Here is a 45572-nt window from a genome sequence, read left to right on the forward strand (position 1 = left end):
CATTACTGGAACAACTCCGCCAGGAAGAAGAAACCACTTGGCCGATGTTGTCTCAAAGCATGAAACGACGTGATTTAAGAAACTTTAGCGATCGCTTGCACGCTTGGGGGTTAGAATATCAATGTCAGGTACTCTTAGACTATGCGACGACTCTCCAAACCCAGATAGCCGCTTTTGACTGGGAACGCCTGCCTAAAACCCTAGAAAAATTCCCCGAGGTTAGACGCTCATTATCATGAGTCCATCTTTACTGGGGCTGATGGTTCAAATTGAGAAAATCTTGTCCAGGGAATTGATTCCCCAAGCCTCCCGGGTGGTGGTCTGCCCAACTCAGAGTGCATCCGGTTCCTTGTTCTCAATCAACCCGAACTCCGCTTGTTTAAGGGACTCCCCGGCCAAACCTACCTCTAACTTTCCCCAATGATGTGGCACTAATTGGATGAGTGCCTTGGGCCGCTGTTTAATTCTTACCCGTCAAATCCCAACTTTTATGTTGCTATTTAAACCCGAAGATTGTTTAATTTTAGTGGTAGATGACGTCAGACAAAATCTACAGGTCATTGGTGAAATATTAGAATTAGCGGGGTATGAAACCACATTTGCCCCGAGTGGTCAACAAGCTTTGTCTCGGGTAAAAACCGCCCAGCCGGATTTAATTCTTCTGGATTTAATGATGCCTGAAATGAGCGGAATAGAAGTCTGTGAAATTTTAAAAAAAGACCCTGATTTTAGCGAAATTCCGATTATTTTTTTAACCGCTAGTAATGAGATAGATAATTTATTGCAAGCTTTTAAAAAGGGAGCAAATGATTATATCACCAAACCCTTTCGCTCCGAGGAAATTTTAGTTAGAATTGAAGCTCAGTTAACTAATAAAAAGCTCAAGCAAAAGCTCGAAGAAAAAAATCAGGAACTGGAGGCAGAAATTGGGGTTCGGCGACGCACGGAAGAATCCCTACAACAGGCCATAGAGTTAGCGAATGCCGCGAATCGGGCCAAAAGTAGCTTTCTAGCTAATATGAGCCATGAGTTGCGGACTCCTCTGAATGCAATTCTCGGGTTCACTCAGTTGTTGACCCATAGTTCCAACCTCACCCTAGAGCAAAAAAATAATTTAAGCATTATTCATCGCAGTGGTGAACATCTTCTCAAGTTAATTAATGATATTTTAGATTTATCAAAAGAGGAAGAAGGGGAAATTACGGTAACCCCATTTATCTTAAAAGATATATTGGTCGAACTTCAAGAAGTGTTTGCCCTGAAACTGCGAGAAAAAGGGCTTAAATTAGAAATTTTAGTAGAAAATCGGGTCCCGACCACCATTGAAAGCGATCGGCTCAAACTCCAGCAAATTTTAACCAACCTCCTGAGTAATGCCATTAAATTTACCTTCTCCGGAGGAATTAAATTACGGGTCAATGCCATCTTAGACCCGGAAAAAACATGGTTAAGTTTTGAAGTAACTGATACCGGCATCGGGATCAGTCCCGAGGACCTTAGCAAACTATTCCAACCATTTGTACAGACGGAAACGGGCCTAGTTAACCCAGAAGGGGCAGGACTTGGGTTAGTGATCTGTCGTAAATATGTGCGCCTGTTAGGGGGAGAAATTACCGTCAGTTCGGAACCCAATAGGGGAACTACGTTTAAATTTCAAATTGTTGTGAAGCCCGTAGAACCCAAGCACTCCGATAAAGAGCCCGATCCTACCCTCCATCGCATTTTGGTGGCTGATGAGGAAGCCACGAACCGGGAAGTCTTAACCACTATGCTCTCATCCGAAGGATTTGAGGTGAGAGAAGCCAAAAATGGTCAAGAAGCCCTAGAAATTTACCACAGTTTTGAACCCCATTTAATCTGGATGGATGTGCGAATATCCCTGGTGGATGGATGCGAAGCCGCCCAACAGATTAAAGCAACTTCTAAAACATCCATCCCCCCCATTATCGCCATGACTACCCGGATTGTTGAGAAAGATAAAGACTCGATTTTATTGGCTGGATATGATGATTTCCTCGTTAAACCGATTCAAAAATCTCAAGTTTTTGAAAAAATTTTTAAACACTTAGGGGTCCCGGACACTTTTGAAAAAATCCCGCCTAGTGAAAGTAATCAGTTGCGTTGGAAAAATTTCAAAAAATTACCTACGTCCATGCTTTGTGACCTAGAATATGCAACTTTAGCCCTGGATGATGACCGACTCGATCGCTTGCTTCCAGAAATTCCCCCAGAATGCGGCGAATTAGAACAAAATATTCGAGATTGTCTGGAAAATTTTGAGTATCAAATTATTTTGGATGCGATTAAATCGGCTAAAATTGAACGGTTTGCCCACTCCCACTTGATCAGTGAATGGATGATGCAGATGACCCAGGCGGTCCATACGGCTGATCTCAGTGAAATCAAGGAACTGATTGCTCGACTCCAACCACAAAATAGCGCATTAGCTAACCAGTTAGAATATCATTTAGGGAATTTAGATTATCAAAATATTCTCCGGGCGATCGCAGACTTGGAGGAAACCCAATCTCCAGATTAATTCCGCTCATCCGGCTTTCAGCCTCCTCTTTCTATTCCCCTCTTTACCCGCTAAATCTTGGAGAAAATTCAGTGGATTGCTTTGGGGTCTAATCATCTGGAAAGGTTAATGGTTAGATGGCTCTAAATTTAAACGCTTCCCCTCCAATTCCCAAGTTGTGATTGCAGGTTGAGTTTGAGCGATTAATCGGCCTCGCACCATGACATATCTCACCGGAGGCCGACGGCGTAAAACCTCAAATTTACTATCCGCTTGCCAGATAATTAAATTGGCCGGTTTGCCAATTTCTAAACCATAATTATCTTCAATTTGTAAGGTTTTTGCGCCGTGAGTGGTAACCATATCATAACAGGCATTGATTTCCTCAATTCCAGTCATCTGGCAAACATGAAGCGCCATGTAAGCCACATCCAGCATATTTCCGGTCCCTAAACTGTACCAGGGGTCCTGAATACAGTCCTGGCCTAAAGAGACATTTAAACCGTTTTGCCATAATTCTTTGACTCGGGTGATGCCCCGTCGTTTGGGATAAGTATCGGTGCGTCCTTGGAGAGTAATATTAATTAAAGGATTCGCCACAAAGTTAATCTGCGATCGCCTCAAAAATCCCATCAATTTATTCGCATAAGCGTTATTATAAGACCCAAAAGCTGTCGTATGAGAAGCCGTGACTCGCTCACCGAGGCCACTGCGAATGGCACAAGCGGCTACCACTTCCAGAAAGCGCGACTGGTCATCATCTATTTCATCGCAGTGAATATCAATCAGTCGCTCATACTGTTGCGCCAGTTCAAAGATCCGATGCACCGATCGCACTCCATCCTCCCGGGTCAATTCATAGTGGGGAATCCCACCCACCACATCCGCACCCAGTTTTAATGCTTCTTCCAGCAATTCTGCCGTCTGGACCTCTCCGTAAATCCCATCTTGGGGAAATGCGACCACTTGCAAGGTCATACAGTCTTGAATCGCCTCTCTCACTTCTAACAGGGTCTGTAATGCCGTGAGGTCTGGCGTACTCACATCAACATGAGTACGAACGAATAACACCCCCTGGGATGCCAATTGTTTCAAGGTTGCCATCGCCCGTTGCTTGACATCCGCCCGGGTCAATTGGGGCTTACGTTCCCCCCAAATTTGAATTCCCTCAAATAACGTACCGCTTTGATTGTACCGGGGTTCTCCGGCAGTTAAGGCAGAATCTAAATGAATGTGAGATTCAACCAACGGAGGACTAACCAAGTGACCCTGAACATTCAGTTCACGAGGGGCCTCTCTGGGAAGTTGGGGGGCGATCGCTGCGATCCGCCCCTCTTCCACCTGAATATCCACCTGTTCCCCAGTGAGTAAGCGACAGTCTCGCAAGATTAAGCGATCGCCCTCTATCATGTTTTATCCCTGGATTGGCTAATTTTTTTCTAATGATGCTTTAATTCCGGTGACTCTTCGCCACTGGATAAATTTTGGCTGGATGAATGCCCACGGATTAATCATACCAATCTTGCCGAACCATTGGTTCAGTAATTAAGACTAATAATCCTAAAATGACAATCACTAAAGCAAAGATTTGTTTAAGATTCAAAAAATCCTGAATCAAGATTGAACCCAAGAGAACAAACCATGCCGGGACACTGGCGATCGCGATCGCCCCCCGAGTCACTCCAGCGAGTAAAATGCCGTATGCAGTGAAGGAATAACCGACTAGAGTTAACATCCCTAAAATTAGACTCCCGACTATCAGACGGGGTAACTCCGAGAGTGGCATCGCGATCGCAGTCCCGGGTAACGGGAAGATTAAACTCAGGGACGCAAATCCCAACAGGGTTGCCAAGGCGATCGCACTAAAAGGGAGGGGATGAAGCGATCGCGTCCCTCGATAGGTCAACAGCAAAGAACTCGCAAAGGCAATCCCCCCAACAATACCCGCCAAAATTCCCAAAAACCCTTGGATAGGAGTTGCCGCAAACATAGCCGGAACTTTTAAGGCGAATAAACTCCCAATAGTGACAATAGTCATCGCCGTAATCCGAGTTTGATGGGGACGATATCCCCAGAATTTCCAGGCCCCAAGGGTAGTTAAAATGGGATAGATCAGGAAAAATCCCACGACGACCCCAGCGGGAATTTGCCAACAGCCAATCGCGATCGCCTCCCACGCTACAAACAGGGAGAATCCACTCAGAATGGCAATCTTTAAGACCTTAGTATTTTCTCTTCGGAATATCTTTTTGAGGTCTTCTCCCAGTTGGGGATAATAAAATTTTCCCAGCATCGGAATTCCCGCAACAGAGGCGAGGGTCTGTATCCAAAAAATTAACTGCCAATTCCCCGGCGTCTGCGGAAGCAATCCGCCCCATTCAATCGTTCCGAAGATGAATTTTTCCTGGAACATTATTCCGACGAAAATGGGAAACAAAGCTAACTGAACCGCAGCCAGCATCAGCAGCCATAAACCCGACTGAATATAAGAGGATCGCATAGTAAATTGGCAGGATTTGAGTGATTTTCATGCCCTAAATTAGGCCAGTTTAGCAAGGGGAGTTGAGGGGAGCAATCCGGAATGAGGGCTAAGGTTTAATTCCTAGGGGGCTTTGTAGAATTTGGCAAGAAGTTTAATGCAAACTGTCCAAAAAATTGGCAGTAAAAACCCAGTTTCTTGTCTTTTAGCTTTAAAATTGTATCGGCACTCTCCTCTTCAGTTCTTGCCCCTACTCAGAAATGTTGTAAAGCCACCTTGTTAATTGTCCCCTTGATGGAATCGGGTATCCATCCTTTTAGTCTCTCAACGAATTTATTCTAAACCCTGACTCCGGACTTCTATACCACTGATGCCCTGAAGCACTGCCCCTGTAAAGTCCGTACCCGTAATATTAGCACTAACTAAAATCGCATCAAGCAAATTTGTCCCGCTAAGATTGGCATAACTGAGGTTGGCACTAAACAAATTCGTCTCAATCAAAATAGCATTTTGAAGGTCAGCAGCGGTTAAATTGGCACTCATAAGATTGGCGTAAGTGAGAGTGGCTTCTCGCAAATTGGCACCCATTAAATCCGCACCCCGTAAATCTAAGCCGGTGAGGTCGGCCCCACTGAGGTCACAGTTGCGACATTCATTCCCGGTTTGTAGCTGCAAGAGGTGTTCGGGGTTCGCACTGCAAGCCAGATTGGGGAATATCCCCAGTTGAATCAATCCAACGGCTGTTGCTACTGTCATTTGTTTTAACATTGCTTGACCCTGAATAAGAGGGAAACGAACTGACTTTTTTCCTCTAAGTTAAATCAGTTTCAGTGGGAAAAACTGGATTTTGTGCCAGTTTTTCATGAAGGCGGTTCCGTTTGTCGATCGCATCGGTACAGGTGGGATCAACTTCCAGGGCCACGCCGTAGGATCGGGCCGCTTCGGGATAGCGATGCAATTTCTCCAAGCATTCTCCTCGGCGCAACCAAGCTGGGGAATGGGTGGGTTTCATTTGGATCACCGTATCATAAGCACCGATCGCCTGGGGATATTGACCAATTTTACTTAGAACCCGCCCTCGTTTCATCCAGGGTTCATAATGGTTAGGCCAGATAGCGATCGCCTGGTCATAGGCCACAATTGCATCAATATACCGCTGGGCTAAAGAGAGTAAATCCCCCCGTTTCATCCAGGCTTGAGCATCGTTGGGTTTAACTTCCAGCACTTTCCCAAAGGCATCGAGAGCTTCAGTATAGCGTTCGAGTTTTTCCAACACTTCGGACCGCTTCACCCAGGACCGATAAAGAAACATCGGTTCTTGGGTCACTTGGACGACTTTTTCATAAGCAATTAAGGCTTCTTCATATCGTTGAAGTTGCTCTAAAGCCAGTCCTCGGTGATACCAAGCTTCGGGAAAATTGGGCTGAATTTGAAGGGCATTGCTCAGGGCTTGAATGGCATCTTTATAGCGGCCTAGCCCATACAAAGCCATGCCCCGACCCAACCAAGCTGTGGATAAATTGGGATTAATTTTAGTGGCTTGGTCAAAGGAACTTAAGGCGACTTCATACTGACCGGCATCCGAGAGGGCGATGCCACGATTCATCCAAGCTTCGGGCCAATTGGGATGTAATTCAATCGCTTTATCAAAACAGCCGATCGCCGCTTCTACCCATTGATGTTTGAGGGCACGGCCTTTATAAAACCAAACTAAGGGATTGCTGGGGGCGAATTGAATTACCCGATCAAAGGAGACGACGGCATCGGTATAGCGTTGCAACTTTTCCAAGCTGACTCCGCGATTAAACCAGGATGCGGCATTCTCTGGGACGAGTTGCAGGGTGCGATCGTAAGCGGTGATGGCTTCGGTGTAGCGCTGTAGGCGATCGAGGGCAACTCCTTGATTAAACCAAGCGGCTGGATTTTGGGGGTCCAGGGCAACGGCTTGTTCCAGGGATGCTAAGGCCAATTCTGGGCGATCGAGGGCTAGGAAAGTTAGAGCTCGGTAATACCATCCGCCAGAGAGTTTAGGTTTGAGTTTGACGACTTTATTAAAGGCAGTAACGGCGGCTTTATATTGTTGGAGTTCTAAGAGCGATCGCCCTCGAAAATACCAGGCTTCATATTGATTACTATTAATTTGAATGCTTTGATCAAAAGAAGCCAAGGCTTCCTGATATCGGTTTAGGTGAAACAGACACCGACCTCGGAAGGTCCAGCCCCAATAGTCATCGGGGTTGACTTGAATCGCCCCATCATAACCAGCGATCGCCTCTTCATAGCGATGTAAATTCATCAGGGCCGTGCCGCGTTTCAGTAAAGCCCGATGCATGGTGGGCTTTTTTTGAATCGCTCTATCATAAAAGCCGACGGCCCCGGCATAATTTTTTTGTTCATACAGTCGATTCCCCCGTTCATAGTCAGAACCCGCTCCCAGCAAGTGGTTGACCCAGGACCACACCGGGGCAATCGGTCTCGCCGGAGGTGAACTTTCCGGGGGCGATGGGGGTGGGGTTAACCCTTCGGGGGGCTGCAATTCGTCAAATTGGGTCATAATTAACGAGGGCTAGGTTCTCAAAAATCGGTGATTAATCCAGGGTAATGAGCTTAAACGACTGAGCAAAGCTGAACCGGCTGCTGATCTCTCCTTAATTTTGACATATAAAGACCCCTTCCTTTGCTCTAGGACTTCACTTCACTAGCAGCCAGAGAAACCGCGTCAGTTTACTCATTTTTGGGTCTTGTCGTTATGGGACCGATGGTCTAGTTGCCATTGTTTGCCCCATAAAAGCCCATAAAAAAATATCCCCCCGATGGGAGATATTTTAAGCGGTTAAGTTGTTGAGAATTTATACTCAGCCTTTAGCGAACCAGGCTGGGTCTCAAATTACTTTCCCTTAATGGGCAAGAACCGGGATGCTCTTGAGTTCAGCCGTCAACCGGCTCAACATGGACCGCTGACGTTTTGCCCCTTTGACTTGCCGATCCATCATCAGACGGCGCGCTTGTTCCGGTGTCGAGGGATTTGCGGACTGCGGTTCACCAGTGGTCAACGCAACGCCCCGATACTTCAGTTCCACGGTTGCTTGTTGAACCGGCGCTTTCTTCTGATTGCAAAATTTCCAATCTAACCCGCGATATTTACCAGCCAGTTCGCCTTCGGTAACATCAACTTCGGCGGGAGTATATTCGTAAGTGGTGCCACGATATGAAAGTTTCATGTTTTTCGCCTCCTAAATAGAGTCTTGTTTGTAGGTTGAGGCGCGTTCCTTCGGGAGTGACTCCCTACTTCCGTCCCTTGCCAGTTTCATGCCGTTCAGAGATGAACTGGCTTGTGGTTAGGGATGAACGATTTACTTTCTGTATTCATTGTTACCGTTTGAAACTGAAATGTCAAGAGTTTTTCAATTTTTTTTGACAAAATACCTCTTAAGGCATAGGGTGAACTCTATTGACTAAGCTGAAACATCTGTAGGGTGGGCATTTGGGAGGTTTTGGAGAGCCTTTACCCCCACCCCGGAGGTTTTCAGAGACTCCGACCCCCACGAAACCCTCCTGACTGCAACCGGGTCATCTGCCTTCATCAGAGTAGGGGGATTGCAAAGCAAGCCCCTGTTCCGGGTAATCTCAAGCCTTGACATGATTCAACAGAGGAGAAACCTGATCATGACTTATCGAAATACAGCCCGTTATCTCTTGAGTGTCCTAATGGTGTTGGCCGGGGCTGCATCCCCCACCATCGGGGCGATCGAACAGCCTGTGCTTCAGGAAATAGAATCGAATCAAACTGCATTTTTCTGGCGACGACAGTCCGCACCCGATCGCCTTGAAGGAGTCTGGGGGATTACGGAAGCGAAAACTCCCCGGGGTCAAGCTTATACCGGCAGTCTGGATATCACCGCGATCGGGAATACCGACAACCTTTATCAAGTTTCTTGGGAAACCTCCGAAGGCAATTATTCCGGGTTGGGGTTCTATGAAGAGGGGCGCTTACTGGTGGGGGCCGGACTGGATGAGGAGATTTATGGTGTGGCCCTGTATCGAATCGAGGACGATGGCACCCTAGATGGCAAATGGACCCTGAGTAGTGCCAAGGGTGAAGTCGGCACCGAACTTGCCACCGGAGGGCGATCGGGACAGTTAGCCGGGACCTATCAAATTAGGAGTACAGACCCTGGAGAAGCCGATTCTTCGTTCAGTGGAGAATTAACCATTACCGAATCCCGCGATATCTATCAAGTCACCTGGAATGTCGATGATCAAACCTATCGCGGGATCGGGTTGCGGGTGGATGATTGGCTAGTTGTCGGGTGGGGGACTAGCGCTAACCTTGCGGTGTTGGATTATGAATTTAAGGGCAATGAAGCGACGGCACGTTGGGCGAGAACCGGGAGTCGGGAACTGGGGATGGAAAAGATTTCCTTAGAAGATTAGACGGCCCTCTCGTCAAGGGATTTACCCCAGGTCCCGTCCCCTCTCAAAGATTTCAGGATGATGCTCAATTCTGGACGAGAGCAGGAATAGAGGATGAAACGGAATTCGGTTGTGATAGGTCTATAAAACCCCGCACCCTCAAGGGTGCGGGGTTTTCTTGTAGCTTTGGACTAGAGAACGACTTCAGTCGTTACTACAATCTGGGGGCAACGGTACAAGGGGAACGACTTTAAGTCTGTAGGTTTTAGGTTGATGGGGTAGGGGTAAGGGAGATCAGGTTAGAGTGATGTAAGCCGTCGATTAAAAACGATAGGCTAGAAATAAGACAAAGGCGTTCAAGCTAGTTTTTAGCTGAATTGCCTTTCGGGGATCTATAGTAATGAGTAGACACTAAGAAATACAGATGGCGCAACAAAGCGAAGGCATCAAAATAGTCAGTGATAATCGCCAAGCCCGTTTTTTATATGAGATTCTGGAAACCTATGAAGCGGGGATTGCATTAAAGGGGACCGAGGTCAAATCCATTCGGGAAGGGAAGGTAAATATCCGAGATGGGTATGTTTTGTTTCGGGATGCGGAGGCGTGGCTGCTTAATGTGAATGTTTCCCCCTATCAGACGGCCAGTCTCTATTTTAACCATGAGCCGACCCGGAGTCGGAAACTTTTGCTGCACCGGGATCAAATCCGCAAATTGATTGGTAAGGTAGAACAGAAAGGCTTGACAATGGTACCGACGAAGATGTATCTCAAGCGTGGATTAGTTAAGGTAGAGATTGCTCTTGTCCGAGGTAAGCAGCTCCACGATAAGCGAGCGGCGGTGAAAGAACGGGACCACAAGCGGGAGATAGAACGGGCGTTAAAGCAGTATTAGCGCTTCTCGCAAGCTGCTTCCCACTCCCGGACTATCTACTGCAAAGGCGAGTTGCAAATGATGACCCCCGCTCCGATGAGCGGGTTGAGGGTCTTCTATCTGGAATATCTGCGTTTGCGTCGGCGTGCGATTTCTTTGCGCTTACGCTTTTCTAGGGGAGTTTCAAAGTGACGCTGACGCTTCATATCTGCATAAATTCCCTCTTTTGCAACTTGACGCTTAAAGCGGCGTAGTGCAGATTCGATCGCTTCATTTTCGCCGACAACGACTTGAGTCATCCGGTATCCTCCTGAGTATCAACAATAAGATGGGCGGGTGAAATATGCTCTACCCCAACTCGGGTAAGCTTGATATCCCAGTCACGGAAATAGCTGATGGGGGCGGTCCTCCCCTGTCGAGCCGTTTGCGAGGGTGGGGTTCACAATCGAAGGCTCGGAGATAGGAGCACAAAGCTGTCCCATCGCGCTTTGTCCGAAACTGGCTATCTGTTATGAATTGGCTTTAAAACCCGATAGTGTTTGTTGGCTTGTCTGTATCGCAACAAACACGACAATCAAACTTTATCTGCGAAATATATTTTAACACAGAATGCCTCGGGTTCAGGAAAAATCCTTGATTGCCAGTCCTTAGCTCATGCGATCGCCGCTTGCTCAATTGTTCTCTCCCCTTAAGGTGAGTGCAAGGGGGCGATCGCCTCACGCATTCAGAGAAATCGGATTGTAACATGAGAATGGGGATGAGGTTTCCTTTGGTGTTTCTCTAATTCGGAAAACCTTGGGGTTCTGCACAGCCGGGGTCCCGGGGAGGAGCCTCTAGGGAGGGTTTAAATAGAGGTTGCTGGAGGGGGCAGGACCTGGTTTTAACGGGATAGCCCAGAGGAGGATTCTTTACCCTATCCCGGATTGGGAGCAATTTCCGTTCAGGTGGGGGATGAGGAGCCTCGGCTGGTTTTTCCAACCTTGGGGCGAGGGATTCAAGGCTCATGGGAGAGGCGATCGCGTCCCTTTATTAAAAAATATCAAAACAATGGCCCGTTTTCATATTTTCTGTTTAAAACTCGTAAAATTAATATAAATACTTTGAGGTTGAGTAATTGATAAGTAAATTAACCTGTAACACCTAGAATAACCGCCCCAGGGCAAGGGGGTAATGTTGGGTATTCTTGACTAAAAATTTTCGGGGCAGGAGTTAGCTCAGTCAGTTGAGCGGCAGTTTAGGTAAATTACCGGCTCTGGGGAGCCCCGATTAAAATTAATATGCTAATCAAAGGTAGAATTCAGCAATGATTCGTAGAAAAATAAAGCGCAGTTCAGCGCCAATATTAGACCGAGAAAATTTATTGAACCGGATTGCCAGTCGGATTCGGCAATCTTTAGAATTACATGAAATTTTAGAAACCACCGCCCGAGAAATTCGAGCTTTTTTAAATACCCATCGGGTCAAAATTTATCGATTTGAAGAAGATGGCAGCGGAGAGGTCATTGCGGAATCGATTCAAAGCGATCGCTTACCCTCAATGTTGGGGCTAAGGTTTCCCGCTACGGATATTCCCATGAAGTCCCGAGAGTTATTTCTAACGGCCCGTCAACGGGTGATCGTAGATGTGCCATCGGGACGAAAAACCACTGAAGAACTTGATTTTTCAGACAATGGAGAAAGTATCAGCCGAGGAGGTATCCGCTATTGGCCCGTAGACCCCTGTCATGGGGAATATCTGACTAATATGGGGGTATCTTCTTCTTTAGCCATTCCGATTCTCCATCAACACCATCTTTGGGGATTGTTGGTTTCTCATCATGGTAAACCGAGGCGATATTCAGAACGAGAAATTGAGATTGTCCAATTGCTGGTGGATCAAATGTCGATTGCGATCGCCCAATCCGATTTATTAAATCGTACTCGCAATCAAGCTCGCGATGAAGCGGTCCTTAATAAAATTAGTGGATTGCTGCACTCGCCTTTAGACCTCAAAAAAATTCGCCAAACTGTTTTGAAAGAAACGGTTTTAGCGTTAAAAGCTGATGGAGGCCGACTTTATATCAATCCAGACATGACTGGGGCAGTGGCTCAAATCTATACTTATGGTGTTCAACCGAGTATGGCTTGGATTGAAGAAACAGATTGTTGGCAACAGTTGATTAATGGGAGTGATCAGATTGTGCCGACGCAGACCCAGACGGGGAGCGATCGCAAGGAAAATATCTCGGCCCCAGAACAGGCGATCTCTGAGGGATATGAACTCGATTTACCCGCTCATTTAAACGGGAATAAAGAAGCGCACCCTTCCTCACATTCTCCCGTTTATCTGCACAGTGTTAATATCGGCAATCTTTATCAAACCCCAGCTTTTAGTCCCTTATCCTCGGCTTTTAAACCGACTCAAATTCGCTCTATTTTGATTGTTCCTTTAAAATATAATAAACAATATTTAGGGTGTTTGACCCTGTTTAGGAATGAAATTGAAACCGAAACATTATGGGCGGGGAAAAATGATGTAGATGAACGAAACCGGAGACCTCGCGCTTCCTTTGAAGCGTGGCGAGAACTTAAAAAAGGACAGACCAAAATTTGGAAAATTGAAGAAATTAAACTGGCTGAATCCGTGGGGACTCATCTCTATATGGCCGTGATGCAACGACGAGTAGAAAAGTTGATTCGTCATGAAGCCTCTCACGATCGCCTGACGGGTTTAGCCAATCGTCTTCTCTTTAACGAGCGCCTTTCTTTGGCCCTCGCTGATACCCAACACCGGGCCGAAATGCTCGGGGTAATTTTTCTGGATTTAGATGGATTTAAAACGATTAATGATACCCTCGGTCATGCTTTGGGAGATGTGCTCCTCAAAATTGTCGCCGAACGTTTAAGTCGTTCTTTGCCCGAAGAAGATATGCTGGCCCGTTGGGGGGGGGATGAGTTTACGTTTTTAATTAATCATTTGAGTTCCGCTGAGGATGTGACGGAAATTAGCAACAAAATTTTACAGTGTTTTCACGACCCGTTTCGGTTAGAAGGTCAGGATTTTTATGTCAAAGCCAGCTTAGGAATTGCCCTAGCTCCCTATGATGGAGAAGATGTAGAAACACTTTTAAAAAATGCGGATGCAGCGATGTATCGAGCCAAACAACAAGGGAGGAACAACTATCAGCTTTACACCCCCGCGATCGGGACGAAAGCTTTTGAAAGACTCGTGTTAGAAACGAGTTTGCACAAAGCATTAGAACGGAATGAGTTCCGGATGTACTATCAACCTCAAATTAATTTAAAAACCGGACGAATTATCAGTATGGAAGCGCTGATTCGCTGGCAGCATCCTGAACTAGGGTTAGTTGCCCCCGGTGAATTTATTCCTTTGGCAGAAGAAACGGGTTTGATTTGTCCGATTGGGGCTTGGGCGATCGAAGCGGCAACCTGGCAAAATTACCAATGGCAGTTAGCCGGACTACCCCCGATTAGAATGGCGGTCAATTTATCGGCGCGTCAGTTTCATCAACAAAATTTACTACAAGAAATCGCCCAAATTTTAAGACAAACCAAACTCGCTCCTTGCTATTTAGAGTTGGAAATCACGGAAAGTATTGCGATGGAGGATGTTGATTTAACCATTTCTCTCTTGCATGGATTCCATGAAATGGGAATTGCCATTGCCTTGGATGATTTTGGCACGGGATATTCATCGTTATCCTCCCTGAAGCATTTCCCGTTAGATCAATTAAAAATTGACCGTTCATTTATTCAGGAAGTCACGACTAAATCCCATGATGCGGCTATTATTGAGACAATTCTGACCCTAGGGCATGGGTTGAATTTAGAGGTGATGGCTGAAGGGGTGGAAACATTAGAACAGTTGGAATTTTTGAAGTCCGTAAATTGTGATGCCGCCCAAGGTTATTTATTTAGTCAGCCTGTTCCTGTGGAAATTGCCACTGAACTATACCGTCAGTCCACATTTTCTTTCCATCTGAGTTCATAGTTTACCCAGAGAAAATTCGCGATACTTATAACCAGAGGTTGCCCGATTGGGTCCGTCTGTCCCTGGATCTGACCCGTCGAGTTTTTTGTACCGCCTGCGTAAAGGTAAGCGATCGCCTCCTCATTTCAAAACATTGAATTTAACCTCACCCTTTTATTGCAAATTGATGTTTCTGGCTTATAATATAATAATGACTCCACCCCCCACAGGGGGATAGTTCCTCTTTTACTCCGGGCTGCACCGCCCCCTTCAATCAGTTTTATCTCCTGATAGATTCACGACGCTACCCTGATATCCAATCGCCTTAAGCCAATTAAAATGATTCTTTAAAATAAAAAAGCTTGGGCATTTTAGAGCTATGCAACGGGGAAATTGTCCTTCGCCCTAAACTATCTCCGAATACTCTATCCTATAGGATTGAACGAATATGGGTGAAAAATTTTATTTTCCCAAGCTTGATGCCATTCGGGGAGCAGCCTGTTTTTATATTTTAATTCATAATTTTATTTACGGGTTACATAGTTTAAACCTCGTTCCGGATTTTGTTAAATTAATATTTTCGGCGGGACAAGAAGCCGTCATTGTATTTTTTATTTTAAGTGGATTTTTGGTCCGCATCTCTATATTCCGTCACCCGGATTTATCTTTTGGGACCTACTTCATTAAGCGATTTAGAAGAATCTATTTTCCTTTAATCCTTTCCATGTTGCTTTCGGTGTTAATTTTTGCCTGGAATGGAACGCTCCTTCACAAATTATCCGGGGTTGACATTATTGGTAATTTTTTGTTACTCCAGGATTTTGGTAGTGTTAAACCGGGAACTTGGTTTTACCCGTTTTTAGGCAATCTACCCCTCTGGTCATTATCCTATGAATGGTGGTTTTACTTGATGTTTTATCCCCTCATTCATTCGGTTATCAATCAAACTCGTCGGATTTACTCTGTTTTTTTATTTTCAGCAGGGTCCTATCTAACTTATGTGTTTTTTCCTAATCAAATTTCTTTAATTTGTTCTTACTTTATTATCGGATGGGTTGGGGTAGAAATAGCCAACTTATTTTTAAAAGACAGGACATTTACCTTTAAAAATATGCAACCCATTTTACTGACCCTATTCGGAATGGTGCTAATTTCTGCCCTTCCTGTGTTAGGGGAGTCTGAACTTAAGCCCGGTCACTATCCTTTTTTAATGTTTCGGCATTTCTTAGCAGCGTTTCTACTCTTGACCGGCGGACTGTATTGGTATCGTCATCACCTGATTTATTTTAATCGAATCTTAGGTTATTTTTCCATTTTAGCTCCCATTTCTTATGGAATTTATATATTTAGTTACCCCCTTTTAGTTCAATGGGGTTTGAATTCTAATTTACCGAAAAATTGGGCATTCTATGGATTAAATTTGATGATATTAATCGGCCTTGCTTATCTGACTGAGCGCAAGTGGCAACCGGCGATCGATCGCTGGATTAAATAGACCGATCGCCAATCTTGCTACCCCTCCCAAATCTCCCCTACAATCGACTCTTCAGCCAATTTAACCAACCGGAACCCCGGCGGTTTGTTTTGGCTGTTGGTTGATTGGCAACCCATTGATTTAACTCTAGGGCAGTGGGAAACGGCACAGGGCTACTATAGCGCGATCGCAAGGGTTTCGCTAACGCATTATTATCTTCCCGTAACCCTTCATAAAAAAATAACACCTCTCCCGGAAGCCCACAAGCCCGATTGTAGTCGATCGCACTCAACAAATATTCCGGACTAATCCGATATTTGCCTAACTTAATCAAAATCCCTGGAGAAATGCGCGGTAACTGTTCGGAAAAACAAGGGCTGTTTACCATTTGATTAACCACCCGTTGATAACTCTGAAAATCCCGGCGATAAATCTGAGGATGCATCAAATCTGTCAAGCCTCGGTTCAGCCAGGTTTGAGAATCTTGCAGGTATTCATTTAAACACCACGGATAAATATTGGGGGAAAGGGAAACCAATAAATTTGGATTAATTCCCTTAATTTGTTGAGACAGTTGCGATAAAAATTCCGTGAGTAAATCCGCCCGCCATTGCAACCACTGGGAGTCTTGACAATTGGACGGGGGATCGCACTGAAAGGTCTGACGATAAAGGTTTCGGGTAAACTCATCGTAGCCCCCTTCTCGGGGGAATGCCGGGAGGCGATCATCTCCTTGGATACCTGCGATCGCGTAATTTTGGACCACTTCTAAAATTAACTGGGACAAGAAATTTTGAACCTCTGGGTGCAAGGCATTCATCCACTCAAACCCATTTTTGTTGAGAAGATTTCCCGAGAGGTCTTTGGCGGCCCATTCCGGTTTTTTTTGCAGTACCATTCCCCCATTAGACTGATAGGAACTGGCGAATCCATATTCAAACCAGGGAATCACGGCAATCCCACAGGACTTCGCCGCTGCAATCAGTTCACCTAAAGGGTCTCGACCTTGATAGAGGGGATCAATTTCCATGCCAAAGGTCTCCCTTAAAACCCGACTGGGATAGAGGGTTAATCCTTTGGTCCAGACGACCGGAAAAATTACATTAAATCCTGTCTCGGCGAGAAAGGCGACTGCTTCATTGATTTTTTCTTGGGATCGGAAGACTTGACTATCGGTAGTCGTCATCCAAACGCCGCGTATTTCCATAATATTTTTGCTAAGAGGAGAGAGTCAGGGGCTATTGAGACAAAACCCCGTAGGTGGGTTTGAACTTACGGGGTGATAAGGAATACAGGAGGTTAATCCGGGGAGAATCAGTGTTCCAAAAACGGATTCTAAGCGATCGCTTTTTCTAGGTACGGTTCTATCAGGGTCTCTGTCAGCAATTGCTGATCAAGTTCGCCCAGTTGTGTGGCAACTCCATCCCAACTACACAGGTTTTCTACTCGTTCTCGGGATGCTTCTTTGAGGCGATCGCCCCAGGTGGGATTGGACAGAATCCGATCAATCGCTTCAGCAAATGCCGCATCCTCTTGGGGTGGACAGAGTAATCCTGTTTCTTCGGCTTTCACAGTAAAGCACGAGTCACACCGACCCCCATAGCGGCGATTAACTTATACTTAACTGCCCCCAAAGAGTGGTAAACGTGAACTGACTTCCCCCCTTGTTGTTTCTTGAGTTCCCTTCCCACCGCGAGCGATCGCGGGTTTTACTTTGATCATACTGGATTGAGTAGCAACACCCCTTGTACTCGGATTAAAGCTCACATTCTTCCGTCCCGGGTTAACGTGAGAGAAAATATCCCATCTTGCCAGACAGATACGCCACTTTTAACCGTTACTTAGGGTAAACCCTCTAATCTTTGCGGCTAGATTAACGTTGCTGTTCATCATCCAACCGACTGAAGAGGTCGGGCGAGTTGAGTCGGGTGACTCACTTTCGATGAGAAGTTTCAGGGGACCCGCAGCAGTCATCTCCAATCCCTAACTCTCTCAGATGGAGGGGAAAATAGATGCGCAACCGGGTAACAGATTGGAAACCCAGCCTGGAGATACTGGGGACCCAACTCCTCCCGATTTAACCGTTACGTTAGGTGACCCCAATTACCTTTGGTCCACCTCGCGTCAAATCAATGGCATATTCTAAGTCAGTGAAACCCTTACCTAGACACTATTGAGGGCAACTAAATCGGGGAGTGGGTTTCAGTTCTATCCAGTTTTTTTAAAAAATTGCAAAATTCCTGGCAAAAGGTCTTTTCAGACCGAAAAAAACCTGCTATGATGTCTCAAGACACCTTGGAGAGGTGGCTGAGTGGTTGAAAGCGGCAGATTGCTAATCTGTTTTACGGTTTTAATCGTAACGAGGGTTCGAATCCCTCCCTCTCCGTTGTGAAAGCACTAAGGCTCCGATAAAACTCACCTGAGTTAATGATCGGCAACTCTGAGCAGATCTCAGCAAATGCTGGAGTTGAATGAGTCAGTGTAGAGCAATTTAGTTTAGAAATCCCCCACCCCTTGCAAAAGTCGTGGGGGATTTTTTATGGTGGTTGGGTTCCCTGGAGCGATCGCTACCAGCGATAACCAACACCGATATAGCCAACGGGGAAGGGAATTACATCATCAAAGTAGTACAACCCTGCACCAATATTACCCCCAGCGTACCAGCCATTATCCCATTGATAATCGCCACCGATGGTCGCATAGGGTAACGCCAAGGCTAGGGTTCCTACCCCCCAGGATCCCGTAAACTGTCCGGGAACCGCAGGCTGAAAGTATTTTTTGTAGGAGACGCCGAGTGACAGGTTAATACCTAGGACGCTATCAACTCCCTCGCCGTCCATCCTCACCCATCCAAAGTTGGGTAAATCAAAACCGGCGCTGTAGCGATAATTGGGAAAACGAGCCTGAGCCAGATCCGATTCCGAGGGGGATTGCGCTTCGGTGTTTTCCGGAAGAATAGCGGCCTCCCTTACGAAGTCCTCTTTATTAAAATCAATGGATAGTTCCAAATCCTCAAGAACTGCGGGGTCAGTTTCCGTCAGTGGCGCGATCGCCGTTTCCCCTTCTTCCTGAGTTGATAGTGCTTCCAGACCTATTTCCGGGGAAGATTGCACTTCGGTGGTTTCTGGAAGGATAGCGGCATCCTTTACGAAGTCCCCTTGATTAAAGTCTATGGACAGTTCAAAATCCTCAAGAACTGCGGGGTCAGTTTCCGTCAGTGGCGCGATCGCCGTTTCCCCTTCTTCCTGAGTCGGTTGTGCCTCCAGATCCATCGGCCAGTGCCTCTCCACACTGGGTTGCTCTGGGAGACTGGGATATTGTGCGGTAGCCGGTAGGGTCTGTTGGATTGCTAACCAAGGCAATACCATCAAAGCACTATATCCGGCCCATTTTTTCCTCACACCCATCATAAGCCCTCCAAATTCATCAATAAACGTGAATTATTTTGCTTTGTTTTTGCATGAGTTCGGGTTTATAAAAAGTAAATTGGATTGGAAATGAATTGGCGATTGAACGCCAGAAATTCTTGAGAATAAAGCACCGAGATATTCCCCATAAATCCGCGTGTTCCATAAACCGCGAAATCCACAAACTCAAAGCAAAAACTCTTAGCAATCTGCCATTCCAGGGCAAAAATTGGATAACCCAGAAGGGCAGATACTAAAACATTGTTAATGTAATCCATCCCACTCCAAGATGCAATCTTCCCTGAGATGTATTTTCTTTGTTATGTAAACAAAACTTAACAAATAGTGGAAGGAGGAATACTACGCTTTTACTGAAGATGGAGGGAAAGGGCGATCGCTGATTCCGATCACGAACCTATCGGAAAGGGGTTACGGCAAAGGCATTTAAAACCGATACCCTCCGCCAACAAAGATTCCCACTTCAACCTCCTCAACATACCCAACATTTAAGGCAGCGTTAGCGACAAATCGGTCAAATAAGACTCGATCAATTCCCACCGTGCCAAAAAATCCAATGAAATTATCCTCATCCGTTGAAAGCGCAATGCCACTGCCGATATAAGGCGCAAGATCGACTTGTAAGCTATCGTCCGTATCCGCAAAGGGAAAGTCAATGGTGACCGGGACAAGCAGCATCAAGTCTTCTCCAAATAACAGGGAAGGACGGACAGACACTTGCTCGGCGAGGCCAATTTTACTTGTTAAGGCAAAACTTCCACCTCCCAGGGGACTAGCATCATCACTTAACCCAACATTAATGGCAGCACCGATATAGTTACCCACGCCCCGACTGGTTCGACCCAGTTCAATATCGTTATTTCGTTGAGCCAAAACCGGATGATTTTCCGCTTCAGTCGCAGGGTTTTGGGGAACGGTTTGCTGGTCGGGGATCCTGAAGTAATGGGGGGTGGCGATCGCTGTTGTTCCCGTCAATAATTCCGCCACATTTCCCGATTCAGTCGCGAGTAATGGCGGTGGATTTCCCCCCTCAGATTGGACTTCCCAGGAGAGCGGTTGAACGAAGGTATCCTCCGGCAACTGAGCGATCGCCTTTAACCCCAATTCCCTAGCCATATCTCCTGAGAATGATTCAGCCATCGCTTTTTTTGGACCACTCCCGCCCGGGAGAGCCATCAGACCCAATAAAAAAATACCCGTTGCGATCGATAGAAACTTCACAATTACTCCTAATAGGTACTTCAATGTTAAATGGGAGAAATTTTATTCTGAAAAGCCAAATTCAGCTTTAACGAATGCATCGCCCTCCGCAGACCCCCCCAGAACCTGACTCCGCGCCCAACCCAGGCGATCGCCTTGAGCTTGCACCCAGAACATCCTCACCCCCAAAAAACGCCAAAACCAGTCCCGTGTTACAGTGAACCCACCGCACTGGCAACTTGTTGGGAAACAAAAGGCAAAATCGCTTCATTTTTGCTGTGCGCCTTCCCTTCGGTAAAGACCACCAATAAATAAGGGCGCTGTTCCGGTAATTCAATATAAGCTGCATCGTGGCGAACTGTACTGGTTAAACCAGCTTTAGACCAAATCCGACTCTGGCGATCGAGACCCGCACCCAAAAACCCGGTTACTTGATTTTCCGGGTCCTCCGCCAGGTCCTCGGGTTCTAGCGATCGCTTCATTAACTTCATCATCGCCGTAGTCGCTTTCGCCGAAACCGCTACCCCACCGACAATACTATGCAAGAGCCGTGCCGTCGCATTGGTGGTCAGCATATTGCGATTTTCCATTAACTCTCCCAGGAAAACCCGCTCGCGACCATAAGCCCCATCACACCAGGTTTTGTGATTAACATTGATGGATTCCAATTCCGGCCATCCCAGAGACTGAAAGTAGCGATTGACTAAATTGCGCTGGTGCTTCCAGGTTTCAAACGGTCCTGGGGACAATTCTGGACCACTGGTGGTCCCGGTTAACACATCCACCACCAGACTCGTGGCATCATTGCTGGAGTCCACAATCATATCTCGGATGGCCCGTTCTAACTCGGGGGACGTCTGAATCATCTCTTTTTCAATCCATTCATAGACCGCAACGAGATAGAACAGCTTGACCACACTGGCGGGATAAATCCGTTCCACGCCACGATAGTTAAATCCGCGAACAGGATGGTCCCAAAATGCATCGGGACTCAGGGCACCGCCAGTATTCACCGATACGGGTGGGTCATAAACCACCCAGGTCATTGCCAGTTGGTTGCGGTTTAATTGGGGGAATTGCTCCCAGGTTGCCGCTAGAATGCGATCGCCTAGGGTTTCGAGTTGCTCGTCTTTGCGGAAAAATGTCATGGTTCTCTCTGCGGTTGTTTGATTCAAAAGTTAGAAGTCAGAATCAATTATTCTCTCTTCTAGCGACTTTCCTACGGCAGTCGCGTTACTGTGCCTTAACAATTAAGCCTTGATTTCTAACTATGGTTTCTCTGAGTCAGCTTCAATTTAATCTAGCTTCTAAAGGGTCCGATGCACCGCAATATCGATGCCGAGTCGATCTCAATCTGTATGATTCCCCCCAGTGCGAGGCCCTGGCAACCCAGGCATCCGAGGGCCGTCTGCTGAAAATTGTCCTCCCTCCGTCGGAGGGGGCTGTAGAGGTCAAATTATGTGAAGATGACTATCCCGGATGGGTAGCACTCACGGATTTGGAGCATCTGGACTTAGCCGAGTCCCCTTACCAGGCGATCGCCCGGGACCGGACCCAAATAGAACCCCAAATCCCCGCTATCATTGCCTTTACCCACCAGGCCATGAGCGTCCCTAATGAGTATCTGTGGGGAGGAACCGTCCCCCCCAACTATGACTGTTCTGGGTTAATGCAGGCCGCCTTCCGCACTGCTGAAGTTTGGTTACCTCGGGATGCCTATCAACAGGAAGCCTTTACCCAACCTATTCCCCTGGAGGAATTACAGGCGGGGGATCTCGTCTTTTTTGGAACCCCAGAAAAAGCCACTCATGTGGGTCTTTATCTCGGCGAAGGTCGTTATATCCACAGTTCCGGGAAAAAAGTAGGGCGCAACGGCATCGGCATCGATGTCCTCTCCGCAAACAGCGATGATCCCGTCAGTCGTTGCTATTATCAACAACTCCGAGGTGCAGGGCGAGTTTTAAGGAGTTATTTGCCCCAAGACTCGGAAATCTAAAGCGTCGAAATCTTAATATTCTTTAACAAACTGGGGAAAAATCATTAGCATAAAAGAGGGGGCGGCAGATTGCGGCCTCCTCGCGCATCGGGACCCGATGAGATCCCACAGACAAGAGACGGGGTTTTTGGCCCTTTCTGGGTGGCTATCAAAGGCAGAAATGTGGTCAAAATATCCGGTTTGTCTTGTCGTTACTCGACCGATGCCCGAGCTCAGTCATTTGTTGCAGTGGAAGAAAAGGAACCAAGGTTTTGAAGGTATTTTTAGAGATAGAGCCGCAGCGTCGTCATAGCCTGTTGGGATTATTTGCGGCAGGCTTATTATTTTGGTCTTCTCTGGCTTCATTGCTGCCCACACTGCCGCTTTATGTCGAGCATATCGGGGGAACCAAAGGACAAATCGGGTTGGTCATGGGGGCATTTGCCCTGGGGTTACTCCCTTCCCGGGCTTGGTTAGGACCCCTGAGCGATCGCCGGGGTCGGAAAATTGTATTACGCTTGGGGACCCTTGTGGCAACGATCGCCCCGTTAGGATATCTCTTCGTCGATTCCATTCCCCTGTTGATGGCATTACGGGCATTTCACGGCATTAGTATCGCTGCTTTTACCACGGCTTATAGTGCCTTAATCACCGATTTAGCCCCCGATCGCAATCGGGGCGAATTGATTGGATATATGAGTTTGGTCAATCCTTTAGGGGTTGCCATTGGACCCGCCCTCGGAGGGTTTTTATTGGAAGCTGCCGGTTACCCACCCCTCTTTGTCATGGCATTTGGATTGGGACTACTCAGCTTCCTGTTACTCTATTTCGTCAGTGAACCTCTACGGGAGGATTTAAGCGCCCCCGCACTGGGCAAAGACTCGGAAAATCCCACCGCCAAAGCCGATTCGTTTTGGGGGCTGTTATGGAGTCCTCGGGTCCGAATTCCCTCCCTAGTCATGCTGCAAATTGGGTTAGTCTTTGGATTGGTAGCGACCTTTGTCTCTTTGTTTATTAAGGAGACAGTCAGTGATTTTAATCCGGGATGGTTTTATACCGCAGCAGCTATTGTGAGTTTTAGTATGCGTCTGCTCACGGGTCGCGCCTCGGACCGTTACGGACGCGGACTCTTTATCTCCGGGGGTTTGCTGGCGTACTGTGTGGCAATGGTTTTGCTGTGGACTGCCCAGGATAGCCGGGATTTTTTACTGGCTGGGGCGGTAGAAGGATGTGGTGCCGGAATGTTTCTGCCGATGATGGTGGCCCTCGTTGCAGACCGCTGTGCACCCAAGGAACGGGGGCGATTGTTTGCGCTGTGTATTGGCGGGTTTGATTTGGGGATTGCTCTAGCGGGACCCATTGTGGGGGTTTTGGCAGAAGATATAGGCTATCGAAATATTTTCGCGATCGCCTCGGTGCTGGCGTTCTTAGCCTTGGGGATTTTTCTCACCCAGTCCAATATGAATTTACGCCACTCGGTGAAGTTTGCCCTCGGTCGCGATCGCGACCTCTATGCCCTGCAAAAATCCTCCTGACCCAATGAACCAAAAATTTGGGGTGCTGAATTAGATTAAGCTAATTCAGCACCCCAAATTTGTTTAGAGTTTAAAAACGGGCTAGGAGGGATTCGAACCCCCGACACCGTGGTCCGTAGCCACGTGCTCTAGTCCACTGAGCTACAAGCCCTTACCGCTTAATCATACTAACACAGGCTTTTGGAAAATGAAACCCCCTTTTCAAAAAAATTCTGAAAATTCCCCAAACCCTTATCAGTTAAGCCATTTGGACGCTGAAGGACAAGCGCGAATGGTGGATGTGTCAGAAAAAGCAGTTACCCTTCGGCAGGCGATCGCCTTGGGACAAGTCCGGATGGATCGCGCAACTTTTGACCAAATTCAAGCCGGGAATGCCCCCAAAGGAGATGTCTTAGGAACAGCGAGACTGGCGGGAATTTTAGGTGCTAAACAAACCTCGGGGTTGATTCCCTTGTGTCATCCCTTACCCTTGCACAAAATTGATGTTGAGATTTTGCCCGACGAGGAACTTCCCGGCTATCGGATTCTCGCCGAAGTCAGGACCAAAGCCGAAACTGGGGTAGAAATGGAAGCCTTAACGGCAGTCTCCGTGGCGGCACTGACCCTTTATGACATGGCAAAAGCGTTATCGAAGGCGATCGCCATTGAAAGCATTCGCCTAGAAAGCAAGACTGGGGGCAAATCGGGAGACTATCAAGCCGATTAAAACGCTTTGGGAGTGGCATAAGGTTTGAGGACCTGCTCACCGAGGGTCACCAATTGTTGGGACCCTTCAATCATCAACAAATACCCGCCCTGGCGCAGATGATGATGATAAACTCCCACCGTGGAACCCTCGCCCAAAAAGCCAATTAACCCGCCCACCACCCCTCCCAAAACAGCGGCGATCGCCACCCCGCCCGGAATGAGCAACAGCGGGTTAAACCCCAGGGGGTTAATCAGTTCCAGGTGTAAAGCCAAAACCAATCCCGAACCCACCAGGAACCCCATTGTGGCAAACACCACTAAAAAACGGCGAGCTTGGTCCACCGCAATTTGCATCGGTTCTAATAAACCCACACGAGCCGGAGAACTGTACCCTTCACCGACAATCGCCAGATGCTCCGGGGAAATCCCGTGATACTGTAAGAGTCGATAGGCGTCAAAAGTCGCTGCTTCATTAGCTAAGGGAATGATTGCCAGAGCGGTCTGGCGATTGCGAGAATGTTGCCGGAGTAAGCGCGAAGGAATCACAAAGCTGCTGGGGTGGTTGGGGTGGTGAAGGTTGCTACTTGCATTTTATCCTGTGTTTTTTGAACTAAGACTGGGGAAAAATCTTCTTTCTCCCTGGGAATAGGGAATTCATCCGGTAATCCCTTGGGGAAATGGATGGAAGAGCGCCCTAGTTTTGAAGCGTGTTAACAAATCTTGGCGAAAACCCAATGATCGGCAACTGCAATGAGGGGCGATCGCTGATTGATTCGAGGTAGGGAAGACTTACAATTTTAGAAGTACAAGCCCGGGCCAAAACCCGAGCGACTTCAGTTCAAAAAACAGGTAATCTATGCCTCCTCGTTGGCCTCGTCAACCCGATCGCAGCGAACCGGATTACCGGAAACTCGACGATCGCATGAATTTCGCCGTCCATGTCGCCCTGTTCGCGGCGAGCAATTCCGGCCTCTGGTTTTTCCGCGCATGGCAATCTTCCCCCTGGACCTGGACCCCTTGGCTCACCAGCGCTTGGCTACTGCTGTTAATCGCTCATGGGGTGTATATTTTCGCAATTGCAAACTATTCCGAAAAATCTAATGGCTAATTCCAGTAACACTGAAAAAATAGAAGCCCTGGCTGCTCAGATTGCCGATCGCGTTTATATCGATGTCGCCAAATGGCGTCTGCGCTTAGATGACGCTCATCTGCACACCCTCGTGGCTGAACAACTCTATCCCTTAGTCAGCGACAATGCCGCTATCAATGAATCCGACGTCAGCAAAGTGCTTGCGGGAATCAACGTTAATCTCGGTGGCGGACGGCGACAAATTCCCCTAATTGATCTGATTCCCACCGGAGAACAAATGGACCTCCTCCGCATTTTAGAAGAGTTTCAGCGCGAACTTTAATCCTTCAGCATCGACACAGACCACTAGAACCCGACTCCACAAGAGCTTTACCCCCAGTGGGGCGCTTGAGGAAAACATCCCTCGGGGGCATTTTTGGCCCCTGGGTCACTTTCTGACCTGAGCCGTATTTCTCAGGTCCAAATCAGGGTTTTGCGATCGGGAATCCAGCCTCACCAGGAAAATGAGATTCATGAAAACACCCTCTAAAGTTTATTTGATCCGGCACGGGATCGCCGAAAACCGGGTAGAGAATGCCCCCGATGAGAAGCGCCAGCTAACCAAGGAGGGAGTTGAAAAAACCCGGAAAGTAGCCAACCGTCTGCATCATTTGAATATTCATTTCGATCTGATTTTGACCAGTCCTCTGCTTAGGGCAAAGCAAACGGCTGATATTCTCCAAACCGCTGGTCTCGGTCAACAGATTAAAGAATCTACTTCCCTGGTTCCGAATGGGGATATCAATAACTGGCTCAACTGGTATCAGCAATGGCGTCAAAATGGCGGGCATTGTTTGGCCCTCGTCGGACATCAGCCGGATCAGGGGAACTGGGCCGAAATTTTGGTGTGGGGAGAACCCAAAGAAGGACTGATCCTCAAAAAAGCTGGGGTGATTGGTTTGGTCCTCCCAGAAACCGGGGATCCCGTGGGGAATAGTTCCCTATTTTGGCTAACCTCTCCCAAATTATTGCTATAACCTGAATGGCTGATTCGTTATGGGTTACCTAAATCAACAGTTCATAACGAATTATTTCCCACTCCCTCGGGCTTGATTTCTGCACTCAAAGGGCTGAAAATGCTGATATCAGAACCTTTTATCCTCTTAGGCCCTGATCATTTTCCGGGCTGGGCATCCTAAAGGATTTTTGGAAAAGCAGGAACAGTCCAAGCAGATCTGATAAGTTAGCTTGAAGAGATCTAATTACAGCGAAGGCTAAACCTATGACTGTCGCGGACGAACTAAAGACCGGTTTTGAATTTAAGCCCGGGTTAGAAGGCGTTCCGGTCACCCTATCCAGTATCAGTTTCGTGGATGGGAAGAAAGGAATTTTGGAATATCGCAATATTCCCATCGAAGAGCTGGCCCTCAAAAGCACCTTTCTGGAAACCTCCTATTTATTGATCTGGGGGGAACTCCCGACCCAGGATGAACTCGATGCATTTGAGAAGGAAATTCGCTATCACCGCCGCATTAAATATCGCATTCGGGACATGATGAAATGCTTTCCTGAAAGCGGTCACCCGATGGACGCCCTACAAGCCTCAGCTGCTGCCCTCGGCTTATTCTATTCCCGTCGGGCTTTGGACGATCCAGCCTATATTCGCGCTGCTGCGGTCCGGTTGTTGGCAAAAATTCCGACAATGGTGGCGGCATTCCAAATGATGCGGAAAGGGAATGACCCGATTCAACCTCGGGACGATTTGGACTATTCGGCCAACTTTCTACATATGCTGACCGAACAAGAGCCAGACCCCTTAGAGGCTCGCGTATTGGACATCTGCCTGACGCTTCATGCAGAACATACTATCAATGCTTCGACCTTTTCGGCCCGGGTGACGGCTTCCACCTTGACGGACCCCTACGCGGTGGTAGCCTCAGCGGTGGGAACTCTGGCAGGTCCTTTACATGGAGGGGCCAATGAAGAAGTGATTGATATGCTGGAGGCCATTGGCTCGGTTGAAAATGTCCGACCCTACATTGAAAATTGTCTGAAGACTAAATCTAAGATTATGGGGTTTGGTCACCGGGTCTACAAAGTTAAGGATCCCCGAGCGATTATCCTGCAAAATCTCGCTGAACAATTGTTTGAGAAGTTTGGCCGGGATAATTATTATGATATTGCTGTAGAGCTGGAGCGAGTGGTGGAGGAAAAACTCGCTTACAAAGGCATTTATGCCAATGTGGACTTTTACTCGGGTCTGGTTTATCGCAAGTTGGGGATTCCTACGGATTTGTTTACGCCGATCTTTGCGATTTCCCGGGTGGCGGGTTGGTTGGCTCACTGGAAAGAGCAACTGGGAGAAAACCGGATTTACCGTCCCACCCAAATTTATACGGGAACTCATAACGCGCCTTATATTCCGATCGCTGAACGTTAAGGCGATCGCGACGGCATAGCGCAACTCTAGGCTGGAGGGACCTCTACTCAAGGGTGGGGTCTGGGTCCTGATTTTTCCTTCTAGCCGCGATCGCCACCCTTGCCCTTAGATTCTCACAATCTGAGGGTTTTTTGTTGGGTAACTCTGCGCCCCAAATAACCAACCCCGTTCCCAGCCCTAAAGCCGGAATTCTTGCCAACCCGCAGCAGCATCAACCCGATCGCGATCGCTCCAATAGCGATCGCCCCTTGACCCTTTCCCTACCCTCCCCAGAAGGCCATCCTCTTCCTGAAAGACTGAAACTCAAGTCTCTCCCAGAGTTCTGGCGTCCATCGAGCGTTATACTGTTATTGCATTTAACCGAGTCGTAAGAAATCTTCACACTCTCAATAGGAAGCATGAACCCAGGTATAGACCTACAAGGAAGTTTTATAAAAGCGCTCGCAGATTTGGGCCTTCCAGCGGGAGCAGCCAAAGCCATCTGGATGCCAATTCCTATGGTACTCATGCTAGTTGTTGCCACAATTGGCGTGCTGGTAACCGTCTGGCTAGAGCGAAAAATTTCTGCTGCGGTCCAACAGCGCATCGGCCCAGAATACATCGGTCCTTTGGGGATTTTAGCTCCCGCCGCCGATGGTCTCAAACTCTTGTTCAAAGAGGATATCCTGCCCGCGAAAGCCGACCCCATCCTCTTTACCCTCGGGCCCGTCCTGGTGGTAGTCCCCGTGTTCGCATCCTTCCTGATCGTCCCCTTCGGACAAAATCTCATCATTAGCGATGTCGGGGTAGCCATCTTTTTATGGATTTCCCTTTCCAGCATTCAGCCGATCGGCTTGCTGATGGCAGGCTATGCCTCCAATAACAAATACTCTTTGATCGGTGGATTGCGCGCAGCAGCCCAGTCAATCAGTTATGAAATTCCCCTCGCCCTCAGTGTGCTGGCAGTGGTGATGATGTCCAACAGCCTCAGCACCCTCGACATTGTGGAACAGCAATCGAGCTATGGCATCCTCGGTTGGAACGTCTGGCGTCAACCCCTCGGCTTTATCATCTTCTGGATAGCCGCCCTGGCGGAATGCGAACGCTTACCCTTTGACCTCCCTGAAGCAGAAGAAGAAATCGTCGCCGGATATCAAACCGAATACTCGGGCATGAAATTCGCCCTGTTCTACTTAGGGTCCTACGTTAACCTCGTCCTCTCAGCACTCCTAATCGCCGTGTTATATCTGGGTGGCTGGGAATCTCCGATCCCCGTAGAACTACTGGGCCAGTGGCTGGGTGTCAGCGAAACCACCCCTTGGCTGCAAGTGATTACCGGAACCCTCGGTATCACCATGACCCTGCTCAAGGCTTACTTCTTTGTTTTCCTTGCCATTTTGATGCGGTGGACCTTACCCCGTGTGCGGATCGACCAACTCCTCGATTTAGGATGGAAATTTCTGTTGCCGGTTTCTCTGGTCAATCTGCTCTTAACTGCCGCCTTAAAGTTGGCCTTTCCCTTTGCCTTTGGTGGGTAAGCAAGGTTTTTTCGTTCAAAAACTGCCCAGTTATTGAGCGATCGCTTAATTTCATCTTGACTTCAGGTCACCACTCCCTATCACCTAGCAGTCATCGCCGAGAACACTATGCTCAAATTCCTCAACCAAGTTAGCAACTACGCCAAAGAAACCGTTCAAGCGGCCAAATATATCGGTCAAGGACTCTCCGTGACCTTTGACCATATGCGCCGTCGCCCAGTTACGGTGCAATATCCCTACGAAAAACTCATTCCTTCCGAACGGTATCGGGGTCGGATTCACTTTGAATTTGATAAGTGCATTTCCTGTGAAGTGTGCGTCCGCGTTTGTCCGATTAACCTACCTGTCGTCGATTGGGAATTCAACAAAGAAACCAAAAAGAAACAACTCAAACACTACAGTATTGACTTCGGCGTTTGTATCTTCTGCGCCAACTGTGTCGAATACTGTCCAACCAATTGTCTCTCCGCCACGGAAGAATACGAACTTTCCACTTACGATCGCCACGAATTGAATTTTGATAACGTGGCAATGGGACGCTTACCTTACAAGGTCACCGATGATCCAATGGTGACCCCCCTCAGAGAACTCGCCTATCTACCCAAAGGCGTGATCTCTCCCCATGATTTGCCCCCAAACTCTCGTCGTGCGGGTCTGCGTCCCGAAGAAATTCGAGAAAAAATGGAACAAGAACAATCCACAGAAAAATAGGGAAAATTTGTCACCGGATGGAATGGGCTGATTGAACTCAGAATGAAGGATAACCCCAACAAATGACCCTAGACAAATGACCCCCGACAAAGGAACAACGACAAAGAACAAAGGACAAATACAGTGAATTTAGCGGAAGGCGTTCAGATAGTTTCGTTTGGCCTGCTGGCCGTGATGATGATAGGAGCTGCCTTGGGTGTAGTGCTCCTGTCTCAGGTCGTTTATTCGGCCTTTTTATTAGGCGGCGTGTTTATCAGCATGGCCGGTTTGTATCTGTTGCTCAATGCTGATTTTGTAGCAGCGGCCCAAATTTTGATTTATGTCGGTGCCGTTAACGTTCTGATTTTGTTTGCCATCATGCTGGTCAACAAACAGGAGGATTTTACGAACCTTCCTAATTACTGGATCCGCCGGGGAGCAACCGCCCTCGTGGCTTTGGGATTATTTGCACTGTTGAGCACAATGGTTCTCTCAACTCCTTGGGCCATCACTCCAACTGCAGCAACCGCAGAAAATACCGTGGTGCAGATTGGTGAACATTTATTCAGCGATTTTTTACTGCCCTTTGAATTGGCTTCGGTCCTGTTGTTGATGGCAATGGTCGGCGCAATTATTTTGGCCCGTCGGGAGTTAATTCCGCCCGATCGAAAAGCTCAACTCGATTCAGCAGAACTGGATTTGAAGTTGCCGGAACGTCCCCGTGCACCCGTCCCGGCTCTCCGGGGAAATCGGGTCAAAACCCAAGAATGAAAAGGGTAAAAGGACATCAAACATTGTCAAGTTTTACCGAGTTAAGGGGTGAATTTCACCGCCCCTTAATCATTCAAAAGCTAGTAAGATACTGATGAGGATTAATGGAACTGCAACTCGAATACTTTTTAGTTTTGGCAGCCGCCTTGTTCTGCATTGGCATTTATGGCTTGATTACCAGTCGCAACGCCGTCCGGGTGTTGATGTCGATTGAGCTATTGTTAAATGCAGTGAATTTGAATTTAATCGCCTTTTCTAATTTCCTAGACTCCGCTACAATTAAGGGTCAGGTTTTTGGGGTGTTTGTAATTACTGTGGCGGCGGCGGAAGCGGCAGTAGGTTTGGCGATCGTCCTGGCTATCTATCGGAACCGGGATACGGTGGATATGGAGCAGTTCAATCTCCTGAAATGGTAAGAAGAGTCTGAGTCCCGAGGCTATGACTCTATTAAACCGGGTTTTTTAATAGAGACCCGGTTTCTAATTTTTGGGGGAGATGGTTCGGGGCGGCTATTCAGTTTGGGTAGAATCTGGCAAGTGGCATCCTAAGCAAGTATATTTTGAGAATATTTAAGGGACTTATCAGGTGACAATCAAGAACTCATAGGCTGACTGAATAAACTGATAAATGCCCACAACAGAACATAAAACGGTTAGGGGGTTAGTCTCAAGTGCAGCTTAAAAATGCAATTATTGCTCATAAAGCCGGAGATGACCTATCTCGGCGATGGGCCGATCGATGCGCTCGGGAGTTGGAAAATCGCGGGTGTCATGTTTTGGTTGGACCTAGTGGGTCTAAAGATAATCCCTATCCTGTTTTTTTGGCATCCTCAACGAGTCCAATTGATTTGGCTGTAGTGTTTGGGGGGGATGGGACGGCCCTAGCAGCGGCTCGACAACTGGCCCCGGAGGGAATTCCTATGTTGGCGGTCAATGTGGGGGGGCATCTGGGGTTTATTACCGAACACTTTGAGGAGTTTAAAGATACGGAACGAGTTTGGGATCGCTTGTTAGAGGACCGTTATGCGATTCAACGCCGGATGATGCTCCAAGGACGGGTTTATGAGGGGCATCATACGAATATGAAACCGGCGAGCGATCGCTTTTTGGCTTTAAATGAAATGTGTGTTAAACCCGCCGCAGCGGACCGGATGATCACCTCAATTCTGGAGATGGAAATTGATGGGGAGGTGGTGGATCAGTATCAGGGAGATGGTCTGATTGTAGCAACGCCTACGGGTTCAACCTGCTATACGGTTTCGGCAAATGGCCCGATTATGCATGATGGGATGGAGGCGATCGCCGTGACTCCGATTTGTCCCCTCAGTTTGTCCAGTCGTCCCATTGTGTTGCCCCCAGGAGCCGTGGTCAGTATTTGGCCTTTAGCAGACCCGGATCTGAGTACAAAGTTGTGGATGGATGGGGTCATGGCGACCTCAATTTGGCCGGGACATCGGGTCGATGTGCGGATGGCAGATTGTCGCGCTAAGTTTATTATTTTACAGGAAAATTATTCCTATTATCAGACTTTACGGGAAAAGTTACAATGGGCAGGGGCGAGAATTAAATATAATAATAATCACCGCCATTAAAAGAGGCCAAAAACCACAGGCGATCGCCTCAATATCCCGGTGAATGTAGGGGGTTTTAAAGAGGCGATCGCCTGTGGTTTTAAATACTTGCCACTCATTTTTTCAAAAGTTTGCACCGCCGGAAAATCTCTCCCAGAATCTTTAAAATGACTCTGGTTCATGACCTCGGCGGTTTCAACCGTTTTAATCCAGAATGTCCGATGGAACTTGCAACATTAAGGATGAAGAATAACCCGAAATTTCCCTCTAAGTGGGAGTCGCTGTGCCCAATTGATTGATTGTGCTTTTGACGCGCTTTTGCCGATTAAGAGGAGACCCCCCACTGGGGCGATCGCAGCCGGTGATTGTCCGTTCGGGGCCTCCTCTTAATTTTTCTGTTCCGAGGCGATCGCTAAGGATAAGGGTGAACAGACGAGTTCGGGGTGGCACCCGCTGGGGTCACTACAAACTGGAGGCACCTCATAATCACATAACGTTAAGGGTTGAGATTTAATTTGTACTGCCGCTATTAGGGTGGCAGATAAACCCATGATGCTAATCCAAAACAGCCGGTTCATAAACAGTTCACTCCATAGCAGATGACTGCCTGTTTATTCGGCTGCTGTAGAGCCATTTCCGAAGGAAGCGATCGTCTTAATTTCCAGAATCTACTCCGGCTGTCCTCACCCTGGATCCAAACTGGGCTGTGCCAACAAAACTGGATTCTGTATTTTAAGCTACAGCACCTCTTGGCAAGGGTAATTATATTAAATTGCTAACAGACTTAATAGAATTACATAGGCCAGTCGGTCTTTTTAGTAAAGGGATATAAAAGGCAATCCCGCCAGACTTCATTCTGGCGGGATTGTTGTTTTTTGCGGGGGAGTTAAATTCAGGAACCCAGTTTTTGCAAAAGTCCAGGATTCACAGATGCATTGTTCTGGACTCTCACAGAATTATTCCCTATTTTGTGTCAGTCAGGAACCCCTACATGGAGAAAGTAACTCGGCTGTAGCAAAATCTTCTCAAACCTATTCCTTACGGGGCAAAACACGAGCGATCGCTTATTTTCTAGCAAGCCCTCCGAGTCTGTTAATGTAGAACGACTCAGGGATCTTCTATACAAGACTTCTGGCAAAATCGAGCTGCCCTCTCTCTCGGTCAAAATGATTGAAAGTCTCTATAAATGATCCCCGGTAAGCCCAACCCCTGATCTTCAGAAAACGGTCACAACAACGGGTAGATTAATTTTCCAAATTTGGGAACTTTCCGGATATAAATTCTATCAATAATTGGCTTCTAACGGGGAATAATGTCAAACTCACAGGATTCAGCTCCCCTCAGCACGTAGATAATAGAATGTAGGGAATCAATATATCCTAAAATCTAAAGGGGAATCCGCCTGAACGAGAGGACCAAGGGAGATTTAAATCTCAGGGGTCCCAACAGACTGGAACCCACCCCTACACCGTTAGGGCAACCGATGAAGGATCGGCTCCCTTATAGGGGTAATTTAGAGTTGAGAGTTGTCGAGTAGCAATGGGTATTTTTTTTTACTATATTTTCCTATCCCCTCAATGAGTACAGACCCCCATACTATGATTGAGATATTCGGACATTTCATTCAAAATCCGCCTCTGGGCACCGAGTATTTAATTCTGGGATTCTCCCCGAGTTCGGCTTCTATTAAAAAGCGATGGCGAAATAATGGCTTATCAGCGGACTTTGTAGCCAATTATTTATCTACCTTTTTTGGAGACAATGGAGACCCCCAGAATCCTTGTCATAAAAAAGCGGAAAGCGCTCATAGCGTCAACTATATCGCCAATGAGTTATTAGAAAACGCGATGAAGTTTAGTGATTCCACCGTGCCGCATCCCACCACCCTTCAAATTCATTTATATGAAGATTCGATTATCTTAATGACCAATAATGGTATAAATGGAGAACAGAAGGCTGAGTTGCAGGCTTTCATTGAACAATTAAGTATCGGCGAACCTGAACAGTTATATCTGGAACAGTTAGAGAAGAATGCAGCGGCAGAGGACCCGACCAATTCAAGGTTAGGGTATTTAACGATTCTGAATGATTATCAAGGAAAAATTGGGTGGCAATTCGAGAGCTTTCCGGAAGAATCTAAAGGAATCTCTTTAACCACGATGGTGAAATTATTCTTATAGCTAAAAATTAGTCAGTAAAAGATTCGTAATTGGCCTTGGGGCGAGATGACCAAGGTAATTTCGATCCCAGAGAGAGACGGGATTTTACTTGACCCACTTAGAATCTAAAAACCCGGAGCGAAAAAGCCAGGTTTTTATGTTCTAAGGGGGTCAGGTGCGGATTGCGGGACACTTAGTTCAGTTGACAGAACTTGCGATCGCGATCGGATTCCGGTTCTTGCCACGAATAGGCAAAGTGACTAACAGAGTTAATCCGGGAAGAATAGCGCCGCAATGCATACATTTGGTCTTCTAAAGGCGGGCGATTCGTAACGGGAACGCCCCAATCTCCAGCTAAAGCCGGGATAACCTGGGTGCCTTCCGGAGCCATGCTTAAAACCCGCTCAATTTCTTCCATAATACAATCAGGTTTTTGGCAATTGGCATAAGCCATTGGATGCCATTCCATCTCCGGCGAAAAGCGATCCCAAGCTTGTAACCGAGAATCAAATCCTCCTTGACCAACGGGACGATTACCCCCGGGGAAAAATACCGCACCCGAAGGGATCCCTTGAGGTTGAACTTGCTCCACTGCCAGATTCACAAAATCAATAATTCCTTGCACGGCATGAGCGACACTGAGATACCAGAGTTGCCATTGCAGGAGGGGCAGACGTTCCCCAGGGGTTCCCATTGTTTTAGAACCCGGGGGGTTTGTGCGACCTTGCCACATGGGTTCTGCCTCATCAGGATAGAGGGCATCGACAGCAGCAATATCGTTCACAGTAATGAATCCTTGGGTAACGTAGCGCCGGATTAATTCCTGACCTTTTCGATTGAGCCCTCGTTGCAATAGGGTTTGCTGGGATGCTTCACTGTAAATCCAGAGGTCTGAGGGTTTGGTGACGACAGAAGCAGGGCCGACACCGCGTAGATAGCGGACGTAATCGAATAACATTCCGTCCGGTTTGCGCTTGAGGACTTCTGCCAGCAACCAGGAGTAGTCCCGACGAGCTTGAGGACTGTAAGGGTCGATAAACCCGTGATTAGCATGACTTTCCCCGACCTCTTCATGCAAGCTGGGGTCCTGCATGGCGGTGAGGGTATTCTGCCCTTGCCCGTTCCGGGCGAGTGCGCCTTGGCGGTCCGGGAGTTGGGCGTAGCTATAGCCAAAGTTCATAGTGAACAACCAAGCATAAGCCTTGAGCCCGCGTTCTTGGGCTTTTTGGATACTGTCGGCTAAAAGGTCAGCATTTTCATAGCCCGGGATCCGAACGACGGAAGGCCAAGGGGTGTTGTTTTCTGCCTGGGGTAGGAGGACTTGGCCGTCATAAAAGGCTTCGATATAGACTTGGTTGTAACCTTTGTTAACGACTCGATCGAGGAGGGCATCTAAGGCACCGGGTTGAAGATCGCAGGGATACAGACGTAACCAGAGGGCTTGATTTTGGGGCCAAGTTTGCTGGCGACATTCCTGTAAGCGTTCAGCTTCTTTGACCAGAAAGGCTTGATAGCGATCGCGAGCAGCCTGATCACCTTCCAGGGTGGCTTGCCGCAGTTGTTCTTTTTCGGCGATATCTGCTGGAGAAGCCAAACAGGACCCTTGAACTTGGGAGAGGGCCGGTTGGACCCAGAATGTGGGACTCACGATCGCGGTTAGAACCGTTGCCAGTAAACCGCGATAAAAATGCTGCCAGTCAAGCGTCATCGCTGTTTTAGGTTTAAAAATTTTTTGGAGACGATTAGACATCAGGTACCCGTACAGAATCCACGCAGAAGTTTCTCAGCACTGTTCAGTTCTATCTTAGTTTTTCAGCATGATTGCCAGCCTTTGATTAGATTTGGGTTGGCAACGATCTCTAATCACCAAGGGTTTCATGTCATCCCCTTACCCCTCAACTGGGGGGTTCATAGATTGACTCATCTTTTTGGGCGAGGGCAATGTTGCGATCGCCCAAATAAAGACCCGTACAAGAGGAGTTAATTGTAAACAAAGCAACCCCATCCCGGATGGGAATTTGCTCGATTAAGTTCCTCGACTCAGAGCCGATTCTACTTGTTTGAACTCTTGTTCAAGACGGTCTTTCAACTTTTTGGGGACCGGACGGTTAGGATAGGAATTATAATGTCCTGCTAATCCATTCAATGCGGTTTGCATCGTGGTAAATGAAGCCAGCTTCGCCACAGACTCATCCCGACGATAGCGGGCAAAAAATTCGTTGATTCTTAGACGGGCGTCGGCCTGGGCCGAGGATTTCTCCGGGGAATCCTCCGGTAGTTCGATCGCCGTTCTCATACTATTAACCAATGAGAGGGTATCTTGGCGATAATCGCCAGTGAGCAGTCCATTACCCGAACAGCCCACCAAGGCGATCGCGACGACCAAGACTAGGGCCAGGAGGCGGGACCAATATTGTTTTAGGGGGATCATACAAACCAATCGTGTTATCAAAATTAACGTCTATCGTATCTTGAATTGAGGAGTGGCGATCCCATCAAGGATTGGAATTTTTTGGGGCATTCATCAACTCAACCTCAGTCAAATGGCTCCACCCCGGATGCGATCGCCAGCCAGAACAGTCCCTCAATTCTTCTGGCTTCCTCCTTCTGAACCGTAAGCGGTTGAGAAAGGTGTCCTCGATTGTAACAGATTGTTAAGAACAGTTTTCAACGGACTCCCGATCAGCTAGGGATGACAATTCAGAGCCGATGGCGACGAAAATGCCCTGAGCACCCTAGCAAAACTTACCCTACAGATTAAGCGTTACAATAGAACCTTATACTGAATGTGGCTCACCCCAATCCACCAGACATTACCAGAGTTCCAATCAATGGGTGATCTGCGATCGCGGAATTTTTAGTACCCTGGGGTATAGGGGAATAGAAAATACCTGTAGAGTCGAAGGGACAAGGATGCCGGTAACGGAATCGAGTCAACCGGCTATCAAGCAGGAACTCCAGATCAGAAATCTGGGGAATCTCCCTCTCCATTGCGTGGCAGTGGGAAGGAGAGAAGTCAAATGATTAAACAGAAATCACGAATCAAAGGGTCAATGAATATGGCACAAGAGCCTGTTTCTCCAGTGGTGCTAGTAATTTTAGATGGTTGGGGAGTCAGCGAATTAACCACAGGAAATGCTATTGCTGCTGCCAAAACACCCGTGATGGACAGCCTTCGGGCCGCCTATCCGAATACAACCATTCGCACATCCGGGAAAGCAGTAGGACTGCCGGAAGGTCAAATGGGCAATTCTGAAGTCGGTCACATGAATATCGGTGCCGGTCGAATTGTCAAACAAGAACTCCTGCGGATCACCGATGCGGTGGAAGATGGCTCCATCCTGCATAACCCGGCACTGGTTAAAGTTTGCCAAGACATTAAAGAAAGCGGCGGAAAACTCCACCTCATGGGGCTTTGCTCCGAGGGAGGAGTGCATTCCCACCAAAATCATTTAATTGGACTACTCAGCCTCGCTAAAGCCCAAGGGCTGACCAACGTTTGTATTCACGCCATCACCGATGGCCGGGATACCTCTCCCAGAGATGGAGCAGAAGCCCTGGGAAAAATCGAAGCCGCAGCCCAGGAAATCGGCGTGGGTCGCATCGTGACCCTCAGTGGTCGATATTATGCAATGGATCGCGATAACCGCTGGAATCGGGTAGAAATGGCCTATAAAGTCATGACCACCGATGGACCCGGTGACGGTCGTTCGGTCATCGAACACTTAAAAGAGTCTTACACCCAGGACCTCACCGATGAATTTGTCCTGCCGGTTCGGATTGCACCAGGAGCCGTAGAATCGGGAGATGGGGTGATCTTCTTTAACTTCCGGCCCGATCGCTCCAGACAACTGACCAGCGCCTTTGTAGACCCGAATTTTCAAGGATTTGAGCGGGAGAAAATTGAATCCCTCTCCTTTGCCACCTTTACCCAATACGATTCAGAACTGCCCGTGTTGGTGGCTTTTGAACCCCAAAACCTCAGCAATATTTTCGGCGAAGTCGTCTCCAATCACGGTTTGCGGCAGTTGAGAGCAGCAGAAACGGAAAAGTATGCTCATGTCACCTATTTCTTTAACGGCGGTTTAGAGGAACCTTTTGAGGGCGAGGACCGGGAATTAGTCCAGTCGCCGATGGTGGCAACCTACGACAAGGCCCCGGAAATGTCTGCGGAGGCTGTCACCGATGTGGTGGTTGCTGCGGTGAAAAAACGGATTTACTCCCTGGTGGTGGTGAACTATGCTAACCCGGATATGGTGGGTCATACGGGAAATATTGAGGCTACTATTACCGCCATTGAAACCGTAGACCGCTGTTTGGGGCGCTTGCTGGATGCGATCGGGCGAGCTGGCGGCACTACTTTAATCATCGCCGATCATGGCAATGCCGAATATATGATCGATGAAGAAGGCAACCCCTGGACTGCTCACACCACCAATCCAGTCCCCTTAATTCTCGTCGAAGGCGAAGGGCGGAAAATTCCCGGACATGGCACTGAAGTCAAACTAAGAACGGATGCCTGTTTAGCCGATATTGCTCCCACTCTGCTGGAAATTTTACAACTGCCTCAACCCGAGGAAATGACGGGACGTTCTGCTATTGAATCTCCCGTTTTTAACCTACAGTCCTCACTCGAACCCCTGCGAATTCCGGTCTAGGAAGCTCAGGGTCTGACATGGAGGTTTGTTCAAAGTCATTTTTTAATGGGAAATTGACAAATGACCTTGAACAAATCAGAGTAAATTAAAGAAGCACTCAATTTCACTGATTTAGCCAGGTATCGCTGTCATGAATATCTCAACGCTCGTCGAACTCATTTGGTTATTTTCTGCCATCAGTTTAATTATTTTAGTCCTACTCCACAGCCCAAAAGGAGATGGAATTGGCGGGATTGGAGGACAAGCTCAACTGTTTACCAGCGCTAAAAGTGCAGAAACAACCCTTAATCGGATCACTTGGGCATTGACGATTATTTTTATGGGCCTAACGGTGATTTTAAGTGCCGGATGGCTTGCTCCTTAAACCGCGATCGCCCCTTGAACAATTCACTCCAATTTAACCCGGTTTCCCCTCAGAAGCCGGGTAATTTTTCACGGATTTTCTATCGCTTCTGATAGCTCTGTAAAAACCCGCACCCTGAAGGGTGGGGCTATACGGACAAAGCCCGCGCAGGGGGGCTATAGAGCGAAAACGAACTTTTTTTAACCGGATTTTATATAGGATTTATCAATCTAGTGCGGTCCAGTTTTCGGGTCAAAGTCCCCCTTGACAAGGGGGATTTAGGGGGATCGTTCAGAGTTCAGGCGATCGCAAACCGCTATATCCCGACTATAGTCATGCTCTTTCCGAGTTTATAGTAATAACTTAAGTCTTTATTTTCCAGCGTTTGTAGTAACAACTTTATTGTTTATAAACCCTAATTTTTAATAACAACATCTTTCACCTGTTGTTACTCCTCATGTCATCCATGAAATTGTTAAAACCGAGTCTAGGCAATGCTCAAACTGTAACAGAACCGATCGCCATTGGACGTGCTGTGCTGCAATTAGCCACCCCGGCGATCGCCCAACTGCTTCTCCAAGCCTTGGTGTTTCTCGCCGATCGCGCTATGTTGGGTCACTATAGCAGCATCGCCTTAGCCTCGATGCGAATTAGTGGACCCTTGCATTGGTGTCTCTATAGCACCCTTTCCGCCTTCTCCGTAGGCACGATCGCCCTCGTGGGACGTGCTGTGGGTGCCCAAAATAAATCCCTCAGTACCGCCACCCTGCGCGCCAGTCTAATGCTGGCATTAGGGACGGGACTGGCGATCGCCCTCGGTAGCACTGTCGGTTTAAATCCCTTATTGGCATATCTTCCCTTCGGAACCCCGGAAGTCCAACAAGCTGCCTACGATTACCTCCGGATTATCTTGCTGGGAATGCCTCTGCAATTGCTCTCCATTGTTGCAGCAGCAGCATTGCAAGCTTCAGGGAATACTCAAATCCCCTTGTTTGTGGGACTGGTTGCCAATGCGGTGAATATTCTCCTCAATTACTGCCTGATTTTTGGCAATTGGGGTGCACTCAACCTGGGAATAGCCGGTGCAGCGATCGCCAGTGTGACAGCAATGGCAATTAATACGGTGATTTTAGGGATAATTTTGTATCGGGGGACTCCGCGCTTAACCTTACGCGATCGCGGGGGGGAACTCCAAGCCTTGCGCCGATTATTCCGCGTTTCAGTACCCACGTTCAATGAACGCCTGTTTCGGAGTTTAGGCTATCTGGGGTTTAGTGCAGCGATCGCCACCTTGGGAACAGAAGCAATGGCAGCTTATGAGATTACCTTGGGAATTGAGGAAATTTGCTACTACATTGCCGAAGGATTTGGCATTGCCACAGCGGCGATCGTTGCCCAACAATTAGGAGCAAATCGACCGGATCAAGCCACCAGTAGCAGCATTATTGCCACCGGATTAGCGGTTTGCTGTTTGAGTCTGGGTAGCCTGTTATTTTTGGGAATTCCCGAGGTATTGTTGGGGATTTTTTCCAAAGATACGGAGATTATTGCGGCGGCGGTGCCTTGTTTATATATAGCGGCAGTGGCGCAACCGTTTATGGCAATGAGTATGGCGATCGAGCAAGCACTACGGGGTGCTGGAAATACGAAAACCGCTTTTTATGTCTCGGCGATCGGATGGTTTGGGGTGCGATTATTTGCCACCTATATTTTTGCGTTTGTGTTGAATTGGGGATTAGTAGGGGTGTGGATCGGTTCTACCTGTGATTGGATGATCCGGGCGTTGATCTTGGCGATCGTGTTTTGGCGCGGTAATTGGCGTGAGGTTATAGTCTAGGGAAAGCATCCGGGCGATCGCCGCGATCGATTTCTGGCAGTCAAAGGAGGTAACCCGAGGCGGCATAATAGAAATGAGCCTCTGCTCGTCCACCTTCAGTGCTTTGAGCGCAGCTTTTATGGATAGATCCTCGATAGAACCGTTACTGGAAGACCTGAAAAACCCAACGGAGAAAGTCCGCGATCGCGCCACTCAAGAGCTTTGGCGAATCTGGTTCCATCAAAAAGGCGTCTATGGGTTGGACTTTCTCCAGCGTGCTCAAGTGCTGCTGGATCGGGGTAATTTGAAAGAGGCAGAGGCGGTTCTCACGGAACTGATTCAAGATCAGCCGGATTTTGCCGAAGCTTGGAATCGACGGGCGGTTCTGTATTACAGTATGGGGGACTATTACAAAGCCATAGAGGATTGCCGGGTGGCGATCGAACTCAATCCGGTTCATTTTGGCGCGCTACATGGACTGGGATTATGTTATGCCACCCTAGGAAAGTACCGCGACGCGATTCAGGCATTCCAACAAGCCCTCGCTATTCAGCCTTTTGCTTTAATTAATCAACGCTTAATCCTAGAATGTACAGCCCGATTGAGCTAGGGTCATGAGTCATCCGTCCTGGGCCGCTTTAATCTTGACCTCAAAAAAAAACTACACGATTTGCGTGTAGTTAGAACCCAAATATCTCACTAAATTGTTAATTTAACAAGGGATTTAAAGTTGAATTGATGAGTGAATTTAATGTTTGAATCGAGAGATAAAGACGGTCAGTGTTTAAATTTTGAGTCGCTTTTAGAAAGTATCCGAGAAGGAACGGGAAAAGACTAGGGAGATTACTCGGTGACTTTAATCCATCCCCGGCGCACGGCGTGCAGCAGACGGTCGATCGCCGCATAGTCTTCACAATTGAGGGTATTTTCTAAAAGGGCAGCCATTAAACCTTCCCGTTCGGTGATGGTAAGGAAACCGGCGTTCCAGGCTTGACCGAAGACTTCAGCAATCAGAGAGGTGGAGTAAAGGGTGGGTACTTGCATAGGGAGGTGTGGTTGAACTCTACCCTTTTAATATCTCCTGAAACTCAAGCTTTTACAGCGATCGCAAGGGTGGGTAACTCGTGATACTTATCAAAACGCGGGGTGATTTCAAGCCTCGGGTAATAGAGGAGCGGATCAGCTTATAGCTGTGATATGCATCACCGGAAACCGGAAAGCAGCCCCCTGACGAGGCCCAGTCATCCTCCCCTAGAGGCTAAACAGTGGGAAAGGGTTTAAATTTTCAAGGGAGTCAATTCCAGGAAAAGATCTGGATAAACCCACTGCCCCGTTGTATTGCTAATCCAGACGAGAAGGCTACGGAACCTGGAAAATTGAGATTGCCACAGAAAATCACTAGATTTTATGGGCGATCGCCTTAGCAGCCACTGGGGAACGATAAGCAAAGCCTGGAACTGCTGCAAAGTCGGTTCGGTCAGCATCTCGAAGCCCTCCAAATTTAGAGTAGAACCCGGGATGATGGAATTCCCAATCTACGCTAACGTTATTAAGATTGTTGATGCAACGCGGGGTATCCAACGGGATAGATAAAGATGAAATTGATGCGCTTAGTATTCCGAATTTTCCAGCAAAGACAACCGAAGCGCCGCATGGGTGCAGGCCAGTTATCAAACGACCTGTGGTCCCTATATCGGCGCATCGTGCGTACTTTTTTCACGGGAAATCCACTCAAAATCCAGTTTGTAGTCTGGGGTTGTTTACTCTTGTTATTGCTCAACGTTCCGCCGGGGACCGCGCAGTATCCGCGCCCGGTGATGCCGCCTGCGGTTGCGCCCCCCACTGCAGTCCCTGCACCCATCAACAACCCTGGAGTTGAGCGGAACTCCCCTGAAATGACCCAACTCCAATTTCCACTCCAAGGCGATGATCGGGTTCAAAAACTCGTCAGCATCGGCCATCAGCACGAATTTCGAGGGGTCTGGGTAGCCTCGGTGGCTAACATTGATTGGCCCTCGGCTAGTAATCTTTCCGTAGACGAGCAAAAAGCGGAATTGGTGAAGATCCTGGACCAGATGCAATCTTTAAATTTGAATGCCCTGGTCCTCCAAATTCGCCCCAATGGAGATGCTTTTTATGCGTCGCAAATTGAACCTTGGAGTGGATGGCTGACGGGAACTCAGGGACAAGCGCCCCAACCTTTTTATGACCCCCTAGAGTTTGCGATCGCTGAAAGTCATAAGCGCAATATCGAGCTTCATGCTTGGTTTAACCCCTACCGCGCTAAAATGCCGGGGGAAAAATATGGCCTGAGTTCCAACCACATGGCCTCCATGTATCCCCAATATGCCTATCAATATGGGGATTTACTCTGGATGGACCCCGGAGCTAAAGAAGTCCAAGACCGGGCTTATGATGTGATTATGGATGTGGTCCGTCGTTATGATGTCGATGGCATTCATATTGATGACTATTTCTACCCCTATCCCCAAGAAGGGGTGCGCTTCCCTGATAACGCCACTTATGCTGCCTATCAAAACAGTGGCGGAACTCTTGCACTCGCGGATTGGCGCAGAAAAAACGTCAACGATGCGATCGAACGGATTTGGAATGGGATTAAAACTGAAAAACCCTACGTTAAATTTGGGATTAGTCCCTTTGGCATTTATCGTCCGGGAAAAGTCCAGGGAATTGTTGGGTTTGACCAATATGATGGACTTTATGCCGACGTTAAAAAATGGCTAGATGAAGGGTGGCTGGATTATCTAGCGCCTCAACTCTATTGGCGGATTGACCCACCGCAACAAAGCTATCCGGTTTTATTAAACTGGTGGAGTCAAAATAATCCCCTGCGTCGTCATATTTATGCCGGAAATTATCTGAGCAAACTCGATGGCAATGGTTGGCCGATTTCTGAGTTTGAAAGACAGGTAGAAATTTCTCGCCAAGCAGTGGATCAACTATCCCTGGGTAATATTTTCTTTAGCATGAAAGTGTTTAAGGAAAATTGGCTGGGAATCAATGAGCGTTTTAGAGCAGCCGTCTATCCGTCTCAGGCGCTGCCTCCGACGATGCCTTGGTTAGATGCAATTCCTCCAGCAGCGCCAACAGGTGTCCGTGCCAATGATAATGCGATCGCCTGGGATGCGGCTAATAATGATGTTCGCTACTGGACGGTTTATCGTCAAAATGGCAATCAATGGCAATTGGTCAAAGTTCTGAATTCCGGTGCCAATTCCATCACCGGATTGCAACCCGGAAGCTATGCCGTTTGTAGCGTAGACCGCATGGCGAATGAAAGCCCCGGTGTTGTCGTTTCTCTATAACTTTAAATCGGATTAAATTAGCCTCCCATCCTCAGAGATGGAGCTATCAAAAAAAGGCCCCCTTGTAGGGGCTTTTTTTATTGTTCGTAGTGACGACTTCTGTCGTTTCTTCTATCCCGCCGTAAAATTATGCAGTAAAATTTTTATAATGTTTTGACCGTCAAGACTTGAGGCGGGACTGAATCCGGAGGATAGAGGAAATCTACCTGAACCGATCGCACCTCATTCGGGGCTAAATTTAAGGTAACTAAGGGGTCGAGAATTTGTCCTCGACGATGCCATAAATGCAGGTAACGGGTGATAGCTTCTCCATTATCATCAGTATATCGTAAGCGGACTGTTGAGCGGAAAAAAGGATAATCCCAAGGGGGTTGACGAAAGATTAATCCGCCTTTAGATAAGCGTTCTTCTTTCATTGGAGTTTCGAGAGTAACTGCCACTTGTTGCGGGCGATCGCTCTCGTTTCGCAGGGGTAAAGTTAAATCATAATGTACCCCATAATTCGCATGGGATTCATAGGCTGTATCCGGATAGCGAACTAACAATTTTGCCGCTTGACTTTGACCTGTTCCTAATGTACCAGCCCGTAAGGGATAGAGTCGAGGGGAATGTTACCATTCCACCCCTCTCTTCCGAAACCGTGCGTGCGATTTTCACCGCACACGG

44 protein-coding genes, 2 tRNA genes, 1 pseudogene and 1 riboswitch (1 of these 48 running past the window's edge) are annotated in these 45572 nt (G+C 47.7%); of the genes and pseudogenes, 27 read left to right on the top strand and 20 right to left on the bottom strand.

Annotated features, from left to right (window positions below):
• Together NG796_RS04450 and NG796_RS04455 are read left to right on the top strand one after the other, a co-directional pair.
• Positions 1–239 carry the 3' end of a PAS domain S-box protein gene (locus tag NG796_RS04450; protein WP_261204708.1) on the top strand. The gene continues 6931 nt to the left of window position 1, outside the view, so only the last 239 of its 7170 coding nucleotides appear in the window; the start codon falls outside the window, past its left edge; its stop codon occupies positions 237–239.
• 200 nt (positions 240–439) lie between these two features.
• The gene (locus NG796_RS04455) at positions 440–2539 is read left to right on the top strand and encodes a response regulator (protein ID WP_261204709.1); all 2100 of its coding nucleotides are present in this window, start codon (positions 440–442) and stop codon (positions 2537–2539) included.
• 105 nt (positions 2540–2644) lie between these two features.
• Here NG796_RS04455 and codA read toward each other — a convergent pair whose 3' ends face one another.
• From codA to NG796_RS04480, 5 genes are all read right to left on the bottom strand, one after another.
• Positions 2645–3928: a cytosine deaminase gene (gene codA, locus NG796_RS04460; RefSeq protein ID WP_261204710.1), complete on the bottom strand. Its 1284-nt coding sequence runs from the start codon at positions 3926–3928 to the stop codon at positions 2645–2647.
• Positions 3929–4025: 97 nt separating this feature from the next.
• Entirely contained in the window at positions 4026–5018 is a 993-nt protein-coding gene (locus tag NG796_RS04465; protein ID WP_261204711.1) for a DMT family transporter, read from the bottom strand.
• Positions 5019–5330: 312 nt separating this feature from the next.
• Entirely contained in the window at positions 5331–5753 is a 423-nt protein-coding gene (locus tag NG796_RS04470; protein ID WP_261204712.1) for a pentapeptide repeat-containing protein, read from the bottom strand.
• A gap of 55 nt (positions 5754–5808) precedes the next feature.
• Positions 5809–7551: a tetratricopeptide repeat protein gene (locus NG796_RS04475; RefSeq protein ID WP_261204713.1), complete on the bottom strand. Its 1743-nt coding sequence runs from the start codon at positions 7549–7551 to the stop codon at positions 5809–5811.
• 343 nt (positions 7552–7894) lie between these two features.
• Positions 7895–8218, bottom strand: coding sequence for a DUF4278 domain-containing protein (locus tag NG796_RS04480; RefSeq protein WP_261204714.1), 324 nt, complete (start codon positions 8216–8218; stop codon positions 7895–7897).
• A 39-nt stretch (positions 8219–8257) separates the two neighbouring features.
• Positions 8258–8350: riboswitch (Glutamine riboswitch) on the bottom strand.
• A 313-nt stretch (positions 8351–8663) separates the two neighbouring features.
• On the opposite strand from NG796_RS04480, the gene NG796_RS04485 reads away from it, so the two are divergent.
• Together NG796_RS04485 and smpB are read left to right on the top strand one after the other, a co-directional pair.
• Positions 8664–9431 carry a hypothetical protein gene (locus NG796_RS04485; protein WP_261204715.1) on the top strand — a complete coding sequence of 256 codons (768 nt, stop codon included), beginning with the start codon at positions 8664–8666 and terminating at the stop codon, positions 9429–9431.
• A gap of 403 nt (positions 9432–9834) precedes the next feature.
• Positions 9835–10302 carry an SsrA-binding protein SmpB gene (gene smpB / locus NG796_RS04490; protein ID WP_261204716.1) on the top strand — a complete coding sequence of 156 codons (468 nt, stop codon included), beginning with the start codon at positions 9835–9837 and terminating at the stop codon, positions 10300–10302.
• Between the two features lie 95 nt (positions 10303–10397).
• On the opposite strand, the gene rpsU is transcribed toward smpB, so the two are convergent.
• Positions 10398–10580, bottom strand: a complete 183-nt coding sequence (gene rpsU, locus NG796_RS04495) for a 30S ribosomal protein S21 (protein WP_015149204.1) — start codon at positions 10578–10580, stop codon at positions 10398–10400.
• Between the two features lie 1004 nt (positions 10581–11584).
• Here rpsU and NG796_RS04500 point away from each other — a divergent pair.
• Together NG796_RS04500 and NG796_RS04505 are read left to right on the top strand one after the other, a co-directional pair.
• Positions 11585–14272, top strand: coding sequence for an EAL domain-containing protein (locus NG796_RS04500; RefSeq protein ID WP_261204717.1), 2688 nt, complete (start codon positions 11585–11587; stop codon positions 14270–14272).
• 427 nt (positions 14273–14699) lie between these two features.
• Positions 14700–15746 (top strand): acyltransferase family protein, encoded by a 1047-nt coding sequence (locus NG796_RS04505; protein ID WP_261204718.1) that lies wholly within the window; start codon positions 14700–14702, stop codon positions 15744–15746.
• Between the two features lie 37 nt (positions 15747–15783).
• Here the strand turns inward: NG796_RS04505 and NG796_RS04510 are convergent, their stop codons facing one another.
• Positions 15784–16932 (bottom strand): glycoside hydrolase family 10 protein, encoded by a 1149-nt coding sequence (locus tag NG796_RS04510; RefSeq protein ID WP_261204719.1) that lies wholly within the window; start codon positions 16930–16932, stop codon positions 15784–15786.
• Positions 16933–17060: 128 nt separating this feature from the next.
• Positions 17061–17297, bottom strand: coding sequence for a hypothetical protein (locus NG796_RS04515; RefSeq protein WP_261204720.1), 237 nt, complete (start codon positions 17295–17297; stop codon positions 17061–17063).
• 725 nt (positions 17298–18022) lie between these two features.
• Between NG796_RS04515 and NG796_RS04520 the strand changes: the two genes are divergently transcribed.
• A tRNA-Ser gene (locus NG796_RS04520) sits at positions 18023–18111 on the top strand.
• A gap of 181 nt (positions 18112–18292) precedes the next feature.
• Here the strand turns inward: NG796_RS04520 and NG796_RS04525 are convergent.
• From NG796_RS04525 to NG796_RS04540, 4 genes are all read right to left on the bottom strand, one after another.
• Positions 18293–19135, bottom strand: a complete 843-nt coding sequence (locus NG796_RS04525; protein WP_261204721.1) for a hypothetical protein — start codon at positions 19133–19135, stop codon at positions 18293–18295.
• Between the two features lie 62 nt (positions 19136–19197).
• A complete protein-coding gene (locus tag NG796_RS04530) occupies positions 19198–19410 on the bottom strand; it encodes a hypothetical protein (protein ID WP_261204722.1) in 213 nt (70 codons plus the stop codon).
• Positions 19411–19576: 166 nt separating this feature from the next.
• Positions 19577–20290, bottom strand: coding sequence for a hypothetical protein (locus NG796_RS04535; protein ID WP_261204723.1), 714 nt, complete (start codon positions 20288–20290; stop codon positions 19577–19579).
• A 272-nt stretch (positions 20291–20562) separates the two neighbouring features.
• Entirely contained in the window at positions 20563–21498 is a 936-nt protein-coding gene (locus tag NG796_RS04540; protein WP_261204724.1) for a serine hydrolase, read from the bottom strand.
• A gap of 122 nt (positions 21499–21620) precedes the next feature.
• On the opposite strand from NG796_RS04540, the gene NG796_RS04545 reads away from it, so the two are divergent.
• Together NG796_RS04545 and NG796_RS04550 are read left to right on the top strand one after the other, a co-directional pair.
• A complete protein-coding gene (locus NG796_RS04545; RefSeq protein WP_261204725.1) occupies positions 21621–22346 on the top strand; it encodes a C40 family peptidase in 726 nt (241 codons plus the stop codon).
• A gap of 251 nt (positions 22347–22597) precedes the next feature.
• Complete coding sequence (locus NG796_RS04550) at positions 22598–23860, top strand: MFS transporter (protein ID WP_261204727.1); 1263 nt, start codon at positions 22598–22600, stop codon at positions 23858–23860.
• Between the two features lie 77 nt (positions 23861–23937).
• Here NG796_RS04550 and NG796_RS04555 read toward each other — a convergent pair.
• A tRNA-Arg gene (locus NG796_RS04555) sits at positions 23938–24011 on the bottom strand.
• 36 nt (positions 24012–24047) lie between these two features.
• On the opposite strand from NG796_RS04555, the gene moaC reads away from it, so the two are divergent.
• Positions 24048–24566: a cyclic pyranopterin monophosphate synthase MoaC gene (moaC, locus tag NG796_RS04560; RefSeq protein WP_261204728.1), complete on the top strand. Its 519-nt coding sequence runs from the start codon at positions 24048–24050 to the stop codon at positions 24564–24566.
• Here the strand turns inward: moaC and NG796_RS04565 are convergent.
• A complete protein-coding gene (locus tag NG796_RS04565; RefSeq protein WP_261204729.1) occupies positions 24563–25093 on the bottom strand; it encodes a hypothetical protein in 531 nt (176 codons plus the stop codon). The genes moaC and NG796_RS04565 overlap by 4 nt on opposite strands.
• A 310-nt stretch (positions 25094–25403) precedes the next feature.
• On the opposite strand from NG796_RS04565, the gene NG796_RS04570 reads away from it, so the two are divergent.
• The 10 genes from NG796_RS04570 to NG796_RS04615 all read left to right on the top strand — a co-directional run bounded on the left by NG796_RS04570 (position 25404) and on the right by NG796_RS04615 (position 32625).
• Positions 25404–25655: a 2TM domain-containing protein gene (locus NG796_RS04570; RefSeq protein WP_261204731.1), complete on the top strand. Its 252-nt coding sequence runs from the start codon at positions 25404–25406 to the stop codon at positions 25653–25655.
• On the top strand, positions 25648–25959 hold the full coding sequence (locus tag NG796_RS04575; protein WP_261204732.1) for a DUF3181 family protein: 312 nt from the start codon (positions 25648–25650) through the stop codon (positions 25957–25959). The genes NG796_RS04570 and NG796_RS04575 overlap by 8 nt, the downstream gene beginning before the upstream one ends.
• A 190-nt stretch (positions 25960–26149) precedes the next feature.
• Entirely contained in the window at positions 26150–26653 is a 504-nt protein-coding gene (gene sixA, locus NG796_RS04580) for a phosphohistidine phosphatase SixA (RefSeq protein ID WP_261204733.1), read from the top strand.
• A gap of 245 nt (positions 26654–26898) precedes the next feature.
• Positions 26899–28056, top strand: a complete 1158-nt coding sequence (locus NG796_RS04585; protein WP_261204734.1) for a citrate synthase — start codon at positions 26899–26901, stop codon at positions 28054–28056.
• Positions 28057–28190: 134 nt separating this feature from the next.
• A complete protein-coding gene (locus tag NG796_RS04590; RefSeq protein ID WP_261204735.1) occupies positions 28191–28427 on the top strand; it encodes a hypothetical protein in 237 nt (78 codons plus the stop codon).
• 27 nt (positions 28428–28454) lie between these two features.
• Positions 28455–29573, top strand: coding sequence for an NADH-quinone oxidoreductase subunit NuoH (gene nuoH, locus NG796_RS04595; protein ID WP_261204736.1), 1119 nt, complete (start codon positions 28455–28457; stop codon positions 29571–29573).
• A gap of 108 nt (positions 29574–29681) precedes the next feature.
• Positions 29682–30284 (top strand): NAD(P)H-quinone oxidoreductase subunit I, encoded by a 603-nt coding sequence (gene ndhI, locus NG796_RS04600; RefSeq protein ID WP_261204737.1) that lies wholly within the window; start codon positions 29682–29684, stop codon positions 30282–30284.
• A 123-nt stretch (positions 30285–30407) separates the two neighbouring features.
• A complete protein-coding gene (locus NG796_RS04605) occupies positions 30408–31034 on the top strand; it encodes an NADH-quinone oxidoreductase subunit J (RefSeq protein WP_261204738.1) in 627 nt (208 codons plus the stop codon).
• Between the two features lie 110 nt (positions 31035–31144).
• Positions 31145–31450, top strand: a complete 306-nt coding sequence (nuoK, locus tag NG796_RS04610) for an NADH-quinone oxidoreductase subunit NuoK (RefSeq protein ID WP_198017903.1) — start codon at positions 31145–31147, stop codon at positions 31448–31450.
• A gap of 254 nt (positions 31451–31704) precedes the next feature.
• Complete coding sequence (locus NG796_RS04615) at positions 31705–32625, top strand: NAD(+) kinase (RefSeq protein WP_261204739.1); 921 nt, start codon at positions 31705–31707, stop codon at positions 32623–32625.
• On the opposite strand, the gene NG796_RS04620 is transcribed toward NG796_RS04615, so the two are convergent.
• On the bottom strand, positions 32622–32786 hold the full coding sequence (locus tag NG796_RS04620; protein WP_261204740.1) for a hypothetical protein: 165 nt from the start codon (positions 32784–32786) through the stop codon (positions 32622–32624). The two genes, NG796_RS04615 and NG796_RS04620, sit on opposite strands and share 4 nt — an antisense overlap.
• A gap of 204 nt (positions 32787–32990) precedes the next feature.
• Positions 32991–33182, bottom strand: a complete 192-nt coding sequence (locus NG796_RS04625; protein ID WP_261204741.1) for a hypothetical protein — start codon at positions 33180–33182, stop codon at positions 32991–32993.
• Positions 33183–33534: 352 nt separating this feature from the next.
• On the opposite strand from NG796_RS04625, the gene NG796_RS04630 reads away from it, so the two are divergent.
• Both NG796_RS04630 and NG796_RS04635 read left to right on the top strand, forming a co-directional pair.
• Positions 33535–33705: a hypothetical protein gene (locus NG796_RS04630; RefSeq protein WP_261204742.1), complete on the top strand. Its 171-nt coding sequence runs from the start codon at positions 33535–33537 to the stop codon at positions 33703–33705.
• Between the two features lie 497 nt (positions 33706–34202).
• On the top strand, positions 34203–34784 hold the full coding sequence (locus NG796_RS04635; RefSeq protein ID WP_261204743.1) for a slr1658 superfamily regulator: 582 nt from the start codon (positions 34203–34205) through the stop codon (positions 34782–34784).
• Between the two features lie 172 nt (positions 34785–34956).
• Here the strand turns inward: NG796_RS04635 and NG796_RS04640 are convergent, their stop codons facing one another.
• Complete coding sequence (locus NG796_RS04640) at positions 34957–36513, bottom strand: hypothetical protein (RefSeq protein WP_261204744.1); 1557 nt, start codon at positions 36511–36513, stop codon at positions 34957–34959.
• A gap of 276 nt (positions 36514–36789) precedes the next feature.
• Positions 36790–37194, bottom strand: coding sequence for a photosystem II protein Psb27 (gene psb27 / locus NG796_RS04645; RefSeq protein ID WP_261204745.1), 405 nt, complete (start codon positions 37192–37194; stop codon positions 36790–36792).
• 628 nt (positions 37195–37822) lie between these two features.
• Between psb27 and gpmI the strand changes: the two genes are divergently transcribed.
• From gpmI to NG796_RS04665, 4 genes are all read left to right on the top strand, one after another.
• Positions 37823–39421, top strand: coding sequence for a 2,3-bisphosphoglycerate-independent phosphoglycerate mutase (gene gpmI, locus NG796_RS04650; protein WP_261204755.1), 1599 nt, complete (start codon positions 37823–37825; stop codon positions 39419–39421).
• A gap of 130 nt (positions 39422–39551) precedes the next feature.
• Positions 39552–39785: a preprotein translocase subunit SecG gene (secG, locus tag NG796_RS04655; protein WP_261199903.1), complete on the top strand. Its 234-nt coding sequence runs from the start codon at positions 39552–39554 to the stop codon at positions 39783–39785.
• Positions 39786–40230: 445 nt separating this feature from the next.
• Positions 40231–41601: an MATE family efflux transporter gene (locus tag NG796_RS04660; RefSeq protein ID WP_261204746.1), complete on the top strand. Its 1371-nt coding sequence runs from the start codon at positions 40231–40233 to the stop codon at positions 41599–41601.
• Positions 41602–41719: 118 nt separating this feature from the next.
• Positions 41720–42190, top strand: a complete 471-nt coding sequence (locus NG796_RS04665) for a tetratricopeptide repeat protein (protein WP_261204747.1) — start codon at positions 41720–41722, stop codon at positions 42188–42190.
• A 233-nt stretch (positions 42191–42423) separates the two neighbouring features.
• Here NG796_RS04665 and NG796_RS04670 read toward each other — a convergent pair whose 3' ends face one another.
• Entirely contained in the window at positions 42424–42624 is a 201-nt protein-coding gene (locus tag NG796_RS04670; protein ID WP_261204748.1) for a hypothetical protein, read from the bottom strand.
• Between the two features lie 551 nt (positions 42625–43175).
• On the opposite strand from NG796_RS04670, the gene NG796_RS04675 reads away from it, so the two are divergent.
• Complete coding sequence (locus NG796_RS04675; protein ID WP_261204749.1) at positions 43176–44906, top strand: glycoside hydrolase family 10 protein; 1731 nt, start codon at positions 43176–43178, stop codon at positions 44904–44906.
• Positions 44907–45049: 143 nt separating this feature from the next.
• Here NG796_RS04675 and NG796_RS04680 read toward each other — a convergent pair.
• Positions 45050–45487, bottom strand: a pseudogene (locus NG796_RS04680) (DUF3370 family protein); the annotation flags it as partial.
• Positions 45488–45572 lie beyond the last annotated feature (85 nt).

The sequence above is a fragment of the Laspinema sp. D2d genome (assembly GCF_025370755.1).
Taxonomy (GTDB): Bacteria; Cyanobacteriota; Cyanobacteriia; order Cyanobacteriales; family Laspinemataceae; genus Laspinema.

Excerpts from the sequence above, each read along its gene's own strand:
- smpB (WP_261204716.1), top strand. The coding sequence starts at position 9,835 with ATGGCGCAACAAAGCGAAGGCATCAAAATAGTCAGTGATAATCGCCAA.
- NG796_RS04575 (WP_261204732.1), top strand. The coding sequence starts at position 25,648 with ATGGCTAATTCCAGTAACACTGAAAAAATAGAAGCCCTGGCTGCTCAG.
- NG796_RS04620 (WP_261204740.1), bottom strand. The coding sequence starts at position 32,786 with ATGAACCAGAGTCATTTTAAAGATTCTGGGAGAGATTTTCCGGCGGTG.
- NG796_RS04455 (WP_261204709.1), top strand. The coding sequence starts at position 440 with ATGAGTGCCTTGGGCCGCTGTTTAATTCTTACCCGTCAAATCCCAACT.
- NG796_RS04625 (WP_261204741.1), bottom strand. The coding sequence starts at position 33,182 with ATGAACCGGCTGTTTTGGATTAGCATCATGGGTTTATCTGCCACCCTA.
- NG796_RS04640 (WP_261204744.1), bottom strand. The coding sequence starts at position 36,513 with ATGTCTAATCGTCTCCAAAAAATTTTTAAACCTAAAACAGCGATGACG.
- NG796_RS04570 (WP_261204731.1), top strand. The coding sequence starts at position 25,404 with ATGCCTCCTCGTTGGCCTCGTCAACCCGATCGCAGCGAACCGGATTAC.
- psb27 (WP_261204745.1), bottom strand. The coding sequence starts at position 37,194 with ATGATCCCCCTAAAACAATATTGGTCCCGCCTCCTGGCCCTAGTCTTG.
- NG796_RS04500 (WP_261204717.1), top strand. The coding sequence starts at position 11,585 with ATGATTCGTAGAAAAATAAAGCGCAGTTCAGCGCCAATATTAGACCGA.
- codA (WP_261204710.1), bottom strand. The coding sequence starts at position 3,928 with ATGATAGAGGGCGATCGCTTAATCTTGCGAGACTGTCGCTTACTCACT.
- NG796_RS04540 (WP_261204724.1), bottom strand. The coding sequence starts at position 21,498 with ATGACATTTTTCCGCAAAGACGAGCAACTCGAAACCCTAGGCGATCGC.
- gpmI (WP_261204755.1), top strand. The coding sequence starts at position 37,823 with ATGGCACAAGAGCCTGTTTCTCCAGTGGTGCTAGTAATTTTAGATGGT.
- NG796_RS04630 (WP_261204742.1), top strand. The coding sequence starts at position 33,535 with ATGCATTGTTCTGGACTCTCACAGAATTATTCCCTATTTTGTGTCAGT.
- NG796_RS04485 (WP_261204715.1), top strand. The coding sequence starts at position 8,664 with ATGACTTATCGAAATACAGCCCGTTATCTCTTGAGTGTCCTAATGGTG.
- NG796_RS04480 (WP_261204714.1), bottom strand. The coding sequence starts at position 8,218 with ATGAAACTTTCATATCGTGGCACCACTTACGAATATACTCCCGCCGAA.
- NG796_RS04470 (WP_261204712.1), bottom strand. The coding sequence starts at position 5,753 with ATGACAGTAGCAACAGCCGTTGGATTGATTCAACTGGGGATATTCCCC.
- ndhI (WP_261204737.1), top strand. The coding sequence starts at position 29,682 with ATGCTCAAATTCCTCAACCAAGTTAGCAACTACGCCAAAGAAACCGTT.
- NG796_RS04525 (WP_261204721.1), bottom strand. The coding sequence starts at position 19,135 with ATGATGGGTGTGAGGAAAAAATGGGCCGGATATAGTGCTTTGATGGTA.
- NG796_RS04660 (WP_261204746.1), top strand. The coding sequence starts at position 40,231 with ATGAAATTGTTAAAACCGAGTCTAGGCAATGCTCAAACTGTAACAGAA.
- secG (WP_261199903.1), top strand. The coding sequence starts at position 39,552 with ATGAATATCTCAACGCTCGTCGAACTCATTTGGTTATTTTCTGCCATC.
- NG796_RS04545 (WP_261204725.1), top strand. The coding sequence starts at position 21,621 with ATGGTTTCTCTGAGTCAGCTTCAATTTAATCTAGCTTCTAAAGGGTCC.
- NG796_RS04675 (WP_261204749.1), top strand. The coding sequence starts at position 43,176 with ATGAAATTGATGCGCTTAGTATTCCGAATTTTCCAGCAAAGACAACCG.
- rpsU (WP_015149204.1), bottom strand. The coding sequence starts at position 10,580 with ATGACTCAAGTCGTTGTCGGCGAAAATGAAGCGATCGAATCTGCACTA.
- nuoH (WP_261204736.1), top strand. The coding sequence starts at position 28,455 with ATGAACCCAGGTATAGACCTACAAGGAAGTTTTATAAAAGCGCTCGCA.
- NG796_RS04530 (WP_261204722.1), bottom strand. The coding sequence starts at position 19,410 with ATGGATTACATTAACAATGTTTTAGTATCTGCCCTTCTGGGTTATCCA.
- NG796_RS04505 (WP_261204718.1), top strand. The coding sequence starts at position 14,700 with ATGGGTGAAAAATTTTATTTTCCCAAGCTTGATGCCATTCGGGGAGCA.
- NG796_RS04535 (WP_261204723.1), bottom strand. The coding sequence starts at position 20,290 with ATGGCTGAATCATTCTCAGGAGATATGGCTAGGGAATTGGGGTTAAAG.
- NG796_RS04670 (WP_261204748.1), bottom strand. The coding sequence starts at position 42,624 with ATGCAAGTACCCACCCTTTACTCCACCTCTCTGATTGCTGAAGTCTTC.
- moaC (WP_261204728.1), top strand. The coding sequence starts at position 24,048 with ATGAAACCCCCTTTTCAAAAAAATTCTGAAAATTCCCCAAACCCTTAT.
- NG796_RS04465 (WP_261204711.1), bottom strand. The coding sequence starts at position 5,018 with ATGCGATCCTCTTATATTCAGTCGGGTTTATGGCTGCTGATGCTGGCT.
- sixA (WP_261204733.1), top strand. The coding sequence starts at position 26,150 with ATGAAAACACCCTCTAAAGTTTATTTGATCCGGCACGGGATCGCCGAA.
- NG796_RS04475 (WP_261204713.1), bottom strand. The coding sequence starts at position 7,551 with ATGACCCAATTTGACGAATTGCAGCCCCCCGAAGGGTTAACCCCACCC.
- NG796_RS04665 (WP_261204747.1), top strand. The coding sequence starts at position 41,720 with ATGGATAGATCCTCGATAGAACCGTTACTGGAAGACCTGAAAAACCCA.
- NG796_RS04635 (WP_261204743.1), top strand. The coding sequence starts at position 34,203 with ATGATTGAGATATTCGGACATTTCATTCAAAATCCGCCTCTGGGCACC.
- NG796_RS04585 (WP_261204734.1), top strand. The coding sequence starts at position 26,899 with ATGACTGTCGCGGACGAACTAAAGACCGGTTTTGAATTTAAGCCCGGG.
- NG796_RS04510 (WP_261204719.1), bottom strand. The coding sequence starts at position 16,932 with ATGGAAATACGCGGCGTTTGGATGACGACTACCGATAGTCAAGTCTTC.